At 73.9% G+C, this 49898-nt stretch carries 43 protein-coding genes; 15 read left to right on the top strand and 28 right to left on the bottom strand.

The annotated features are described in order from the left end of the window. Positions 1 to 365: 365 nt before the first annotated feature. Positions 366 to 1979, top strand: coding sequence for an ABC-F family ATP-binding cassette domain-containing protein (locus ACFU6K_RS00475; protein WP_380660036.1), 1614 nt, complete (start codon positions 366 to 368; stop codon positions 1977 to 1979). Positions 1980 to 1991: 12 nt separating this feature from the next. Here ACFU6K_RS00475 and ACFU6K_RS00470 read toward each other — a convergent pair whose 3' ends face one another. Next, complete coding sequence (locus ACFU6K_RS00470; RefSeq protein ID WP_380660035.1) at positions 1992 to 3443, bottom strand: S41 family peptidase; 1452 nt, start codon at positions 3441 to 3443, stop codon at positions 1992 to 1994. A gap of 408 nt (positions 3444 to 3851) precedes the next feature. Between ACFU6K_RS00470 and ACFU6K_RS00465 the strand changes: the two genes are divergently transcribed. Then, on the top strand, positions 3852 to 4064 hold the full coding sequence (locus tag ACFU6K_RS00465; RefSeq protein WP_380660034.1) for a hypothetical protein: 213 nt from the start codon (positions 3852 to 3854) through the stop codon (positions 4062 to 4064). 37 nt (positions 4065 to 4101) lie between these two features. On the opposite strand, the gene ACFU6K_RS00460 is transcribed toward ACFU6K_RS00465, so the two are convergent. The 9 genes from ACFU6K_RS00460 to ACFU6K_RS00420 all read right to left on the bottom strand — a co-directional run bounded on the left by ACFU6K_RS00460 (position 4102) and on the right by ACFU6K_RS00420 (position 13573). Continuing rightward, positions 4102 to 4752: a Pr6Pr family membrane protein gene (locus ACFU6K_RS00460; RefSeq protein WP_380660033.1), complete on the bottom strand. Its 651-nt coding sequence runs from the start codon at positions 4750 to 4752 to the stop codon at positions 4102 to 4104. A 204-nt stretch (positions 4753 to 4956) separates the two neighbouring features. Then, the gene (locus tag ACFU6K_RS00455; protein WP_380660038.1) at positions 4957 to 5673 is read right to left on the bottom strand and encodes a response regulator; all 717 of its coding nucleotides are present in this window, start codon (positions 5671 to 5673) and stop codon (positions 4957 to 4959) included. A gap of 8 nt (positions 5674 to 5681) precedes the next feature. Continuing rightward, on the bottom strand, positions 5682 to 7010 hold the full coding sequence (locus tag ACFU6K_RS00450) for a sensor histidine kinase (RefSeq protein WP_380660032.1): 1329 nt from the start codon (positions 7008 to 7010) through the stop codon (positions 5682 to 5684). Next, positions 7007 to 7984 carry a hypothetical protein gene (locus ACFU6K_RS00445; protein ID WP_380660031.1) on the bottom strand — a complete coding sequence of 326 codons (978 nt, stop codon included), beginning with the start codon at positions 7982 to 7984 and terminating at the stop codon, positions 7007 to 7009. The genes ACFU6K_RS00450 and ACFU6K_RS00445 overlap by 4 nt, the downstream gene beginning before the upstream one ends. A 119-nt stretch (positions 7985 to 8103) precedes the next feature. Beyond that, positions 8104 to 8655 carry a GNAT family N-acetyltransferase gene (locus tag ACFU6K_RS00440; RefSeq protein ID WP_380660030.1) on the bottom strand — a complete coding sequence of 184 codons (552 nt, stop codon included), beginning with the start codon at positions 8653 to 8655 and terminating at the stop codon, positions 8104 to 8106. Positions 8656 to 8744: 89 nt separating this feature from the next. Continuing rightward, positions 8745 to 9848 carry a hypothetical protein gene (locus tag ACFU6K_RS00435; protein ID WP_380660029.1) on the bottom strand — a complete coding sequence of 368 codons (1104 nt, stop codon included), beginning with the start codon at positions 9846 to 9848 and terminating at the stop codon, positions 8745 to 8747. A gap of 50 nt (positions 9849 to 9898) precedes the next feature. Then, a complete protein-coding gene (locus ACFU6K_RS00430; RefSeq protein WP_380660028.1) occupies positions 9899 to 10816 on the bottom strand; it encodes a hypothetical protein in 918 nt (305 codons plus the stop codon). Between the two features lie 101 nt (positions 10817 to 10917). Further along, positions 10918 to 13068, bottom strand: a complete 2151-nt coding sequence (locus ACFU6K_RS00425) for a hypothetical protein (RefSeq protein WP_380660027.1) — start codon at positions 13066 to 13068, stop codon at positions 10918 to 10920. Between the two features lie 22 nt (positions 13069 to 13090). Next, positions 13091 to 13573 (bottom strand): hypothetical protein, encoded by a 483-nt coding sequence (locus tag ACFU6K_RS00420; RefSeq protein ID WP_380660026.1) that lies wholly within the window; start codon positions 13571 to 13573, stop codon positions 13091 to 13093. Positions 13574 to 13830: 257 nt separating this feature from the next. Between ACFU6K_RS00420 and ACFU6K_RS00415 the strand changes: the two genes are divergently transcribed. The 4 genes from ACFU6K_RS00415 to ACFU6K_RS00400 all read left to right on the top strand — a co-directional run bounded on the left by ACFU6K_RS00415 (position 13831) and on the right by ACFU6K_RS00400 (position 19818). Beyond that, positions 13831 to 15033, top strand: coding sequence for a CaiB/BaiF CoA transferase family protein (locus ACFU6K_RS00415; RefSeq protein WP_380660025.1), 1203 nt, complete (start codon positions 13831 to 13833; stop codon positions 15031 to 15033). Between the two features lie 2 nt (positions 15034 to 15035). Further along, the gene (locus ACFU6K_RS00410) at positions 15036 to 16178 is read left to right on the top strand and encodes an acyl-CoA dehydrogenase family protein (protein WP_380660024.1); all 1143 of its coding nucleotides are present in this window, start codon (positions 15036 to 15038) and stop codon (positions 16176 to 16178) included. A 96-nt stretch (positions 16179 to 16274) separates the two neighbouring features. Further along, positions 16275 to 17489 carry an acetyl-CoA C-acetyltransferase gene (locus ACFU6K_RS00405; protein ID WP_380660023.1) on the top strand — a complete coding sequence of 405 codons (1215 nt, stop codon included), beginning with the start codon at positions 16275 to 16277 and terminating at the stop codon, positions 17487 to 17489. Positions 17490 to 17604: 115 nt separating this feature from the next. Further along, positions 17605 to 19818, top strand: coding sequence for a 3-hydroxyacyl-CoA dehydrogenase NAD-binding domain-containing protein (locus ACFU6K_RS00400; RefSeq protein WP_380660022.1), 2214 nt, complete (start codon positions 17605 to 17607; stop codon positions 19816 to 19818). Positions 19819 to 19880: 62 nt separating this feature from the next. Here ACFU6K_RS00400 and ACFU6K_RS00395 read toward each other — a convergent pair whose 3' ends face one another. From ACFU6K_RS00395 to ACFU6K_RS00380, 4 genes are all read right to left on the bottom strand, one after another. Further along, on the bottom strand, positions 19881 to 20660 hold the full coding sequence (locus ACFU6K_RS00395) for a MerR family transcriptional regulator (protein ID WP_380660021.1): 780 nt from the start codon (positions 20658 to 20660) through the stop codon (positions 19881 to 19883). 231 nt (positions 20661 to 20891) lie between these two features. Then, positions 20892 to 21941 (bottom strand): isopenicillin N synthase family dioxygenase, encoded by a 1050-nt coding sequence (locus ACFU6K_RS00390; protein WP_380660020.1) that lies wholly within the window; start codon positions 21939 to 21941, stop codon positions 20892 to 20894. A 359-nt stretch (positions 21942 to 22300) separates the two neighbouring features. Then, the gene (locus ACFU6K_RS00385) at positions 22301 to 22948 is read right to left on the bottom strand and encodes a response regulator (RefSeq protein ID WP_380660019.1); all 648 of its coding nucleotides are present in this window, start codon (positions 22946 to 22948) and stop codon (positions 22301 to 22303) included. After that, entirely contained in the window at positions 22900 to 24348 is a 1449-nt protein-coding gene (locus ACFU6K_RS00380) for a histidine kinase (protein ID WP_380660018.1), read from the bottom strand. The genes ACFU6K_RS00385 and ACFU6K_RS00380 overlap by 49 nt, the downstream gene beginning before the upstream one ends. A 302-nt stretch (positions 24349 to 24650) precedes the next feature. On the opposite strand from ACFU6K_RS00380, the gene ACFU6K_RS00375 reads away from it, so the two are divergent. Next, positions 24651 to 25364: an ABC transporter ATP-binding protein gene (locus ACFU6K_RS00375; RefSeq protein WP_234348522.1), complete on the top strand. Its 714-nt coding sequence runs from the start codon at positions 24651 to 24653 to the stop codon at positions 25362 to 25364. After that, positions 25361 to 27754: an FtsX-like permease family protein gene (locus tag ACFU6K_RS00370; RefSeq protein WP_380660017.1), complete on the top strand. Its 2394-nt coding sequence runs from the start codon at positions 25361 to 25363 to the stop codon at positions 27752 to 27754. Before ACFU6K_RS00375 ends, ACFU6K_RS00370 begins: the two co-directional genes overlap by 4 nt. 132 nt (positions 27755 to 27886) lie before the next feature. Here the strand turns inward: ACFU6K_RS00370 and ACFU6K_RS00365 are convergent, their stop codons facing one another. Both ACFU6K_RS00365 and ACFU6K_RS00360 read right to left on the bottom strand, forming a co-directional pair. After that, positions 27887 to 28645, bottom strand: a complete 759-nt coding sequence (locus tag ACFU6K_RS00365) for a MerR family transcriptional regulator (protein ID WP_380660016.1) — start codon at positions 28643 to 28645, stop codon at positions 27887 to 27889. A gap of 140 nt (positions 28646 to 28785) precedes the next feature. Continuing rightward, the gene (locus ACFU6K_RS00360; protein WP_380660015.1) at positions 28786 to 29859 is read right to left on the bottom strand and encodes a DUF2332 domain-containing protein; all 1074 of its coding nucleotides are present in this window, start codon (positions 29857 to 29859) and stop codon (positions 28786 to 28788) included. A gap of 865 nt (positions 29860 to 30724) precedes the next feature. On the opposite strand from ACFU6K_RS00360, the gene ACFU6K_RS00355 reads away from it, so the two are divergent. Then, complete coding sequence (locus ACFU6K_RS00355) at positions 30725 to 31324, top strand: hypothetical protein (protein WP_380660014.1); 600 nt, start codon at positions 30725 to 30727, stop codon at positions 31322 to 31324. Positions 31325 to 31528: 204 nt separating this feature from the next. Here the strand turns inward: ACFU6K_RS00355 and ACFU6K_RS00350 are convergent, their stop codons facing one another. Together ACFU6K_RS00350 and ACFU6K_RS00345 are read right to left on the bottom strand one after the other, a co-directional pair. Then, positions 31529 to 32665: an SUKH-4 family immunity protein gene (locus tag ACFU6K_RS00350; protein WP_380660013.1), complete on the bottom strand. Its 1137-nt coding sequence runs from the start codon at positions 32663 to 32665 to the stop codon at positions 31529 to 31531. 352 nt (positions 32666 to 33017) lie between these two features. Further along, positions 33018 to 33470 carry a hypothetical protein gene (locus ACFU6K_RS00345; protein ID WP_380660012.1) on the bottom strand — a complete coding sequence of 151 codons (453 nt, stop codon included), beginning with the start codon at positions 33468 to 33470 and terminating at the stop codon, positions 33018 to 33020. A 153-nt stretch (positions 33471 to 33623) separates the two neighbouring features. Between ACFU6K_RS00345 and ACFU6K_RS00340 the strand changes: the two genes are divergently transcribed. Continuing rightward, on the top strand, positions 33624 to 34181 hold the full coding sequence (locus ACFU6K_RS00340; protein ID WP_380660011.1) for an ATP-binding protein: 558 nt from the start codon (positions 33624 to 33626) through the stop codon (positions 34179 to 34181). Positions 34182 to 34211: 30 nt separating this feature from the next. Here ACFU6K_RS00340 and ACFU6K_RS00335 read toward each other — a convergent pair whose 3' ends face one another. Continuing rightward, positions 34212 to 34802 (bottom strand): DinB family protein, encoded by a 591-nt coding sequence (locus ACFU6K_RS00335; protein ID WP_380660010.1) that lies wholly within the window; start codon positions 34800 to 34802, stop codon positions 34212 to 34214. A 123-nt stretch (positions 34803 to 34925) separates the two neighbouring features. Here ACFU6K_RS00335 and ACFU6K_RS00330 point away from each other — a divergent pair, with 123 nt between their 5' ends. Then, positions 34926 to 35765: a class I SAM-dependent methyltransferase gene (locus tag ACFU6K_RS00330; protein ID WP_380660009.1), complete on the top strand. Its 840-nt coding sequence runs from the start codon at positions 34926 to 34928 to the stop codon at positions 35763 to 35765. A gap of 61 nt (positions 35766 to 35826) precedes the next feature. Here the strand turns inward: ACFU6K_RS00330 and ACFU6K_RS00325 are convergent, their stop codons facing one another. The 3 genes from ACFU6K_RS00325 to ACFU6K_RS00315 form a co-directional block, all read right to left on the bottom strand. Then, positions 35827 to 36399, bottom strand: a complete 573-nt coding sequence (locus ACFU6K_RS00325; protein ID WP_380660008.1) for a dihydrofolate reductase family protein — start codon at positions 36397 to 36399, stop codon at positions 35827 to 35829. A gap of 90 nt (positions 36400 to 36489) precedes the next feature. Next, on the bottom strand, positions 36490 to 37233 hold the full coding sequence (locus tag ACFU6K_RS00320; RefSeq protein ID WP_380660007.1) for an SRPBCC domain-containing protein: 744 nt from the start codon (positions 37231 to 37233) through the stop codon (positions 36490 to 36492). Next, on the bottom strand, positions 37230 to 37910 hold the full coding sequence (locus tag ACFU6K_RS00315; RefSeq protein ID WP_380660006.1) for an ArsR/SmtB family transcription factor: 681 nt from the start codon (positions 37908 to 37910) through the stop codon (positions 37230 to 37232). The genes ACFU6K_RS00320 and ACFU6K_RS00315 overlap by 4 nt, the downstream gene beginning before the upstream one ends. 300 nt (positions 37911 to 38210) lie before the next feature. On the opposite strand from ACFU6K_RS00315, the gene ACFU6K_RS00310 reads away from it, so the two are divergent. The 3 genes from ACFU6K_RS00310 (at position 38211) to ACFU6K_RS00300 (ending at position 44045) form a co-directional block, all read left to right on the top strand. Continuing rightward, positions 38211 to 38885, top strand: a complete 675-nt coding sequence (locus ACFU6K_RS00310) for a hypothetical protein (RefSeq protein ID WP_380660005.1) — start codon at positions 38211 to 38213, stop codon at positions 38883 to 38885. A 1-nt stretch (position 38886) separates the two neighbouring features. Next, positions 38887 to 40599, top strand: coding sequence for a DNA polymerase Y family protein (locus ACFU6K_RS00305; RefSeq protein ID WP_380660004.1), 1713 nt, complete (start codon positions 38887 to 38889; stop codon positions 40597 to 40599). 113 nt (positions 40600 to 40712) lie between these two features. Next, positions 40713 to 44045 carry an error-prone DNA polymerase gene (locus tag ACFU6K_RS00300; protein ID WP_380660002.1) on the top strand — a complete coding sequence of 1111 codons (3333 nt, stop codon included), beginning with the start codon at positions 40713 to 40715 and terminating at the stop codon, positions 44043 to 44045. A 39-nt stretch (positions 44046 to 44084) separates the two neighbouring features. Here the strand turns inward: ACFU6K_RS00300 and ACFU6K_RS00295 are convergent, their stop codons facing one another. The 3 genes from ACFU6K_RS00295 to ACFU6K_RS00285 form a co-directional block, all read right to left on the bottom strand. After that, a complete protein-coding gene (locus ACFU6K_RS00295; RefSeq protein ID WP_380660001.1) occupies positions 44085 to 44561 on the bottom strand; it encodes a hypothetical protein in 477 nt (158 codons plus the stop codon). A gap of 85 nt (positions 44562 to 44646) precedes the next feature. Then, the gene (locus tag ACFU6K_RS00290; RefSeq protein WP_380660000.1) at positions 44647 to 45261 is read right to left on the bottom strand and encodes a hypothetical protein; all 615 of its coding nucleotides are present in this window, start codon (positions 45259 to 45261) and stop codon (positions 44647 to 44649) included. Between the two features lie 70 nt (positions 45262 to 45331). Then, positions 45332 to 46150 carry a TIGR03084 family metal-binding protein gene (locus ACFU6K_RS00285; protein WP_380659999.1) on the bottom strand — a complete coding sequence of 273 codons (819 nt, stop codon included), beginning with the start codon at positions 46148 to 46150 and terminating at the stop codon, positions 45332 to 45334. 309 nt (positions 46151 to 46459) lie between these two features. Here ACFU6K_RS00285 and ACFU6K_RS00280 point away from each other — a divergent pair, with 309 nt between their 5' ends. Then, the gene (locus ACFU6K_RS00280; RefSeq protein WP_380659998.1) at positions 46460 to 47284 is read left to right on the top strand and encodes a LuxR C-terminal-related transcriptional regulator; all 825 of its coding nucleotides are present in this window, start codon (positions 46460 to 46462) and stop codon (positions 47282 to 47284) included. Positions 47285 to 47303: 19 nt separating this feature from the next. On the opposite strand, the gene ACFU6K_RS00275 is transcribed toward ACFU6K_RS00280, so the two are convergent. The 3 genes from ACFU6K_RS00275 to ACFU6K_RS00265 all read right to left on the bottom strand — a co-directional run. Beyond that, a complete protein-coding gene (locus tag ACFU6K_RS00275; RefSeq protein ID WP_380659997.1) occupies positions 47304 to 48839 on the bottom strand; it encodes an AMP-binding protein in 1536 nt (511 codons plus the stop codon). Between the two features lie 51 nt (positions 48840 to 48890). Beyond that, positions 48891 to 49328 (bottom strand): MerR family transcriptional regulator, encoded by a 438-nt coding sequence (locus ACFU6K_RS00270; protein ID WP_380660037.1) that lies wholly within the window; start codon positions 49326 to 49328, stop codon positions 48891 to 48893. 20 nt (positions 49329 to 49348) lie between these two features. Next, positions 49349 to 49898: SDR family NAD(P)-dependent oxidoreductase (locus ACFU6K_RS00265; protein ID WP_380659996.1), on the bottom strand; the 550-nt coding region annotated here is incomplete at its 5' end.

Below are 49898 nucleotides of genomic sequence, written 5' to 3'. Positions count from 1 at the left end.
GGGCGGTCCGGGGCCCCGCGGCGGGGCGGTCCGGGGGTGCGCCCGGCGGGTCGCGCGGTGGTCCCGGCGGGCCCGGCGGCCGGTAAATCGGTTGCATGCCCCGGGCGGGCTGCCTAGCGTGGTCCGGGTCATCAGCCAGACAAGGAGAAGGCCGTTGCTCTACTGAGGTCCCGGGACACCGCCCCCGCCGCGCAGGCCCTGCTGCCGTCGCGCGGTGCGCGAGTGTGCGACCTCAGTCACGGCCCGTGGCACTCCTCTGCGTGACGCCACCCCTTCGTTCCCTCCGGCCGTGCCCGGTTTTCCGCACCCGCGGTGTCTCCCCGTGTTGCTCACCACCCCTTCGGCAACCACCCCGGGAGGCCTGTATGGCACACCACCCCACCACCACCGCCGTCCTCTGCACCGAGCTCTCGTTCGAGTGGCCCGACGGCAAGCCCGTCCTGGACGGCTTCCAGCTCGCCGTCGGCCCCGGCCGCACCGGCCTGATCGGGCTCAACGGCGCGGGCAAGTCCACCCTGCTGCGACTGATCGCGGGCGAACTCACCCCGACCGGCGGCACCGTCCGGATCGACGGCGAACTCGGGTACCTGCCACAGGGCCTGACGCTCGACACCACCCTGCGGGTGGACGAGGCGCTCGGCATCCGCGCCGCCCGCGAGGCCCTGCACGCCATCGAGTCCGGCGACACCGACCAGCGCCACTTCGACGCGGTCGGCGACGATTGGGACGTCGAGGAGCGCGCCCGCGCTACCCTCGACCGGCTCGGCCTGCACCGCCTCGGCCTCGACCGGACCACCGGCGAACTCTCCGGCGGCGAGGCCGTGCTGCTGCGGCTGGCCGCCCTGCTGCTGGCCCGCCCCGACGTCCTGCTGCTCGACGAGCCCACCAACAACCTCGACCGGGCCGCCCGCGAGCGGCTCTACGAGACGGTCGCCGGCTGGAACGGCGTGATGCTGATCGTCAGCCACGACCGCGAGCTGCTCCGGCACGTCGACCAGATCGCCGACCTCCGGGACGGCGAAGTCACCTGGTACGGCGGCAACTTCGAGGACTACGAACGCACCCTCGCGGCCCAGCAGGAGACGGCCGAGCGGCTGCTGCGCAACGCCGAGGCCGACGTCCGGCGCCAGAAGCGGGACTTGGCCGAGGCCCGCATCCGGCTGGACCGCAGCGCCGCGTACGGCAAGAAGCGCTCGGTCACCCGCAACGACCCGCACATCTTCGCCGGGATGCTCAAGCGCAAGGGCCAGGAGACGGCCGGCCGTCTCCAGGGCATGCACGCCGAGCGCCTGGACGAGGCCAAGGCCCGGCTCGACGCGGCCGAGGAGGCCGTCCGGGACGACGCCGAGATCCGGATCGACCTGCCGCGCACCGCCGTCCCGGCCGGGCGCACCGTGCTCACTCTGGACAGGGTCCGGCTGCCCCACGGCACCACCGCCGACCTCGACCTGCGCGGGCCCGAGCGGATCGCCCTGGTCGGCCGCAACGGCGCGGGCAAGACGACGCTGCTGCGCACCATCGCGGGCGAACTCGCCCCGCTGGCCGGGGAGATCATCACCCCGGTGCCGCTGCGGCACCTCCCGCAGCGGCTCGACCTGCTGGACGAGGAGCGCTCCGTCGTGGAGAACGTCAAGCTGTTCGCCCCCGCCGCCGGGGACAACGCGGTCCGCGCCCGGCTCGCCCGCTTCCTGTTCCGCGGCGCCCGGGCCGACCAGCCCGCCGCCACCCTCTCCGGTGGCGAGCGCTTCCGGGCGACGCTGGCCGCCCTGCTGCTGGCCGACCCGCCGCCGCAGCTGCTGCTGCTCGACGAGCCGACCAACAACCTGGACCTCGCCAGCGTCCGGCAGCTCACCCAGGCGCTGTCCGCGTACCGGGGCGCGCTGATCGTGGCCAGCCACGACCTGCCGTTCCTGCGCGGCCTGGGCCTCACCCGGTGGCTGGAGCTGGACGGCGAACTGCGGACGGTGGGGCCGATGTAGCGGTTCTACCGGTCACTGCTCCTGGTCGCCCTGGGTGCCGCCCTGGTCGCTCTGGTCGCTCTGGGCGTTCCTCTGGTCGCCCTGGTCGCCCTGGTCGTCCCGGGCGTCCTCGGTGAGCATCCGGCGGGCCGTGCTCAGGGCCGAGTCCCTGAGCGCGGCCAGCTCGTCCTCGGTGAACACCGGCGTGCGGACGTCCGGCGGGATGCCCGGGCCGTCGAAGGTACCGCCGTTCCGGGTGAGGTACTTCTCGTTCGGCAGGACGGCCATGAACTCCGGCGAGAGCGTCTTGATCATGATGTCGGAGAAGACGCCCTGGGTGTTCTCGCCGACCCGGAGCACTCGCGGGGAGCGGCCCGTCATGGCCTGGGTGAAGGTCTCCGCGGCGCTGGTGGAGATCGAGGAGGTGAGCACCGCCACCGGCCCGGTGAAGTGCCCGCCCGCCGACGGCCGTACGGTGATCGGCTCGGGCCGGGTGAACCTCGTCGGGTCGGCCGGATCGTTGCGCGCCACCTTCCGGTAGGCGACGTACGGGCGATCGGTGAGCCGGGCGGCGATGTGCAGCCCGAGCGCGTCCGAGCCGCCACCGTTCAGCCGTACGTCGACGACCAGGCCGGTGGGCCGGTCCGGGCCGGCCAGCACGGCGTCCAGCGCCCGGTCCAGCTCGTCGACCTGGCTGCGGAAGTCGCCGTCGGTGTAGTCGTCGAAGCTGCTCACCCGGAGGTAGCCGAGGCCGTCCGGGAGGCGGCCCACGCCGAGCCGGCCGCCGGCGAACTGCTGCTCCGGGCCGGTGAGCTGGGCGGCCGAGGCCTGCAGGGCCCGCGCGGTCAGCTCCGCGGTCTGCACCGTCGACCCGGGCCGCTGCCCGCCGAAGACCTCCTTGGCGTGCCCGTCGACCACCCGGGCCAACCCGGTGTGCGCGTCGCCGAGCGGGCGGAGCATGTCCGTGAAGACGTCCTGCAACCGGTCGGCGGTCGTCGCCGGGGTGATCGTGGGCCGCTTCTCGTCCCGGACGGCGTGCCAGTCGATGCCCTTGGCGGCGAAGAAGGGGTAGTTCTCCTCGAAGTTCTCCCAGAACCGGTCGAAGACCGCGAGGGGGTCGTTCGGAGCCGGCCGCGCGCACAGCGGCGGCAGGGCGTTCAGACGGGTGAGCGACTTGGAGCCGACCCCGCTCTCCTCGCGTTCCACGGCCCGGTTCCGGCCCTTGGGGGTGAGCGTCAGGGCGAGGTTGCCCACGGTGTAGCGGGTGGTGCCGTCCGGGCCGGGCGCCGAGGCCTGCGTCCCGGTGACCCACCCGGGCAGGCAGCTGTGCGCGGTCACGTCGTAGGTGGTGACCCGGCCCCCGGAGACCGCGATCAGCAGGCCGTAGCCCTCCGTCCGCCAGACCCCCTCCAGCGGGTTCCCCCGTCCTTCCCGCGCCGCGGCCGCCCCCGGCGCCGCCAGCCCCACCGCCGTCGCGAGCGCCACCGCCGCGGCCGCGGTCCTGCCGATGCGGCTTCCGGTCCCGCCGACACTGCTTCCGGTCCTGCTGCGCGCCGTTCCCGTCCAGCGCGTCGCGCCCGCCGTGCGCGTCATTCCTGACCTGCGTGCCGTTCCTGACCTGCGTGTCATCTCCGGCCTCCGCCGAAACCCCGGTCTCCCCCGCGGAACCCCTCCGCCACCGCTGCCGTCGACGCTACGGCCGGCCCCACCGCCCGGGCGTCATCCGACGAGCCGCACCCGCTTCCTCCTCCGGGCCCACCGGCTTCCTTCTCCGGGCCGACCCGGAGCCGGGCGCAATGGTCCTCGTCGGTCTCGACAGCGACCGTTTTGACTGCGGGTGAAAAACCGCCGTCCGTGGCCCCAACTACCCGTCGCTCCAGTAGCATCGGCGGCATGCCTGCGCTCACCATCGAGTACACGGAGCACGAGCTCGCCGCGATCCGCGAGGCCGCCGCCGCGGACGGCAAGACCGTGAAGGCCTACGTCCACGACCTGAGCGTGCGCGAGCAGCAGCGCCGGGTCTTCGTGGACCACGCGGTGGCGTTCTGGAAGGCGCACCGGACCGAGTTCGATGCCGGGATCCCCGAGGACGCGCCCGCCGCGTGAGCGCCGGGGAGCGCCGGGGAGCGCCGGGGGCGGCGGGCTATGCCGACGGCGCCGGCCGCAGCCTTCCCGCGATCCGCGTCCCGAGCCGGTCCAGCCCGACGACGAGTGCGGCGAGCGCCACGAACTCGACGGTCAGCAGGGCTATCTGGCCCCAGACGTAGCCGTAGCCCTTGGTGGTCGGGTCGAAGAAGAAGTAGGGGTAGGGCATCGGGTAGTTGTCGAACAGCGCGTTGCGGGTGAGCACGATCGCCGCGTAGCCGAGCGGGAAGCCCAGCCAGAGCGGGATGTCCTTCCAGGCCGAGGCGTTGCGCGGCTTGAGCACCAGCCAGTCGGCGATCACCATCACCGGCGTCACGTAGTGCAGGAAGAACGACGACCAGTGCGCCAGCTTGTCCGGCCCGCTGACCAGCCCGGGCAGCGGGTTGGCGCCGTGTTCGAGCAGGATGTGCGAGACCAGCCCGGTGATCAGGATGTACAGCGTGGCGGCGCCGCGCAGCCGGGGCGCGGGTGCGTCCACGGTGCCGCGCTTGACCATCCAGTACACCGCGCCGATGAAGTAGCCGAACACGATCACGTTGCTCTGCACGGTGAAGTAGACCAGCGGCGCGGTCCCGAGGGTCAGGCCGAGGCCCGCCGAGAGCACGATGCCCATGCGCCACCAGAGCGCGGGTCGGGTCCGGACTGTCATGCGGCCACCAGTTCGTTCCAGGCGATACGGGAGGTATCGGACGTCGAGGGGGAAACCCGCACTCTACTCGCTGGTGCCGATCGGATGGAATCCGCGTTCGAGGCGCTCGGGCGCGCCGGGGGCCGGAGCCGGATGCCCCCGAGTGCCCGAGCCGGATGCCGCCGAGTGCCCGAGCCGGTGGCCGCAGTGGTGCCTGAGTGTGCGTCAGCCAGGCAGCACGAAGCCCGACTCGTACGCCGCGATGACCGCCTGGGTGCGGTCCCGCGCGCCCAGCTTGGCCAGCACGCTGCCGACGTGGGTCTTCACCGTCTCCTGGCTCACCACCAGCTGCCGGGCTATCTCGCCGTTGTTGAGCCCGGTGGCCATCAGCCGCAGCACCTGCCCCTCCCGCTCGGTCAGCCGCCCGATCGGCCCCCGGTCGCCCGGCCCGGCCTCCCGGCGCCGGTCCGCGCCGTGGCGCAGCGCGAGGTCGCGGACGGCCGCCGGGAACAGCAGCGAGTCGCCGCGCGCGACCAGCCGCACCGCCTGCACCATCTCCTCCGCCCGGGCCCGCTTCAGCAGGAAGCCGGCGGCGCCCGCGCGCAGCGCGTCGTACACGTGGTCGTCGTGCTCGAAGGTGGTGACCACCAGGATGCGCGGCGGCACGGCCATCCCGTTGACCAGCTGCTCGGTGGCCCGGATGCCGTCGATGCCGGGCATCCGGACGTCCATCAGCACCACGTCCGGGCGCAGTTCGCGCACCAGCGGGACGACCTCGGCCCCGTCGGCGGCCTCGCCGACCACGGTGAGGTCCGGTTCGCTGTCGATCACCACCCGCAGGCCCAGGCGGACCAGCCGCTCGTCGTCCGCGATCACCACCCGGATGTCGTCGGCGTCCTGCCGCGTTCCCTCGTGCACGGCCTCGTGCCGGTCGTCGCGCATGTCCTCGTTCACGTCGTTCCTCCCACCGGCAGCCAGACGGCCAGCCGCCACGTCGTTCCGTCCTCGTCCGGCCCCGCCGCGCTGCCGCCGTGCAGGGCCGCCGCCCGCTCGCCGATCCCGCGCAGCCCGCGCCCGCCACCGGGGCGGCTCGGCCGGGCGGGGCCGAGCGGGTTGGTCAGGTCGATCTCCAGCCGGCCGTCGGCGAGCCGGACCCGCAGCCGGGCCGGGGTGGTCCCGGCGTGGCGCAGCACATTGGTCAGGCCCTCCTGCACGATCCGGTACGCCTCGCGGGAGACCGGCTCGGGCAGGCCGGCCAGCCCGGGCGCCAGCTCGGCGTCCACCGCCACCCCGGCGCGGCCGAGCTGGCGCAGCAGGTCGTCCAGCCCGGCGAGGGTGGGCCCGGCGGGTCCGGCGGCCTCCGGGTCCTCCTCCCGCAACAGCCCGAGCACGGCGTCGAGTTCGGCGACGGCCGCCCGGGCGGTCTCCTCGATCGCCGCGAGCGCCTCGGCGGCGAAGTCCGGGTTGCTGCGCAGCACCCGGGCGGCGGCCGAGGCCTGGATGCCGACGGCGCTGAGCGCGTGGCCGACCGAGTCGTGCAGCTCGCGGGCCAGCCGGTTGCGCTGGGCGAGCACGGTGGCCCGGCGCTCGGCGGCGGCCACCCGCTCCTCCGGGGTCGGGCCGAGCAGGGCGGGCGCCCAGCGGGCGAGCAGCGCGCCGCAGACGGCGTTGGTGCCGACGATCAGCAGCAGAACGCCGAGGCCGAGGACCGGGCCGGTGACCAGCCAGCCGGGGAAGTGCCGCTCCCACATCCGGACGAACTCCCTGGTCCCCGCGAAGCCGCAGACCAGCACCACCGCGAAGGGGGTGCCCGCCAGCGTCATCCCGGCGACCACCCCGCCGAACAGGACGTGCAGCACGTACCAGAGCGCGGTGCGCCACCGGGCGCCCCAGGAGCGGGCCGGTCCGGTGGCCAGTTCCTCCGGCCGGGCCGCCGAGCACAGCGCCCGCGCCGCCGCGCCCTCCAGCCCCCGCACCATCGGCACCAGCGCGGTGACGGCGGCCATCGGCAGCGAGGTGAGCAGCGACAGGAGGTAGAGCAGCAGTTGGCGCCCGGGCGGCTGGTTCGGGTTGAGCGCCCCGTACAGCACCACCGACAGCATCCAGTACGGCATCAGCAGCGCGCCGCCCAGCACCAGGTGCACCCAGCGCAGCCGGGCCCGCCGGCCGACCGACGCCCCCGCCGCACGCCGCAGCCGGACGCCAAGCTCTCCCGTACGCCCCGACCGAACGCCCTCGCCCGCCGTACCCCGCGGCCGCATGCCCACCCCCGTGATCACCCGCGCGACTCTACGGCAGCGGCGCGCCGGAGGGCGCCCCGTTCGGTGAGCGCGACCGCCCCGACCGCCAGCACCAGCACCGCGGCCACCACCTGGGCGGCCTCGACCAGGGGCGTCAGCCCGGGTACGGCCGTCCGCAGCTCGGTCACCCGGGTCGACATCGCCCCGAAGGCCACCAACTGCCAGGCGCCCCAGCCGAACAGTGAGGCGGCCGCCGTCCAGACCACCAGCAGCGGCCCGAGCAGCCGGCGCCCCGGACGGACCCGGAAGACCAGGACCAGCAGCGCCGCCGCGGCTGCCACCGCCATCACCGCGGTCACCCCGTTCATCACCGCCACGCCCCGGGACCGGCCGTCCACCAGATCCTGCGGCAGTCCGGCGGTGCCGCCGAGCGCCCAGTAGACCCGGCCCGCCGCGACGCCCGCGGCGAGCAGCGCGGCGACGCAGGCGAGGACGCGCTGCACGGTCAGCGTGGGGGAGTCCGGCAGGTCGCCGATCCGCTCCCGCAGCAGCCCGGCCCAGCGCCGGCGGGCGTACAGGGTGAAGGCGGTGATCAGCGCGAGGCCCTGGACGGCGAAGCCGCCGTACACGACGGGGAAGACCCAGCCGCCGAGGTCCTTGTCGTCCTGGCCGGTGCTCTCCGGCCCGAGCACCAGGAGGCTCAGCAGGTACAGCGGCAGCGCGACCAGGATCGTGCCGAGCAGCCCGGTCGCCACCCACATCGGGAACGCCACCAGCCCGGCCGGCGCCCGCCGCCCCCACGGCCGGACGAACGCCAGCGCCAGGGCCACGGCGATCGCGTCCATGCCGAAGGTCAGCAGGTTCACCAGCCACAGCCGGTCCATCTCGCCGGGATCGCCCGCCCCCACCGGGTGCCCGGTCAGCCACAGCAGCTTCAGCGTCAGGTACGGCCCGGTCGCCGCCACCGCCGTCCACGCCGCCCCGGCCCGCACCACGTTCTCGTTGAATCTCATGCCCCCACGGTCCCGCCGGGCCGGGCGCCGGAGCCTCCGCCCGGGGCGCGATCCCGCTCCCCCTGGCGGGGGATCCGGCAGGCGGGGGCTCCTCCGGTGGACGGGGGTTCGCCGGCCCCTCAGGCCATCCGGTGGATCACCCGGTCCTCCTCGTCGGTGCGGCCGTCCGGGTCGGCCACCAGCCCGAGCCGCTCGGCGAGTCGGCGCGAGGGCAGGTTGTCCGCGTGGATCAGGGCGACCACCGGGACGCCGGGGTGGCGCGGCAGCGCCTCCGCCATCGCCGCCCGAGCCGCCTCCGCCGCGTACCCGAGGCCCCAGGCGGACGGCCGGAACCGGTAGTAGAGGTTGAACACCCGCTCCCCGTCCAGGGTGTGCAGGTAGAGCCCCGCGAACCCGATCACCGTCCCCGGGTCCTCCCGGGTGGCGACGGCGCAGTACCCCACCCCGTCCCGCACCCAGTCGGCGACGAACCCGTCCAGCATCTCCCGCGCCTGGACGATCTCCCGCTGCGGCCCGTGCGGGTTGTACCGGTTGGTCTCCGGATCCCCGTGGATCGCGAACACCGCCTCCACGTCCCCCACCTGGGGCCGCGTCAGCACCAGCCGCTCGGAGACGGCGACGACGGTGCGGGCGGTCGGGTCGGTACGGTCGGTGGTTGTGGTGGTGCTCATGGTGCTCCCCCGGTGTCTCGCGTAATAGGTCCATCGCAAGATAGACTATTACCCCGACACCCGTCCGCCCATTTCCGCCCGAGCACCCCCTACAGGATCGGCTCGCAGCCGATCGCCTTGCCGCCGGCCGTGAGGAACTGTTCCCAGGTCTCGCCGGTGCCGGGGAGCGGCCCCTGGACGGTGATGTCGGAGTCCATCCGGAAGTAAGTCGGCTTGCCCTGACAGGTCGCCACCACCTCCCTGTCCGTGATGGGGGAGCCGGCCCAGCGCGATCGGCCGAACGCGGGCGAGGCCTCCTTCTCGGACAGCGGGCCGCGAACCCGGGGCTCGGTCCCGATGGAGAAGGAGATCACGGAACGGCCCTGGTCAGTGCTGATCCGGCAGACCCACAGCGGATCGAACGCGGTGTTCACGCTCTCCCTGAACCCCTTGCCCCCGGCAGTACCGGAGGCGGTGAAGCCGGGCAGGCCGCAGACCGAGGCGGAGTTCAGTTCGTGTTCCTGTCCGGCCGCCGACAGTTCGTGAGGTGCGCGAAGCGACGACTTCCCGCACCCCTTGTCCGCCGCCAGGCCGTTCGCCGCAGCCACGGCGAGTCGGGCGAGTTTCCCGGCGCCGGGCCGGCCGTTGTCGCCCGACCTGACCTCGACCCGCAACCCGTTGCCGCACCCCTCGGGGAGGAGCGCCCAGGCCCGGTCCTCGCGGGCCGCCCCGGCCGCGCCGCCGTTCGCCGAGGCGGCGAACAGCCGGTCTCCCGAGTAGGCCAGGTACGGGCCGAGGTCGTCGGCCTGAAGGACCTGCACGAAGACGGACCGGCTCTCGCCGAACATCCCGTGGCTCACTGTTGCCGTACAGAACGCCCCGCCACTGGGTGACTGCCAGGCGCCGTTCGTCTCGCTGCCCACCGGTCCGGACCCGAGCGCGTCGTTCAGGGCGACCGCGCTCACCACACCGTCGCACACGCTGTCCGGTCCGAACGCGTTGCTCAGATTGTCCGTGAGGAATGCCCCCACCCCTGCCGTGACCGCCACCACCCCCGTCACGGCGACCGCTGCCCGCACCCGCAGCGGCCAGCTGGTGAATCCCCGCCGGTCGAGCGCCGCATCGACGCGCCCGGCCAGGCCTGTGGCGGAGCTGTCGTCCTTCGTTTCCACGATGTGCTGTCCCCTGTGTGTTGCTCGGTCGGCCGGAATCACGCGTGCCCCACACGGGCGGCCGGTCGCGAACCGGCCGCCCGTGGGAGCCGTCAGAGGATCGGCTCGCAGCCGATCGCCTTGGCGCCGGCCGTGAGGAACTGTTCCCAGGTCGTGTTGCCGATGAGGTCCCGGAAGCCGTCCGCTTCGAACCGGAAGCGGGTGGGCTTTCCCTGGCATGTCGTCATGACTTCGTGTTGCCCGACCCAGTGGGCGCGGCCGAACGCCGGCCTGGGGTCGAGGGTCCACGGTTGGACGAGGCGCGGATCGGTGCCGATGGTGAAGGTGATCGAGGACCTGAGGTCCGCGTCCGAGTGGATGCGGCAGGCCCACAGCGGATCGCTCGCGTTGGTCACGGTCTCCTGATAGACGGGGCCACCGGGAGTGTCGGGCATCGTCAGCCCCGGCAGGCCGCAGACGGCGTCGCGGTTGAGGGGGCGGTCCGCACCTGCCGCGGTGAGCTCGCGCGGTGCGGGGAGCGGCGTCCCGCCGCAACCCTGTTGCGCCGCGAAGCGGTTGGCGACCGCGGTGGCGAGCCCGGCGAGCTTCCGGGCGTCGGAGGACCGGGACTTGACGGTGGCTCGCTGCCCGTTGTCGCAACCCGTCGGGAGCAGCGCGAAGCCGTACGACGACTTGTGCACGGCCCCGGCCGTGCCACCGTTCGCCGAGGCGGCGAACAGCTGGGACTCCGCGTCGTACTTGAACCCGGTGAGATCTCCGGCCTTGGCGAGCTCGATGACGGCGAACCGCTCGTTGCCGAAGATCCCGTTGCTCACCATCGCCGCACAGGACGCGCCGGGGGTGTCCAGCTTCCCGTCGCCGTACATCGTGGCGCTGACTTTGCCCCAACCGAGCGCGTCGTTCACTTCGTCCGCGCTCACCGCGCCGTCGCACACGACGTCCGGCCCGAAGGCGTTCGTCAGGTTGTCCGTCAGCAGGAGCGACCCGCCGCCCACCGCGGCCAGCACCACCGTCACCACGATCCCGCGCCAGGGTCGTTGCGGCCGGTAGCGTGGCTCGTCGGGGTCGTTGGAGTTCTCTTCGTGGTTGGTCTTCTTGGTCCTCACAGCGCTCACCCCTTGCCGAACGCGCCTCGGTAGGCCTTGTCGATCCCGGTTTGGTAGGCCTTCCCCACGTCGAGTACCAGCTGCTCCGTCACGGTGCCCGTACGGTCAGCGGCCTCGGGGTCGATGCCGTACTGGCACGCCTTGTCCACGATCATGGCGTCCAACTGCTGTTGCCCCCCTGAGTACCGGGTGCTCACACTGGTCGTGGTGGCAGTGTCGATCTCGGCTTTGGCGTTCTCGGCGTACTTGGCAGTCCCGACATCAACGAGGCGCTGCGCCATGTCGCCCAGCGGCACCACTTGGGAGACTCCCGGTAGAAGAAGTCCCGGGACCACGTTCGCGGGCGTTCCGATCGCGTGGTACGCCATCCTCTGCTGCCAGTCGATGCCCGCCTTCTTCGCGTCCGCGTGGTCGATGGTCGCGTTGACGAATGCCGCGTCGAGCGAACCGAGGACCTTGGAGGACTCCTGCGTGAAGGCGGACAGGACGTGGTCCGGGCGGCCCGTCTTGTCGGGCTCGAAGGCCTCGGGCCCGTACGTGTCGAGGCGGCGGGCGATCTCCCTGGTCTCCGCCTGGTGGATGATCCGGAACGTGTCCGTGTCCTCCAAGGCGCCGCGGACCACTCGCAGCAGTTGCTCCGGCTTGGCGGTCAGGCCGTTCGGCTGGGACGGGTTCTGCAGGTCCTTGCCGAGGATCTCGTGCATGTCCGGGGCGTAGTCGGCGAGCATCCTGGCCATCGGCTTGCGGAGGACCTCGGGTACCGGGAGGCTGTCGCCGGGAGTGGCGCCGCCGACGGTCTTGAGCGTCTCGTCCATGATCCGCGCGCTGACCTTGTCGTGCGGGGCGGGGTACCGGGTGGCGTCGTGGCTGGTCGTGGCGTTCTCCAGCATCTCGGCGAACATCTCGTGCGAGGTGTCGCGCAGAACGTCTCCGGGGAGCTTGCGCTCCTGGCCCTCGTCGAGCCAGCCTCGGTCCTTGAGCAGGTGGAGGAGGTTCTTGTTCTGGCTCGGGTCGAGGAATTCCTGGGCCGTCTCCCGGTCGCCCCTCATCAACCTCAGCAGCGGGGCGAGCGGGTCGCCCTTCGTGGGGTCTTCGGTGAAGGCCGGGCCCCACAGATCCACGCCCTTGGCCTTGCTGGAGGCCTCGTAGTCGAGCAGGTCGGTGCCGACCCTGCGGACGAAGGCCTGGTCGAAGGTTCCCTTCGTCTCCATGAGCGCGGTGAGCGCCGGGTAGTTGTCGTTCAGCCCACCGGCCGGACCCCCCTGGCGGCGGGCGGCCTGGAAGAGGCCGTCCTCCCAGGCCTTGCCCATGCCGGTATCCCGGGTGCCGGTGGCGAGCACGACGGCGAGGTTGCCGTAAACGTCCTGGTAGCCCTTGGCGTTGTGGCTGCCGTGGGCCAGTCCGTCGAGCACCTTGGTGTAGTCCAGGAAAGCCTCCGGGCCGGTCTTCCCGCCGATCTGGAGGCCGTTGAGCAGGGTGGTGGCGAATTCCCTGTTCTCGGCGTTGGCGACCAGGAGGGCCTGCAGTTGCCGGAGTTCGTCGTCGGAGAGGTCGTACGCCCTGGCCATCAGGTCCCGTGCCCGGTTGGCGTCGGTGACCGGGCCGGTGCCGCCGGGGGCGGGGTTGAAGGCGGTGTCGCTGGTGCCGATGTCGCTCTGGAGGTGGAGGGCGGCCCGCTGGTCGGCGGCGGTGGCCTTCTCGACGGCCTTGCCCAGGCGGTCCGCGACGGCTTTGGCCTTGGCGGCCAGGTCCCGTGCCAGCACCTCGCCGTCCGTGTCGTTGCGCGCGTCCTTCGGCATGCTCCAGCTGACCGTGCCGTCCGCGGAGACGGTCAGATCCTGGGTCTGCGCGTCGTGGAGTGCTGTGTCGAGGTCACGGCGGGCGGCGGCGAAGTCCTCGGCGGCGGTCTTCATGACCGCGGCGAGGGCGGTGGCGACGGCCGAGGCCTGTTTGAAGTCGCCGTCCATGTCCCGGAGCTTCCTGGTCGCGCTGTCGGCGGCATCGCCCTTCCAACCGGCTCGCTGCGCGGTGGTGGTGAGGTCCTTGGCGACCCGGCCGTCCAGGGCGGTGAGGGCCTTGGCGACGCCGGCCCAGGCCTCGGCCGCGTCGCCGACCGCGGAGAAGTCGGCTTCGTGCAGTTCCTTGAAGGACACCATCTGTCGTTCCCCCTTCTGGTGTCTACTGGGTGGCGCGCAGGTCGGCGGCGGTCGTGATCTCGTTGGAGTGGTAGTTCTGCCGGGTCTGCTCAAGGCCGTCGGCGGCGTTGGTGAGCTTGTCGTGCAGGACCTTGCACTCCTTCAGCCACCGTTCGGTGGCGCCGGTGACTGCGCCGCCGAAGGCGAAGCCGCGGATCTTCGTCGATGCGGTGCTCGCGTACTCGGTGAGGCTGTGTGCGCCGGGGCCGGCCTTGCCGTTGGCGCTGTCGAGGTCGGTGGCGATCTGCCGGGCCATCCCGGCCGAGGCGCTGAGTTCGTACGGGGTGTCCAGCTGGGTGGTGACCTTGCCCGGGTGGATGAAGGGAAGGGGCGGCACGGTGCCGCCGTTGGACGAGGGCGGCGCGGGGTCGGCGTAGGGGGAGTCCTTGGCCGAGGCGAGTTCCAGGCCCGGTATCGGGTCCTTGGCCGGTGCGACCGGTCCGGTGGTGAAGTACGGGCTGCCCATGCGCGGAATCCTCCCCATTCGGCAAAGCGGCCGCTCCCCTGCGGCATGACGACCGTACAGGGAGCCTCCGTCAGTGCACCGACCCACCCTCCGTGATTCCGTGGGCGCGGGGAGTGGCCGGGTTCACCGGGCCTGGGTCGAGGGGGAATTGGCGGCTCGGCGCGGGGGTGGAGGTCTTGTTACCGGCGGGTCGCTTGCCTATCATCCCGAGTGTGACAGCTTTACTGTCAAACCCGTCGGGAAGGGTTCAGCAGCCAGTGGGTGACGCGAGCAGGGCGCCGGAGGCCGGGGGGCCGTTGGCGGGTGTGCGGGTGGTGGAGCTCGCCGGGATCGGGCCGGGGCCGTTCGCGGCGATGCTGCTGGGGGACCTCGGGGCGGACGTGGTGCGGGTGGACCGGCCGGAGCCGTCGCCGCTCGGTACGGACCCGGCGTACGACCTCAGCAACCGCAACAAGCGTTCGGTGCTGATCGACCTGAAGTCCCCGGAGGGCCCCGGGCGGGTGCTGGATCTGGTCGAGCGGGCGGACCTGCTGATCGAGGGCTACCGGCCGGGCGTCGCGGAGCGGCTCGGGGTCGGTCCCGAGGCATGCCTGGCGCGCAACCCGGCGCTGGTGTACGGGCGGATGACCGGCTGGGGGCAGCACGGCCCCCGGGCGGCGACCGCCGGGCACGACCTCGGGTACGCGGCGGTCGCCGGGGTGCTCGGGATGGTGGCGGCGCCGGGCGGGGCCGAGGAGGCCCCCGGCATCCCGGCCAACCTGCTGGGCGACTACGCGGGCGGCTCGCTCTACCTGGTCGTCGGCCTGCTCGCCGGGCTGCACCACGCCCGGGCCACCGGCGCCGGGCAGGTGGTCGACGCCGCGATCGTGGACGGCGCGGCGCACCTCGGCAGCATGCTGTGGGGCCTGCTCGCGGCCGGCCACTGGCAGGACCGCCGGGGCGTCAACCTGCTGGACGGCGGCGCGCCGTTCTATGCGGTGTACCGGGCGGCCGACGGCGGCCACCTGGCCGTCGGCGCGCTGGAGCCGCGCTTCTACGCGGAGTTCGCCCGGCTGCTGGAGCTGGACCCGGACGCGCCCGGCCAGTACGACCCGGCCCGCTGGCCCGAACTGCGCGCGTTGATCGCCGCCCGCTTCGCCACCCGGACCAGGGCCGAGTGGGAGGCCGTCTTCGCGGGCTCCGACGCCTGCGTGGAACCGGTGTTGACGATGCGTCAGGCCGCCGGTGATGCCCATCTGTCGGCGCGCGGGACCTACGTCGAGGCGGACGGCGTCACCCAGCCGGCCCCCGCCCCGCGCTTCTCCGCCACCCCGGGCGCCCTGCGCCGCCCGCCGGCCCGGCCGGGCGCGGACACCGCCGAGGTGGCCCGGGACTGGGGCGTCCCCGCCCTCGACCCTGACGTACCGGTCCCAGGGATCGGCGTCACCTTCCCCAACTCCACGGCAGAGCAAGGAGAGTAGCGTTGCAGCGCGAGATCTTCACCGAGCAGCACGACGACTTCCGGGCCACCGTGCGGGCCTTCCTGGCCAAGGAGGTGCTGCCGCACTACGACCGCTGGGAGAAGGCCGGCATCGTCGACCGCTCCGCCTGGCTCGCGGCTGGCCGCCAGGGCCTGCTCGGCCTCGCCGTCCCCGAGGAGTATGGCGGTGGCGGCACCCCGGACTTCCGCTACGCGGCCGTGCTGGCCGAGGAGTTCGCCCGGGCCGGCGCGTCCGGACTGGCGATCGGCCTGCACAACGACATCATCGGCCCGTACCTCACCTCGCTCGCCACCGAGGAGCAGAAGCGCCGCTGGCTGCCCGGCTTCTGCTCGGGCGAGCTGATCACCGCGATCGCGATGACCGAGCCCGGCACCGGCTCCGACCTCCAGGGCATCCGCACCCAGGCGGTCGACCAGGGCGACCACTACCTGCTCAACGGCGCCAAGACCTTCATCTCCAACGGCATCCTCGCCGACCTGGTCATCGTGGTCGCCCGCACCACCCCCGAGGGCGGCGCGCACGGGCTGAGCCTGCTGGCCGTCGAGCGCGGCACGCCCGGCTTCGAGCGCGGCCGCAACCTCGACAAGATCGGCCAGAAGGCCCAGGACACCGCCGAGTTGTTCTTCGAGGACGTCCGGGTGCCGAAGGAGAACCTGATCGGCGAGCTCAACGGCGGCTTCGTCCACCTGATGCAGAACCTCGCCCAGGAGCGGCTCACCATCGCCGCCGCGGCGATCGCCGGCGCCGAGTACCTGGTCGAGATCACCACCGACTACGTCAAGCAGCGCGAGGCCTTCGGCCGCCCGCTCGCCAAGCTCCAGCACGTCCGCTTCGAGATCGCCGAACTGGCCACCGAGTGCGCCGTCACCCGTGCCTTCGTGGACCGCTGCATCACCGAGCACAACCGCTGGGCGCTCACCCCGGCGGACGCCTCGATGGCCAAGTGGTGGGCCACCGAACTGCAGAAGCGCACCGCCGACCGCTGCCTCCAACTGCACGGCGGCTACGGCTACATGAGTGAGTTCCCGGTCGCCCGGGCGTTCACCGACGGCCGCATCCAGACCATCTACGGCGGTACCACCGAGATCATGAAGGAGATCGTCGGCCGTTCCGTCCTCGGCTGAGCCACTCCATCCTTCCGCGCCCCCGAGCCCCCGCTCCGAACACCCCCGCTCAGAACAGCCCCCCGCCCCGAAAACCCGCTGAAAGGCGTTCCCACCGTGACCACCGAAGCGTACGTCTACGACGCGATCCGCACCCCGCGCGGCCGGGGCAAGGCCACCGGCTCGCTGCACGGCACCAAGCCGATCGACCTGGTCGTCGGACTGATCCACGAACTGCGCGGCCGCTACCCCGGGTTGGACCCGGCCGCGATCGACGACATCGTGCTCGGCGTGGTCAGCCCGGTCGGCGACCAGGGCTCCGACATCGCCCGGATCGCGGCCATCGCGGCCGGCCTGCCCGACACCGTCGCCGGCGTCCAGGAGAACCGCTTCTGCGCCTCCGGCCTGGAAGCCGTCAACCTGGCCGCCGCCAAGGTCCGTTCCGGCTGGGAGGACCTGGTCCTGGCCGGCGGTGTGGAGTCGATGTCCCGGGTGAAGATGGCCTCCGACGGCGGCGCCTGGTTCGCCGACCCGATGACCGCGTACGAGACCAACTTCGCCCCGCAGGGCATCGGCGCCGACCTCATCGCCACCATCGAGGGCTTCTCCCGCACCGACGTGGACGCCTTCGCCGCCGAGTCCCAGGCCCGCGCCGCCAAGGCCCAGGCGGACGGCCTGTTCGACCGCTCGGTCGTCCCGGTGCGCGACCGCAACGGCCTGGTCGTGCTGGAGCGCGACGAGTTCATCCGCCCCGGCACCACCGTCGAGACCCTGGCCGGCCTCAAGCCCTCCTTCGCCGCCATCGGCGAGGCCGGCGGCTTCGACGCCGTCGCCCTCCAGAAGTACCACTGGGTCGAGGCCATCGACCACGTCCACCACGCGGGCAACTCCTCCGGCATCGTGGACGGCGCCGCGCTGGTGGCCATCGGCAACCGCGAGGTCGGCGAGCGGTACGGGCTGCGCCCGCGCGCCCGGATCGTCTCCGCCGCCGTCTCCGGCTCCGAGCCGACCATCATGCTCACCGGCCCCGCCCCGGCCACCCGCAAGGCGCTCGCCAAGGCCGGGCTCACCGCCGCCGACATCGACCTGGTCGAGATCAACGAGGCCTTCGCCGCGGTCGCGCTCCGCTTCATCCGCGAACTCGGCTTCCGCCACGACCAGGTGAACGTCAACGGTGGCGCGATCGCGCTCGGCCACCCGCTCGGCGCCACCGGCGCGATGCTGCTCGGCACCGTGGTCGACGAACTGGAGCGGCGCGACCTGCGCTACGGCCTGATCACCCTCTGCGTGGGCGGCGGCATGGGCATCGCCACCATCGTCGAGCGCATCTGAGCCCACCCGTCGCCCGCCGCCACCCTTCGTGGGACACGCTGCGCGCCTTCCTGGGACACGGTGCGCGCGGTACCTCCCTCTGCAGACCGGTAGACCGGTAGACCTGGAGAACTTGATGAGCGACACCACCACCATCCGCTGGGAGCAGGACCAGGACGGCGTGGTCACCCTCGTCCTCGACGACCCCACCCAGTCCGTCAACACCATGAACGAGGCCTTCACCGCCGACTTCGAGACCGTCGTCGAGCGGCTCGCCGCCCTGGCCGCCGCGGACGCGCTGCGCGGCGTGGTGATCGCCTCCGGCAAGAAGACCTTCTTCGCCGGGGGAGACCTGCGGATGCTCTCCGCCGCCCGACCCGAGGACGCCGAGGCCGTCTTCGAGAAGTCGATGCGGATCAAGCGCGCGCTGCGCACCCTGGAGACCCTCGGCAAGCCGGTCGTCGCCGCCGTCAACGGCAGCGCGCTCGGCGGCGGCCTGGAGCTCGCCCTCGCCTGCCACCACCGGATCGCGCTCGACACCCCGGCCAGCCGGATCGGCCTGCCCGAGGTCACCCTCGGCCTGCTGCCGGGCGGCGGCGGAGTGGTCCGTACGGTCCGGCTGTTCGGCATCACCGACGCCCTGCTGAAGTTCCTCCTCCAGGGCCGCCAGTACCGCCCGGCGCAGGCGCTGGAGCACGGGCTGGTGCACGAACTGGTCGACACCCCGGAGGAGTTGACCGCCCGCGCGAAGGCCTGGATCGAGGCCAACCCGACCGCCGTCCAGCCCTGGGACGTCAAGGGCTACAAGATCCCCGGCGGCACCCCGGCCACCCCGGCCTTCGCCGCCAACCTGCCCGCCTTCCCGGCCAACCTGCGCAAGCAGCTCAACGGTGCGCCCTACCCGGCCCCGCGCAACGTCCTGGCCGCCGCTGTGGAGAGCGCCCAGGTGGACATCGACACCGCGATGACGATCGAGGCCCGCTACTTCACCGAGCTGGCCTGCGGGCAGACCAGCAAGAACATGATCCAGGCGCTCTTCTTCGACATGCAGGCGGTCAACTCCGGCGCCGGGCGCCCGAAGGACGTCGAGAAGCGGCCGGTCCGCAAGGTCGCGGTGCTCGGCGCCGGGATGATGGGCGCGGGCATCGCCTACACCTGCGCCAAGGCCGGCATCGAGGTCGTGCTCAAGGACGTCGCCATCGAGGCCGCCGAGCGCGGAAAGGCCTACTCCGAGGGGCTGTTGAACAAGGCCGTCGCGCGCGGGCGCTCCACCGAGGCCGACCGCGACGCGCTGCTGGCCCGGATCACCCCCACCGCCGAGGTCGCCGACCTGGCCGGCTGCGACGTGGTGATCGAGGCGGTCTTCGAGAACACCGAGCTCAAGCACAAGGTGTTCCAGGAGGTCGAGGGCGTGGTCGGCCCCGACACGCTGCTCTGCTCCAACACGTCCACCCTGCCGATCGGCCTGCTCGCCGAAGGCGTTGAGCGCCAGGGCGACTTCATCGGGCTGCACTTCTTCTCGCCGGTCGACAAGATGCGCCTGGTCGAGATCATCCGCGGCCCGCGCACCGGCGACGAGGCGCTGGCCCGCGCCTTCGACCTGGTCCGGCAGATCGACCGCACCCCGATCGTGGTCAACGACTCCCGCGGCTTCTTCACCTCGCGGGTGATCGGCCAGTTCCTCAACGAGGGCGTCGCCATGGTCGGCGAGGGCATCCACCCGTCCAGCGTCGAGCAGGCCGCCGCCCAGGCCGGCTACCCCGCCAAGGTGCTCTCCCTGATGGACGAGCTGACCCTCACCCTGCCGCGCAAGATCCGCGACGAGTACCGGCGCTCGGTGGAGGCCGTCGGCGGCACCTGGACGCCGCACCCGGCCGACGCGGTGGTCGACCGGATGGTCGACGAGTTCGGCCGCCCGGGGCGCAGCGGCGGCGCGGGCTTCTACGAGTACGGCGAGGACGGCAGGCGCGGGCGGCTCTGGCCGGGGCTGCTGGAGCACTTCTCCGGCGCTCCGGCCGGTGTTCCGGCTGGTGCTCCGAGTGCTGCTCCGGGTGACGTCCCGTTCGAGGACCTCAAGGAGCGGATGCTGTTCAGCGAGGCGCTGGACTCGGTGCGCTGCCTGGAGGAGGGCGTGCTGACCTCGGTCGCCGACGCCAACGTGGGTTCGATCCTCGGCATCGGCTTCCCGGCCTGGACGGGCGGCGTATTCCAGTACATCAACGGGTACGAGGGCGGCCCGGCCGGCTTCGCGGCCCGCGCCCGCGAACTCGCCGCCGCGTACGGCGAGCGGTTCGCGCCGCCGGCGCTGCTGGAGCGGGTCGCGGCCGAGGGGCGGACCTTCACGGACTGACCCGCCGGCCTACTGATCCACTGACCTGCTCGGACCCGGGTGAGGCCGCCGCCCGCACGGCCTCACCCGGGTTCCAGGCCCGACTCCTGGCCCGACTCCTGGCCCGAGTCCCGGCTCAGCTCCTCGCCCAGTTCCTCCCGGAGCGAGCGCTGGAAGGCCGTGACCAGCGCCTGCGCCACCATCGGCTGGATGTGGTCCGTCAACGCCCGCATCCGGGCCAGCTCGGCGGGCGCGGGCTCGCTCTCCCGGTACGGCTTCCACACCGTCTCGCGGAACAGCCGCTGCAACTCCCGTGCCGTCGCCCGACTGTGCTCCAGCACCACCGCCCGGGCGGCGAGCAGCGTCTCCAGCGGGATCGGCACGTCCAGGATCCGCACACCCAGCGGCAGCAACCCGGGATCCACCCGGAACACCTCCGGATCCCGCGTCCGCTCCAGCGCCCCCATCGCGGCGAGCCGTTCGACCTGCCCCTCCGTCAGCCCCCGCCCGGCCCGCCGCTCCAGCTGCGCCCGGGTGACCTCCTCCGGGGTCTCCGGCGTCCAGGACGCGACCAGCGCACGGTGGATCGCCAGATCCAGCGGCGTACTGTCCTCCGGGAGCCGCGCCAGGTACCGCTCGATCGCGGCCAGCGTCAGGCCCTGCCGCTGCAACTCCTCGATCAGCTCCAGCCGGTCCAGGTGCGCCGCCCCGTACAGCCCCACCCGCCGCGGCCCCAGCACCGGCGGCGGCAGCAGCCCCTTCGTCCCGTAGAACCGCACCGTCCGCACCGTCACCCCGGCCCGCGCCGCCAGCTCGTCCACCGTCAGCCGCACCCCGCCCCCCGCCCCGCCGTGCTCCCCCATCCGCCGCCTCCCACGCTGGCACACTCCTGCTGTGACAGCAGCAGTGTGACAGTGGTGGGCGGGCCGGTCCACCGATGGGGGCGGCAGACGGGCGGCGGGGGTGTGCGGGAGCGCGGGCAGGTGCGGACACGTGCGGACGCGTGGGGGCGCTGACGCCGACGCCCCTGCCGTCCGCCGGGGGACCGGCTTCGGGCAGGGGCGTCGGGGTGGTGGGGTGGCGGCGGTTTCGGGTCAGGCGAGGGCGGCGTGGTGGCGGCGGGTGACCTCGGGGTGGGCCCTGGTGTAGCCCTTCCACTCGTTGAGGCCGAAGTCGGCGAAGAGCGGGTTGGCCGGGTCCGCGGTGGCGCCGGGGGCGTGGTGGGCGAGCGGGAAGTCCAGCGGCTCGATGTGGGCGTCGAGGCGGGGGTTGTAGAAGAACGGCACCGAGAAGCGCTCGTGGGCGCCGGGCGGGCTCACCACGCGGTGGTTGGTGGCCTTGAGGTAACCGTCCGTGGCCACCTCCAGCAGCTCGCCGAGGTTGACGACGAAGGCGCCGTCGAGCGGCGGGACCTCGAGGAAGGTGCCGTCCGCGCGCTCGACCTGGAGGCCGCCGACGGTGTCCTGCAGCAGCAGGGTGATGAAGCCGTAGTCCTTGTGGGCGCCGACGCCCTGGCCGGCGCCGTCCGGGGCGGTGCCGGGGTAGCGGACCAGCTTGAGGCGAAGGTGGGGGTGGCCCGCGAAGGCCTCGTCGTAGAAGTCGGGGCGGGCGCCGATCGCGGCGAGGAGTTCGTGCAGCAGGCGGCGGGCGACCGAGCCGAGGTGGTCGATCCAGCCGAGCGCGGCGGTGCGCAGCTCGGGGAGGGCCTCGGGCCACTGGTTGGGCCCCTCCAGCCACCAGTACGGGGGCTCGCCGCTGCCGGGGACGTGCGGGGGCAGCTCGGCGCCGATGTCCAGCTGGTCGCGCCAGTCCTGGCTGCCGCCGGTGCGCTCGTCGCCGGTGCGGGTGTAGCCCCGGTAGTGGGGGGAGTTGAGGTTGCTCACGGCGAGCCGGTCGGCCTCGGGAAGTGCGAAGAAGGCCCGCATGGCCCGGGCGAGCGCGGCCGTCTCCTCCGGGGTGACGCCGTGGCCGACCAGCTGGAAGAACCCGACGCCGGTGGCCGCGGCGCGGAGCTCGTCGTGCAGGCGGCGGCGGTCGTCCGGGTTGCCGTCGGCGAGCGAGAGGTCGATCACCGGGAGGGCATCCGCCGCGGGGGAGCCGGTGCCGGTGCCGGTCTCGGATATGGGCGTGTACTGCTGCGTCATGTGTGACATCCGCTGGGTCTCGTCCCGGCTGGTCCCGGTGGTCGACCGGGGGCGGCCGGAGCTGTGCCTGGTGCGGCGGGTGCTCCGGGGCCGGGAGGTGGTGGCGGCCGGGCAGGGGCCGCCGTTGAGGGTGGGTGGCGCGAGGTTCAGCCGGAGCGTCGACAGGACATGGTCGTCACGCGGAGCAGGTCCACGTGGCGGCGGCGAACAAGGATGAGCACCCCACCAGCCTAATTGACCCGTTCTGCGGCAGGCGAGCCCCCTGCAGCGGAGGGCCACTCGCCATTTGTCGGTGATCTATCAAGTTGTGGGGCGGTGGTGCCGGAGTGCCGGCGGTGGCGGCTCCTCTCGGGGGTCGTTCAGGCGTTGTTGAGGTAGGCCAGGACGGCCAGGACCCGGCGGTTGTCGTCGTCGGAAGGCTGGAGGTCGAGCCGGACGAAAATCGACGCGGTGTGCTTGGCGACGGCCCGCTCGGTGATCACCAGCTGCTGGGCGATCGCCGCATTGGACCGGCCCTCCGCCATCAGTCCGAGCACCTGGCGCTCGCGCGGAGAGAGCGTGGAGACCGGACCGGCCGAGGAGTTGTGGGTGAGCAGCCGGGTGATCACCTCCGGATCCATCGCGGTGCCGCCCTGGGCGACCCGCCGCACGGCGTCGATGAACTGGGTGCCGTCCATCACCCGGTCCTTGAGCAGGTAGCCGATCCCGCCGGTGCTGCCGGCCAGCAGCTCGCGGGCGTACAGCTGCTCCACGAACTGCGACAGCACCAGGACGGGCAGGCCCGGGTGGGCCTGACGGGCCGCCAGCGCAGCCCGCAGGCCCTCGTCGGTGAAGCTCGGCGGCAGCCGGACGTCCACCACGGCGATGTCGGGCCGGTCCGCGGCCACCGCGGCGAGCAGCTGCTCGCCGTCCTCCACCGCCGCGGTGACCTTCATGCCGTTGGCCTCCAGCAGCCGGGTCAATCCGTCCCGGAGGAGGAAGAGGTCTTCGGCGATGACAACGCGCAAGGGATCTCCAGGTTCACGATGGTCGGTCCGCCGGGCGGGCTGCTGATCGCGAGCACCCCGTCGAAGGCGGCCAGTCGACGTTCGGTTCCGCTGAGGCCGGTTCCCCGGGACGGCTCGGCGCCGCCGCGCCCGTCGTCGGTGACCGATATCCGCAGCAGCCCGTCACTGTGCCCTATCTCGATCCACACCCGCGAGGCCCCGGCGTGCTTCACCACGTTGGCCAGCAGCTCCGTCACCGCGAAGTAGGCGGCCGACTCCACCGGGGCGGGCGCCCGGCCGGGCAGGCCGCCGGTGAAGCCGACCGGCAGCGGCAGGTCCAGCGCCGTCGCCCGTACCGCGTCGGCCAGGCCGCGGTCGGCGAGCACCGGGGGATGGATCCCGCGGACCAGGTCCCGCAGCTCGCCCAGCGCCTTCACCGAGGACAGCCGGGCCTCGGCCAGCAGCGGCCCGAGGGCGTCCGGGTCGTCCTTCAGCTGCTCGGCCACGGTCAGCAGCATGCCCAGTGCGACCAGCCGGGCCTGCGCCCCGTCGTGCAGATCCCGCTCGATCCGGCGCAGCTCGGCCGCGCCGGCGTCGATGGTGTCTGCCCTGGTCTGCGCGAGATGGCTGACCTGGCGGGCCAGCTCGGCCCGCCGGGAGGGCCCGAGCAGGGCCCGGGCGGCCTTCTCGTGGATCCGCAGGGCCGGCGGGGCGGCCCACAGGGCGGCCAACGGGGCGACGGTCAGGCCCATCGAGTAGACGACGCCCAGGGCGAAGAACCGTCCGTCCCGGCCGAAGACCTCCAGGGCGACCGGGGTCAGCAGGACGATCACGGCGGTGAGCAGCACGGTGGCGCCGGTGAGCAGCGTCCAGGCGAAGTCCCGCCAGGTCGCCGGGTCGGTGAGCCAGCCGCCCGCCCGCAGCCGCGGCCAGGCCCCGGCGCGGACCGGCCGGCGGTACGGCACCGGTATCGGCCGCCCGCTCCACTTCCCGACGGTGCGCCTGCTCTCCGTCGCGATCCAACGGGCGCCGAACAGCCCGAGCACCAGCAGTGCGGGCGCCAGCCAGACCGAGCCGGACCGGCCGCCCGGCGCCGCACCGCCGTAGAGGTGGGCGGCCATCAGCGCTATCGTCCCCGGAGCGAACAGCGCGGCGCCGACCGCCCGGCCGCCGCCCCCGGTGGCCCAGCAGAGCGCCCAGAGGGCGACCGGCGCCATCGGCACCGCCAGGATCAGCGGCCCGCCCGGCTGGAAGTCCCGGGGTTCGTCCGGACCGAACAGCGCGGTGGCCAGCAGGACCGGCCCCGCCAGCAGTGCGAGGAACCCCGTCACGGCCAGCGTCACCGCGTACCAGGCGCGCACCCCGTCCGTGCACGCCCGGCCGACCCGTAGGGCCAGTCCGTTCAGCACTCCCGCGTCCATGACGCGCCCCCTCTCCCTTGCGCGGCCCCCGCCCGGAGGCCGCGATGCCGCGGCCCGAAGCCGCGGTTCCGAAGCTGTGGTTCCGGGGCCCCGCGGACCCCGGTTCCGACCTTTCGATGGGTCAGTCTGCCCGGCCGGGGCCGCTGGTGCTCTAGGCCTGAACACCCAGTTCGGGGTGTATCTGGATACACCCCGCAGAGGCCGTCCAGACGGCTGTCGGCACCCCGCCGCCGGTTCGTAGCGTGATGTTCCGTCAGCCGGACCGGGGTTCCCGGGGCCGGACGCCGAACAGTGGAGGGCCCGTGAACGCGCCGATCATCCGGATCCGCGGCGTCAGCAAGACGTACGACCGATCCGACGCCGCCCGTCCCGCCCTGGCCGGGCTCGACCTGGAGGTCCGGGCCGGCGAGGCACTGGCCGTGCTCGGCCGCTCGGGCAGCGGCAAGTCCACCCTGCTGAACCTGATCGCCGGCCTCGACCGCCCGAGCGAGGGCGAGGTGGAGGTGGACGGCGTCGCCGTGCACCGGCTCGGCGAGGCCGCGCTGGCCGAGTACCGGCGGGCGCGGATCGGCATGGTGTTCCAGTTCTTCAACCTGCTGGACGACCTGACCGCGGAGGACAACGTGCTGCTCCCGGCCCAGTTGGCCGGGATGCGGCGGGAGCAGGCGCGGGCCAGGGCCGGGGAGCTGCTGGAGCGGCTGGGGGTGGCCCGGCACGCCAAGGCCTTCCCCGGTCGGCTCTCCGGCGGGGAGCGCCAGCGCGTCGCGGTGGCCCGGGCGCTGATGAACCGTCCGCCGCTGCTGCTGGCCGACGAACCCACCGGGGCGCTGGACACCGCCTCGGCCGCCGACGTCCGCGACCTGCTGCGTGGGCTCAACGCGGAGGGCCAGACGATCCTGCTGGTCACCCATGACACCGCGCTCGCCGAGGCCTGCGCCGACCGGACGATCGAACTGCTCGACGGCCGGCTGGTCCGGGACACGGCGGCCGTGCCGGCACCGGGCGGTGGCCGATGAGCGCGCTCGGCAAGGTGGTGCGCGCCGGGGTCGGCCGCCGGCGGGTGCAGACCCTGGTGATGGTGCTCACCACGATGGTGTCCGTGACGGCGTGCATCCTCGCGCTCGGGCTGCTGGTCGCCGCCCAGGGTCCGTACCAGCGATCCTTCGCCGACCAGCACGGCGCCCACCTCAACGTGCTGTACGACCGGGCCAGGGCGAGCCCCGCCCAGCTCGCCGCGACGGCCCACGCGCCAGGCGTGACGGCCTCGGCCGGCCCCTACCAGGCGGTCGCCGTCCAGCCGCGCTCCGGTCCCGGCACCCGGATCCCGCCGGCCGGGAGCCCGCTGCCGCCGATGACGCTGGTCGGCCGCGCCCAGGACGGTCCGCTGGACGGCCTGCGGATCACCGACGGCCGCTGGGTCGCCGGGCCCGGCGAGGTGGTCTTCCCGGACGGGCACTCCCCGCTGGCGGTCGGCGACAGCATGGAGTTCCCGGACCTGCCGGGGCACCCGACGCTCAAGGTCGTCGGCCTGGCGGCCTCGGTCTCCTGGAGTGCGGACGGCTGGGTCGCCCCGGAGCAGGTGGCCGGGCTGACGGCGCCCGGCACGGAGCCCTCCGCCCAGTACCTCTACCGCTTCGCCCACGCCGGTAGCGACGCCGAGGTGGAGGCCGACCGCGCCGCACTGGCCGCCGCGGTCCCGGGCGGTGCGCTCGCCAAGGCCACCTCCTACCGGCCCGCCCGGGAGGAGGCGAACCGGACGGCCTCGACCTTCGTCCCGTTCGTCACGGCCTTCGGGGTGCTCGGCCTGGCCATGTCGGTGCTGATCATCGGCGTCGTGGTCAGCGGCGCCGTCAGCGCCGCCACCCGGCGGATCGGCATCCTCAAGTCCCTGGGCTTCACCCCGGCCCACGTGGCGCGCGCCTACGTCGGCCAGGCGCTGATACCCGCCGGGGTCGGCACGGCGCTCGGCGTGCTCCTCGGCAACCTGCTGTCCGTACCGGTCCTCGGGCTGGCTCACAAGGCCCTGCGCGGCGGGCTGCTCGGCATCCCGGTCTGGGTGGACGTCGTGGTCGCGGTGGCGGCCCTGGGGGCGGTGGCGGGCACCGCGCTGGTACCGGCGCTGCGGGCCGGGCAGCTGCGGACGGTGGAGGCGCTCGCGGTCGGCCGGACGGCGCCGGGCGCCAAGCGGGCAGCCGCCCGCGGCACGGTCGGCGGGGCGGGGGCGGTGGGCCCGCTGTCCCGGGCGCAGGAGCTGATCGGCCGGCTGCCGGTGCCACGGGCGCTCAGCCTCGGGCTGGCCTCCCCGCTCAACCGGCCGGGCCGCTCGGCGACCACCGGAGCCGCCGTGGTGCTCGGCACGGTCGGGGTCACCCTCTGCGTCGGCCTGACGCTCTCGCTGGGCTCGATCCAGGACGGTCTGGCGGCCGACCGCGCGGGCAAGGTGGTGGTCCAGACCCCGATCGAGGGCTCCACGCCGTCCGCCGACCACGTCGACGAGGCGGCCGTGGCCAGGGCCATCGACTCGCGCCCGGGCACCCGGGCCTGGTACAGCACCGTCCCGACCCCGGTCGCCCTGGCCGGCAGCACCGGGCGCTCCGAAGTGGTCGCGTTCAGCGGCGACACCTCCTGGAGCGGCTTCCAACTGGTCTCCGGCCGCTGGTTCCACGGCCCCGGCGAGGTCGTGGTGGCCGCCGCCACCCTGCGGGCCGCCCAGGTGAAGGTGGGTGACACCGTCACCCTCACCGACCACGGGCGCAGCACCCCGGCGAAGATCACCGGTGAGGTCCTGACCACCAACGACCTGGTGTTCACGGACCGGTCCACGCTGGCGCCGCTCGGCGGCGCGATCCACGCCGAGGCGCTCACCTTCCACATCGACCTCGCCCCGGGCACCGGTGCGCAGGCCTACGCCGACGGGCTGGACCAGGCCGTGAAGCCCCTGGGCCTGAGTGCCGACCCCGGAGAGGAGCACCTCAGCATCGTGGTGCTGGCGATGAACACCCTGGCGGGCACGCTCACGCTGCTGCTCTCCGTGGTGGCGGGACTCGGGGTGCTCAACACCGTGCTGCTGGACACCCGGGAGCGGGTGCACGACCTCGGGGTGCTCAAGGCGCTCGGGATGTCACCCCGGCAGACCGTCGGCATGGTGCTCACCTCGGTCTGCGGCAGCGGGCTGGCGGCCGGGTTGATCGGGGTCCCGATCGGCATCCTGGTGCACCACCGGGTGATGCCCGCGATGGCACGGGCCGCCGGAATCGGGGTGCCGGACGCGGACCTCGCCGTGTTCGCCCCGTCGGTGGTGGGGCCGCTGATACTCGGCGGCCTGGTGCTGGCCCTGCTCGGAGCCGTCCTCCCGGCCACCTGGGCGGCCCGCACCAGGACGGTCACGGCGCTGCGGACGGAGTAACGACGCGGAGGAGGGCCAGGAGAGGAAACACACCCGCTACCCGGCCCCGTCTGGGAACCCCCCGTAAGGTTCCCAGGCAGGGCAGGGCAGGGCCGACCCAGGCCGTCCGATCAGGCCCGGGTCAGGCCCGGGTCAGGACAGCCGTGCCGCCGCGTACGCCTCCATGGCAGCACGCTGGTACGCGGCCAGGCCCGGGGCGATGGCCTCGTATGCGGCGCTCCACTGCTCGTTCTCGGTGCAGGAGCGGGCGATCGCCAGGTATTCCTCGGTCGAGACGGACCGGAAGCTGTGGAGCAGCCGGTACTCCTCCTCGACCGTGCTCTGCACGGCCTCGGCGTCGGCCGGGTGGCCGGCCGCCATCAGCTCCGCCAGGCGGATCATGCGGGCGGTCCGCTGGCGCTGTCCGGCCTCGATCTCGGCCGGGGTCATCGCGGCGGTCGCGCGCCGGGCCGCCTCGGCGTGCTCGGGGAAGTCGCGCAGGCTCGCGTCGACGTCGTCGGGCTGGATGCCCTCGAACAGGTTCTCGGGGCGGTTGATGGTCATGGGCGTGCCGTCCTTCCGGGAGCGTTCCAGGTCGGCGATCGTGCGGGAAACGGTGGTGGCCAGGGCGTCGAGCCGGTCGCGCTCGGCGACCAGCCGCCGGCGGTGGCCCCGCAGGGCCTCCAGCTCGTCCACCTGATCGCCCAGGATCCGGGCGATCTCGGTCAGCCCCACGCCCAGCGCCCGCAGTACCAGGATCTGTTGCAGCTGGAGCAGCTGCCGCTCCTCGTAGTAGCGGTGGCCGTTGGAGCCGATCCAGGCCGGGGGCAGTAGCCCGATCTCGTCGTAGTGCCGCAGGGTCCTGGCCGTCACACCGGACATTCGGGCCACCTCGGCGATGGGCCAGGCCATGGTTGCCTCCCTCGTTTCCACGTCCCACGTTCGCGTGGACCAGGGCCGATTCTCCGGCCCTGGTCACGACGGTAGAAGCTGCCGCTGCGGCAGCTTCAAGCCCGGGACGTCCGCGCTGCCAGCAAGGTGTCGTACGCCGCTCAGCCCTCGCCGAACCAGTCCAGGGACTGCCCGTGCGGTCCGGTGAAGGCCACCGGCCGCTCGTCCAGGGCGAGCGCGAACAGCCCGGCGACGGCCGCCGGGCGGGGGAGGCGTCGGGCGACGGCCGGCAGCACCGAGACCGCCTCGTTGGAGATCCAGTGCCCGGGCAGCTCGCGCATCGTCGCCGCGAACTCCTCCCGCTCCTCCGGCCGCAGGTACGCGAGCACCGCGCTGTGGAACACCACCGGCGTCGCCCCCGCCGGGGCCTGCGCGACCAACTCCCGTACCGTCGCGTTGAGATCGCCGCGCACCAGCAGCGGCGGCTCGGCCCGGGCGACCCGGACGGCGCCGCGCAGCCGGTCCAGCCGGTGGGTCTGCTCGGGCCAGACCAGCGACTCCAGCCAGCGCATGTCCTCCTCGGCCCGCACGTCCAACGGATTGAGGTCGATCCCGGCCCGCCACACCACCTCGGGCAGCCGTTCCCGCAGGGAGTCGGGGAGCGGAACCGGCCCGCTCACCACGCAGTCCAGCGTCACCGGGCTCGCGGCGGCGCCGAACTCGGCGACCGGGGCACCGGACCCACGCTCATGTCCGTCCCCTTGCTCGTCCCGGGCCCCGGCCCCGGCTCCGTCCCCCTGCCCGCCCCCGTCCCCGGCCAGGTACCGGTACCGGTACCGATACCGGTCCGGGTACAGGCAGAGCCCGGCCGAGGCGCCCACCTCGATCAGGGCGAGCGGCTGCGGCAGCGCGGCCAGCAGCGGCAGCAGGGTGGCGCAGCGGCCCGCCTCGTTGGTCTGCGTCCGCCGCTCCAGCATCGTCGCCGAGACCTCGGCCCACCGCTCCGCCGCCCAGCCGCGGAAGGCCGGCCAACCCTCCGTCACCGGTCCACCCAGGTGCCGGACCGCGCCGAACAGCAGGTTCGGCTGCCGCTTCGCGGTCGGAAGCCCGTCCAGCAGTGCGCGCAACTTCCCGTCCCCGGCGACGCCTTCGGCCAGCTCCTGGTAGACCGGCGAGTTCCCGCGCGCCTCCCGCTCCGCGAACGCCCGGTAGAGCTCCTCCGTGTCGCTGCGCATCCCCCACAGGTCCTTTCGATGCCTTCACGAGTGATCGAATCGGCCCAGCCTACGCCCAGGCCGATGTGCCACCCGCTGACCCCAAGCGCTCTTCCGGACGGTGAAGCGGGAGTGGTACGGTCCGCCGCGACCGCCGGGTGGTGGGGAGCTCATAGCCTTGGGAGTGATTGAGTTCAGGGCGTGCCGGCCTCGCGGATCGGCCACCGGGTGATCAGCAGGTGGCCCGTCGGGCGAGCACGAGTTCGGTGGTGGGCTTGCGGTGTCTCCCAGCGGTACAACTGGGCGAGCGCCGCGTGCGGTACCCCGGCCTCGGGTACACCAGCGTGGCCAGGAGCCGGTCCACGAAGACAGCTCGCGCCAAGAGCCGCTCCCCGCCGGGTCGCTCGATCACCTGGCAGGTGGGCTCCGAGGAAAGCCCCGAGCACGACTGCCCGCCCGCACACTAGCCTCACCCCGCATGGAAGAAGACCTTCTGCCACATCTGGACAGGACGGAGCGCGGCCTCGTCGTGATGCGGAGCGCGGCCTCGTCGTGATGATGTGCGGTCTGCCCGGCTCGGGCAAGAGCACCCATGCGCAGGTCCTTGAGCGCCGTGGTTACACCCGGTCGGCCTCGAACGCCGCCAGGGCTGCGTCCCGGGCAGCGTGACGGTTTCGCGTCCTGCCACGCGTCCTCGCCCCGGTCTCCGCGATCCGGCACAGTCACCACTGACCCGTCTCAACGAACTTTGACGAGTCTCAACGAAGTCTGACGGGTGGGGGCCTGTCTCATCGGAGTTGGACCGCGCAGCTTTCGGTGAGACCGCGTACTCACGGTTGCTGTCCCGGGTGGTGGGTGGCGCCGGGGGCCTGGGTACGGTTGCGGGATGAACAGATCAACTGCGACAGCAGGCGGCATCAGCGATCCAACTCGCCCCGACACGTTGCTGCCCCGCCTGGTCGGCCATGAGGAGGTCGTCGCGTTCTTTGCCTGGGCCGCGGACCTCGACGCGACGAGCCCGGCCGACCACGAGCTGGAGGACGGAGTCCGTCTCGCCTCCGGGGCCCGGCTGGAGCAGTTCGCGCAGGCGGGTACCGGAGACGCTTTCTGCTTCGTCGGCGAGGGCGGTGAGGAACGCCCGGTGGTGTACGTGAGCCTCGACGGCGAGGCCGGGCTGATCGCCCTCGGACTGCCCGAGTTGGTGCAGCTGTGCCTTGTGGCACCGTGGTGGAGGGACGCTTCCGGCCGGACGGCCGAGCAACTCCGCGCCATCGCCGACGAGTACCGGGAGGACCTGCCCGACCTCGACGAGCGGCGCGATCGTGCTGCCCGGGCCCTCGGCCTCGATCCGGCCGCGCTTCCGTCCGAAGCGGCGGTCCTCGCCCGGCTCGCAGAGCTCTCCCTGGGGCCGGTCGCGACAGCCTGCCTCGTCGTTGGATACGAGGGCGAGCCGCTCGACCCCCTGTTCGGCGCCGACCGGACCTGACCGCTCGTCCAGGCCTGGCCGGCAGCCGGTGGCGAGCGGTCCAACCTCCTTGAGCCGCCGTCAAAGTTCGGTGAGGCAGGTCAACCACGCCGCCCGGGTCCGTCATGCGCTCACCGACCGCCCACGGCCGCCAACCGCACCAACCGCACCAACCGGCCGCCAACCCTCCGCACCAGGCGTCGAGACGTCGAGGCGCCCGGGCGTTCAGCCGAGCAGGCCGCCCATGTGGCCGTCCTCGGCGAGCAGTCGCCAGGAGCAGCCGGGCGAGGCGAACGCCTCCGGGTCGACGGCCTCCACCAGCCGGTCCACCACCGCGCTCAGCAGCGCCTGCGGATCGAACACCGACCACGTCTCCCGGGCCCGGCCGTAGTCCCAGCGGTCCCATTCGGCGCGCAGCCGTTCGTACGTCCAGAGGGCGTAGAGCAGGGCGGACAGGTCGCGGTTGAGGTAGGCCTCGGGGTGGCCGTCGTCGTACCAGTCCGGCAGCTCCAGCCGTCCGGTGGCGCCGTCCAAGGCGATCGTGAGGTCGGTCGGCCAGTCGCCGAGGGCGAGGAAGTCCCGCTGGTACGGGCGTTCCTCCTCGCCGTCGAAGTACTCGGGGTACGCCTCGCCCATGGTGGCCAGCGGCTCCTCGCACACCCCGAACATCGCCCCGCCCAGCGGCAGGCCGACCTCGGTCAGCAGCCGCCGGGTCGGCTCGTGCACCAGGGCGGCGGGCAGCTCGTCGGGCCGGAAGCGGTGCACCCGGCCGGGGCCGCCGTCCTCGTCCGTCAGTGCGGCCAGCTCCGCCACCAGCTCCGGGGCTATCGCGTACGCGGGCCCGCCCGGACCGCCCGGCAGGGCGCCCCAGCCCAGCGCCCGCACCAGCAGCGCGGTGCCCCAGTGCGGGGGCGGCGCGGAGCCGTCGCCGAACAGGCCGGGATCGATCTCCCGCATCCGCCGTTCGGCTCCCGCCAGCACCTCGGCCAGGACGGCCGGCCCGCGCCGCCCGTCCAGCGCCTCCGGGCGCAGCGCCGCCTCGGCCACCGCGTCGACCTCGCGCACCAGGCCCGCCAGCGCGGTCAGGCCGGAGGCCAGCAGGTCGCGGCGCGGGCCACCGTTGTCCAGGAACACCTCACCGGTCACCCCGTCCAGCAGCACCAGGCTGCCGCCGGCGGCGAACGGCGTGCAGTACTCCGTCTCCCCGAGGACGAACAGCTGCTCGGCCTCCGCCGGGATCGCCGTCAGTTCCCCGCCCCCGAGCGCCTCGAAGTCCAGGAAGGCCCCGGCCGCCGGCAGCCCCTCCCGCACCAGGAACTCCCGGCTCCCCGCGTGCACCACCCCACCCGGCAGCTCCGCCACCCGCTCACTCCTCACGTGCCCCCACCCTTTCCCGGCCTGCCCCGTGACCCACCGACCCTAGCGGTCCGGCCTGACAGTGCTGACGGGCTCTGTGAGTGGGGGAGACGTGCGGAGGTCGGTCGGGTGGCGGAGGGGGCGGTCCGGCGGGCCCGGCCCGGCAGTGCCGAGGTGTTTTGCGGGCGGGGTGTGGGCGTGCGGCGGGTTCGGTGGGGCGGGCGGCCCTGCGCCGCTCGGCAGCGCCGAGGCGTTCCTCACGGCGGTGGGGGAGACGTGCGGAGGTCGGTCGGGTGGCGGAGGGGGCGGTCCGGCGGGCCCGGCCCGGCAGCGCTCGGTGGCGGTGGGCCCGCCCGGGTCACGGCAGCGCGACCTCGTCGACGTTCCAGTGCTCGGGCAGGTCCGCGTCGCAGAAGGCGCAGGCGTAGTGCTCCTCGCGGACGAGGTTGCAGCGGCCGCACCGCGGGCAGCGGCGGAACACCACCGCGTGCGTGAAGGCGTCGGGGTGCGGGAGTCCGATGAGGGCGAGCGCGGCGGCGACGGCGGGCCAGGAGGCGGTGTCGGGGCAGTAGCCGGTGGAGTGGTTGCTGACCGTCTCGACCTCCCATCCGTCCCGCGAACGCCGGAACCCGACCTCCCCGGCGCTCAGTACCAACTCCCCACCCGCGCAGGCCACATGCTCGCTGCGGCGCGGAGCGAGCCGCAGCGAGTCGCCGAGGCCGACCGTGAAGGTGAACGGTGCCGCGAGCTCCGCCACCGGCTGCTCCGCCCGCTCCTCCACCCAGGCGGCGAACTCGCCTGCTGTCCGCACCGGTTGGCCGCATCCGGCGCGGACAGCAGAAGGCGACGTACTGGGGGCGGAATCGCTCGGTGTCCGACCACAACTCCCGCCCGTTCAGCAGGAACTGGCCGCCACCCTACGGCGCCCCCGCACCCGCCACCCCCGGGCCCGTAGAGTGCGGGGATGAAGCGCTATCTGCTGACCGGTACGCCGGGCGCCGGGAAGACGGCGGTCCTGCGGTGGTTGGAGTGCGCGGGCTACCCGGTGGTCGAGGAGGCCGCCACGGACGTCATCGCGCTGCGGCGGGCCCAGGGCGTGCCGGAGCCGTGGGCGGACCCGTCGTTCGTGGACGCGGTGGTCGCCCTGCAGCGGCGGCGGCAGGAGGGGGTCGTCGGCGGGCCGGGGGAGGTGCGGTTCTTCGACCGCTCGCCGGTGTGCACGTACGCCCTGGCGGTGTACCTCGGCCATCCCGTGACCCCGGCCCTCGCCCGGGAGCTCGACCGGATCCGGGCGGAGGAGGTGTACGAGCGCCGGGTGTTCTTCGTGGAGAGCCCGGGCTTCGTCACCCCGACCGAGGCGCGGCGCATCTCGTACGAGGAGTCGCTGCGGTTCGAGCGGATCCACCGGGAGGCCTATGCCGAGTTCGGGTACGGGTGCGTCCCGATCGCCCCGGGGCCGCTCGCCGACCGGGCGGCGGCCGTCGTACGGCACGTCGGCGCACCCGCCCGGCACGGAGTCTGAGGTCCCCGGCTTTCTCCGGTGGGCCCCGGTTCAGGCGAGGCCGCCGGCCTCCCGGGCCGCCCGCTCCACGCGGTCGTGGTGGGCCCGCCACCAGTCGGCGTCGCCGGGGGCGGTGTTGGCGCCGTCGGAGCGCTGGCCGGTGGCGCCGTCCACGAGTTCGCGGACCAGGTCGGCGTGGCCGACGTGGCGGTGGGTCTCGGCGATCATGTGGACGAGCACCCGGTGCAGGGTCTGCTCGTGGCGGGCGCCGAACGGCACCTTGCCGACGGCGTCCAGGGGCAGGGCCTCGATGGTGGCGTCGGAGTGCGCCCAGACCCGCCGGTAGCGCCCGACGACCTCCTCGGTGCTCTCGTCCGCCCGCGCCCACAGGTCGCCGTTCGGCTCGGTCTGGCCGGTGATCCACACCGGGGCCGGTTCGGGGAAGGGGCGGCCGAAGGTGTCGCCGAAGTACAGCGCCTCGGCGCCGGTGACGTGCTTGACCAGGCCCAGCAGGTTGGTTCCGGTGGGGGTGAGCGGGCGGCGCAGGTCGTACTCGGAGAGGCCTTCGAGCTTCCAGAGCAGGGCGTCGCGGGCATCCTGGATGTAGATCCGGAGGTCGTTCTTGTCATCTGTAGCGGTCATGGGAACAGTCTGTTGATCGCAGGATGCCTGTCCATCGATTTCCGGTTCCACCCGCCCTGGTCAGGCGTCAACTCGTGCCATGATCGGTCCTGTTCGCCCGAAACAGACCTGGGAGGAGCAGCCGTGACCGGCGACGCCTGGTCCTGGGACGAGACGCTGTTCGCCGGAACGGCCGCCCACTACACCCGCGGTAGGCTCCCGTACGCCCCCGGACTGGCGGAGGCGCTGGCCGGGGCGCTGGGGCTCGACGGGCGGGGGCGGCTGCTCGACGTGGGGTGCGGGCCGGGCACGCTGGCGCTGGGGCTGGCCCACCTGTTCGGCGAGGTCGTCGGGGTGGACCCGGACGCCGGGATGATCGCCGAGGCGCGCCGGGTGGGCGCCGCGGAGCCCAAGGCCATCTGGGTGCGGGCCAGGGCCGAGGAACTGCCGCCCGGCCTCGGCACCTTCACCCTGGCGGTCTTCGGCCAGTCCTTCCACTGGATGGACCGCGACCTGGTGGCGGCGACCGTACGGTGCGTGCTGCGGCCCGGCGGCGCCCTGGCGCACGTCTCGGACCTGAAGGGCGAACCGCGTCCCACCGAGGGGCTGCCGCACCCGCCGGTCCCGTACGCCGCGATCGACGGGCTGGTCCGGCACTACCTCGGCCCGGTCCGCCGCGCCGGGCAGGGGCTGCTGCCGCACGGCACGCCGGGCGACGAGGCCGCCGTCCTCGCCCGGGCGGGCTTCGTCGGCCCGCAGCGGATCGTCGTCCCGGGCGGGCGGCCGCTGGAGCGCACGGCCGACGACACGGTCGCGGGCGTCTTCGCGCTCTCCTCCTCGGCCCCGCACCTCTTCGCCGGGCGCCGTCCGGCCTTCGAGGCGGACCTCCGCCGCCTCCTCGCCCGGGCCTCGCCGTCGGGGCTCTTCTCGGAGCGGCAGCCGAGCAGCGAGGTGTTCATCTGGCGCACCACGGAGGGGCGTTGACGGTCCCGGGCGGTTTCTAGCGGTCGTCAACGCCCCCACGGGAGGGAGGAGCGGCGAGCGGTCAGCGGACGACGTCGAGGACCTGCTTCTGGATGCCGTTCCCGTAGGCCTCGTACTCGACCAGCTTCAGCTTCTGGGCGTCCTTGTCCGTCGTGCTGAACAGGCGCTTGCCGGCGCCGAGCAGCAGCGGGAAGACGAGCAGGTGGTAGCGGTCGATCAGGCCGGCGTCCGAGAGGGCGTGGTTCAGGGTGGCGCTGCCGTGGACGATGATCGGGCCGCCCTCGGTCTCCTTCAGCGCGGCGACCTCGTCGAGCGAGCGCAGGATGGTGGTCTCGCCCCAGTTCGACACCAGGTCGTCCTCGGTGAGGGTGGTGGAGACGACGTACTTCGGCAGCGTCTTGTAGTGGGCGAACTCCGCCATGTCCGGCCACACCGGGCTGAACGCCTGGTAGCTGGCCCGGCCGAGCAGCATCGCGGTGGCCTCCTCCTGCTCCCGCCCCTTGATCTCGAACGCCTCGGGGAGGAACTCGATGTCCTTGAAGGTCCAGCCGGAGTTGCGGTAGCCGGGTTCGCCGCCGGGGCCCTCGACGACGCCGTCGAGAGAGATGAAGGCGGTGCTGATCAGGGTGCGCATGGGTGGTACCTCGGTTCTCGTGCGGTTCTGCTTCTGTCGGGTCTGAAGGAGATCTGAAGAAGGATCTGAAGGTCTGAAAGGTCCGGAAGGTCAGGTGAGGGCGCCGGCCAGCCACTGCTGCCAAGCGGCCTCGGCCCCGGTCCCGGCCGGAGTCGGGCCGAAGAGGTGGTGGAACATCAGCACCAGTCCGGAGCCGTGGTGGAAGGTGTAGAGCCCGTCGGCGGTGCGGACCTCGAAGCGCTCGTCGTCCGCCCAGACCACCTCGCCGTCCAGCGGCGGCAGGCCCGCCGGTTCGCCGTGGACCCGCGTGCCCGCGGCGACCGGGAGCGGCAGCGACAGGGCGCGGGCGAGGAGGGCCCGGACCTCCGGTTCCGTCCGTCCGGCCGACGGTGCGGCGGCGAAGACGGGGACGGCGGTGCGGCCGGGGAAGTGGGTGAGGTACTCGCGGAGCGTGTGGAGGTGGAAGGGCCAGCCGCGGCGCAGTGCGTCGTACTCGTCCTGCCAGTCGTCGCCGAGCAGGCCGCTGTGGACGACGCGGAGCACGGTGGCGCCGCCGTCCCGGCCCTCGATCAGGTACTCGAAGGCCATGAACCGGCCGTCCTCGCCGGTGGCCGTACGGGTGGCCAGGCGCTTGCCGGGTTCGTAGGCGGTGACGACCGCCTCCGCGCGGTGGCCCCCGGTCTCCATGACGGCGGTGCCGCCCTCGCGCGGGTCCAGCTCGTTGCGGCCCATGAACCAGGAGTCGATCCCCGGTCCGGTGGCGATCGCCTCCCAGACCTGTTCCGGGCTCGCCGGCAGGGAGGTCTCCAGCTCGATCTCGAACGGGTGGGTCATCGTGGGTCCTCCTGGTCCGCTCGGGTGACGGCCTGTTCCGTGCCGGGGTCGTCCTGTTCCGTGCCGGGGCCGTCGTTCTCCGCCCCGGGGCCGGGCTGGGCGGCGGGGATCTGGTGGAGTCCGACGATCACCCGGTGGCTGCGGCCCCCGGGGGCGGACTCGTCGTGGTAGCGGCTGACGAGGGTGGCCACGGACTGGGCCAGCTCCTCGGCGAAGGCGGCCCGGTCGGCGGCGGAGGCGAACCGCACCTGCGCGTCGATGCCGAAGCTGGCGACCCGTCGGCGGGCCCGGGAGGCGCCGGTCAGCAGGGCCCCGACCTCCTGCACCAGCCGGGAGCCGAGCGCCAGCAGCCAGCGGGCGGAGAGCTGGTCGGGGGAGCGGGCGGGGTCCGGGCTCACGGCGGCCAGGACGCTGGGGGAGATCACGTAGGAGGCCGCGGTGGCGCGGTACACCCGTTCGGTGACGTTGCCCTTGCGGCGTTCCTCGTCGAGTTCGACGAGGCCGTGCCGCTCCAGTTCCTTGAGGTGGTAGTTGACCTTCTGTCGGGGCAGGCCCAGTCGGGCGGCCAGCATGGCGGCCGAGGCGGGCTCGGTCAGGGCGGCGAGGAGGCGTGACCGCAGGGGGTCCAGCGAGGCCTCGGCCGCGGCGGGTTCTTCGATCACGGCGACTTCCAGCACCGTTCCAGCATCCATCCGACAAAAAAATTTGTCAAGGAAAAAAGGCTTGTCGGTAGTCCGGTCGGACGAACGGGTGTCGCCCGTCCGGTGCCGGACCCTCCGGAGGCCGCGCGGAACCGCGGCGCGGCCTTCGCCAAGGCAGGGCGACGGAGAGTGGCGGGTGGGGTGGCCGGATCGGACTTGAATCTTTGCGAACGAATGTTCGATCCTGGGGGTGTGCCCGTTTTCGAACCCATTTTCGAATCAACCGCCGAGCAGACCGCACGCCCCGTGCTCCGCCCGGTGGCGTCCCCGGCTGCCGTGCCGGGGAAACGGGGGCAGCAGGGGGAGCGGGCAGAGGGACGGGGGCTGCTGCCGGTGCCGTCCGCGCTGCGGGAGGTGCTGCCCGAGGCCGGGCTGCGCCGGGGGACGGCGGTGTCGGTGGCGGGCGGGGACACCGGGCTGCTGCTGGCGCTCGCCGCCGGGGTGAAGGAGACCGAGGGCGGCTGGGCCGCGGCGGTCGGACTGCCGGATCTGGGGCTGGCCGCCGCCGAGGGGTACGGGCTGGACCTGCGCCGGCTGCTGGTCGCGGACGACCCGGGGTCGCACTGGGCCGAGGTGGTCTCGGTGCTGGCCGGCGCGGTCGAGCTGATCATGCTGCGCCCGGACGGGCCGGTGCCGCCGAAGCTGGCCGCCCGGCTGGCGGCGGTGCTGCGGCGCAGCGGCTGTGTGCTGCTGGTCGCCGGACCGTGGCCGGGCGCGACACTGCGGTTGGCGGTGCGCTCCGGGCGCTGGTTCGGGCTGGGCGACGGCCACGGGCAGCTCGCCGGTCGGCAGGTGGAGGTGGTGGCCGAGGGCCGCGGCTCGGCGGTGCGCGGCCGGACGGCCCGGCTCTGGCTGCCGGACGAGTACGGCGCGGTGCGCCCGCTCCAGGAGCAGTCGCAGTCGCAGCCGGTGACGGAGCCGATGGCACCCCGCGTGGCGGCGGTGGTCTGAGATGACGGCCGAGATGGCGTCCGGTACGGCGTCCGAGACGGCATCCGGGGCGGCGGACGGCAGGACCCCCCGGGTGCTGGTGGTCTGGTGCCCGGACTGGCCGGTGGTGGCCGTCACCGGCGACGACCCGGTCGCGGTGACCGAGGGCGGGCGGATCCTCGCCTGCTCGGAGGGTGCCCGGGCGGCCGGGGTGCGGCAGGGGCAGCGGCTCAAGCTGGCCCAGCGGCTCTGCCCGGAACTGGAGCTGCGCGACCGCGACCCGGAGGCGGAGACCCGCCGTTTCGAGCCGGTGGTCGCGGCGGTGGAGGCGTTCACGCCCCGGGTGGAGGTGATCCGCCCGGGCCTGTGCGCGATCCCGGTGAAGGGCCCGGGACGCTACTTCGGCGGTGAGGAGGCGCTGGCCGCCAAGGTCGCCAGGGCGGTGGCGGACGCCCTCGGGCAGCGGCTCGTCCCGGACGCCGTCCCGGGCGCGCCGGCCGTCGAACAGCAGCAGAGCGCCACCCCTCCACCGGCCACCACCGCCCCCCAAGCCCGGGTCGGTGTCGCCGACGGCCTGTTCGCCGCCGTGCTCGCCGCCCGGGCCGGGGTGCTGGTCCCGGCCGGCCGGACGGCGGAGTTCCTCGCCCCGTACCCGGTGAGCGCGCTGGGCGACGAGGCGCTGGCCGAACTGCTCGGTCGGCTCGGCCTGCCCACCGTCGGGGCCTTCGCCGCGCTGCCGGCCAAGTCGGTCGCGGACCGTTTCGGCCCGTCCGGGACGGTCGCGCACCGGCTGGCCCGCGGCTTGCAGCCGCGTCCGCTGGTGCCCCGCGACGAGGAGCCGGACCTCGCCGTCGAGCAGCGCTTCGACCCGCCGGAGCCGTCGGCCGAACCGCTGGTGTTCGTCGCCCGCGCGCTGGCCGAGCAGCTGCACCAGCGGCTGGCCGGGGCCGGGCTGACCTGCCGCCGGGTGGCCGTCGAGGTGGCCTGCGCGGACGGCCGGACGGCCTCCCGGCTGTGGCGGCACGAGGGTCGGCTGTCCGCGACGGCGCTGGCCGAGCGGGTCCGCTGGCAGCTCCAGGCCTGGCAGGGCGCGGGCACCTTCACCGGCGACGGCAACGGCAACGGCAACGGCGATGGCAACGGCACCCGCGACGGGGAAGGCGGGGAGGGCACCGGCTTCACCCTGCTCCGGCTGGCCCCCGACGGCCTCTCCCCGGACCAGGGCCGCCAGCTCGCGCTGTGGGGCCAGGCCGTGGCGGACGACCGGGTGGAGCGCGCGGTCGCCCGGGTACAGGCGGTGCTCGGTCACGCCGGGCTGCGCCGGATCGAGCCGGCCGGCGGGCGCGGCCCGGGCGAGCAGGCGGTGAAGGTGCCGTGGGGCGAGCCGTACGAGGCGGCGGTGCCGGCCGACGCGCCGTGGCCGGGGCGGCTGCCGGAGGTGTGGCCCGCCGTGGTGCTGCGGGAGCCGGCGCCGGTGCGGGTGCTGGACGGGGCCGGGCGGCCGGTCACGGTGGACGGCCGGGCGGGGGTGTCGGCCCGGCCGGCCCTGGTCGTGGTCCGGGGCCGGGAGGAGCAGGTGGACGGCTGGACCGGGCCCTGGCCGGCGGTCGAGTACTGGTGGGACCAGTCGCTGGCCCGGCGCCGGGCGCGGTTCCAGGTCGTGGTGGACGGCGGCCGGGCGCTGCTGCTCACCGTGGAGGGGGGTGCCTGGTACCTGGAGGCCGGCTACGACTAGCGGCCCCGGCACCCGGACGGAGCAGGCCGGAAAGGGCAAGGCCGAACGGAGCAGGCCGAGTAGGCGAGAAAGGGGGAGCAGGACGAGCACGAGAACGACGAAGGCAACCCCCGATGGGCTTCACCAGCCACCCCACGCTCCCCTGGAGCGAACTGCACCGCCGACTGACCGGCGCGGCGCCGGACCGTACGGTCGTCCCGCTGCGCCGCCCCGCCCCGGCTCCGAAAGCCGAGCCCGAGCCCCGGTCCGAACCCGAACCCACCGCACCGGAGAAGTCCACCGCACCGGAGAAGCCCGCCACCCCCTGGGCCGAACTGCACGTCCACTCCGCCTTCAGCTTCCTGGACGGCGCCAGCGACCCGGAGGATCTGGTCGCCGAGGCGGTCCGGCTGGGCGTGGAGACCCTCGCGATCACCGACCACGACGGCCTGTACGGCGCCGTCCGGCTCGCCGAGGCGGCCCGGGGCACGGGCCTGGCCACCGTGTTCGGCGCCGAGCTGACGATCCGAGACGGCGGGACGGGCCGAGCCGGCGGAACGGGCCGAGCCGGCGGGACGGACCGCGAAGGCGGGACGGAGGAGCACCTGCTGGTCCTCGCCCGCGACCCGGCCGGCTACCGCCGCCTCTCCGCCGCGATCGCCGCCGCCCAGCTGGCCGGCGGCGCCAAGGGCAACCCGGTGTACGACCTCGGGGCGCTCGCCGGGGCGCACGGCGGCCACTGGGCGGTGCTCACCGGCTGCCGCCTCGGCCGGGTCCCCGCCGCGCTCGCCGGGAGGCACGGCCCGGACCAGGACGAGGCCGAGCGCCGGCTCCACACCCTCGCCGAGGCGTTCGGCCGGGAGAACGTCCACGTCGAGCTGATCGACCAGTGGCTGCCCGGCGACGACCGGCGCAACGACGCCCTCGCCGCCCTCGCGGCGAAGGCGCGGCTCCCCGTCGTCGCCTCCACCAACGCCCACCACGCCGGCCCCGCCCAGGGCCGCCTCGCGCAGAGCCTCGCCGCCCTGCACGAGCGCCGCACCCTCCAGGACGCGGTCGGCTGGACCAGCGCGGCCGGCACCGCGCACCTGCGTTCGGGCCGCGAGATGGCCGGCCGGCTGGCCCGCTTCCCCGGGGTGCGGCGGGCCACCGCCGAACTCGGCCGGGCCTGCGCCTTCGACTTCGCCCGGCTGGACCCGGAGCTGCCCGGCTTCCCCGTCCCCGCGGGCGGGACCGAGATCGGCCACCTGCGGGCCCTGGTCGCGGCCGGCGGCCCGGCCCGCTTCGGCCCCGGCAACGCGGCCGCCCGCCGCCAGCTGGCCAAGGAGCTGGACGTGATCGAGGACCTCGACCTGGCCGGCTACTTCCTGATCGTGCACGACATCGTGGACTTCTGCCGGAGCCGGGACATCTGGTGCCAGGGCCGCGGCTCGGCCGCCAACTCGGCGGTCTGCTACGCCCTCGGGATCACCGCCGTCGACCCGATCCACTACAGGCTGCTGTTCGAACGCTTCCTCTCCACCGCCCGGGACGGGCCGCCCGACATCGACCTGGACATCGAGAACCGCCGCCGCGAGGAGGTCATCCAGTACGTCTACGGCCGCTACGGGCGCGAGCACGCCGCCCAGGTCGCCAACGTGATCACCTACCGGCCCCGGCTGGCGATCCGCGACGCCGCCCGGGTGCTCGGCTACCCGCAGGGGCAGGTGGACGCGTTCAGCCGGCAGACCGACTTCCGCTCCGCCCCCGGCGCGGACGCCGTCATCCCCGCCGACGTGCTCCAACTCGCCACCCAGCTCCACGGTCTGCCCCGCCACCTGGGCATCCACTCGGGCGGCATGGTGCTCACCAAGGAGCCGATCGGCGAGATCTGCCCCACCGAGTGGGCCCGGATGCCCGGGCGCTCCGTACTCCAGTGGGACAAGGAGTCCACGGCCGGCGCCGGGCTGGTGAAGATCGACCTGCTCGGCCTGGGCATGCTCGCCGCCCTGCACGACGCCTGCGACCTGGTCGCGGAGCACCACGGCCTGCGCTACGACCTGGCCACCATCCCGGACGACGACCAGGGCGTGTACGCGATGCTGCGCCGGGCCGACACCGTCGGCGTGTTCCAGGTCGAGTCCCGGGCGCAGATGGCGACCCTGCCCCGGCTCAAGCCGGACCACTTCTACGACCTGGTGGTCGAGGTGGCGCTGATCCGCCCCGGCCCGATCCAGGGCGGTTCCGTCCACCCGTACCTGCGCCGCCGCGCCGGGGTGGAGCCGCCCGGTTGCCCGCACCCGCTGATGGAGAACGCCCTCGGCAAGACCCTCGGGGTGCCGCTGTTCCAGGAGCAGATGATGCAACTCGCCATCGACTGCGCCGGGTTCACGCCCGCAGAGGCCGACCGGCTGCGCCAGGCGATGGGCGCCAAGCGCTCGCACGAGCGGGTCGCCCGGCTGCGCGAGCGGCTGCTCACCGGAATGGCCGAGCGCGGCATCCCGGCCGAGGTGGCGGAGGACGTCTACGGCAAGATCGAGGCCTTCTCCAACTACGGCTTCCCGGAGAGCCACGCGATCAGCTTCGCCTACCTGGTGTACGCCAGCGCCTGGTTGAAGCACCACTTCCCGGCGGCCTTCACCTGCGCCCTGCTGGCCAACCAGCCGATGGGCTTCTACTCGCCGCTCAGCCTGGTCGCGGACGTCCGGCGGCACGGCGTGCGGGTGCGCGGGGTGGACGTCAACGCCAGCGGGGCGCGGCCCACCCTGGAGCCGTACCGGGGGCCGACCCCGAAACCGCCGCTGACCGCCGGACGCCCGCAGCCGGCGATCCGGCTCGGCCTGGAGACGGTGCGCGGCATCGGCACCCCGCAGGCCGAGGCGATCGTGGCCGGGCAGCCGTACGCCGACCTGGAGGACTTCGCCCGCCGCACCGGCCTGCCCGGGCCCGCCCTGGAGGCGCTGGCGACGGCGGGAGCCTTCGACTGCTTCGACCTGACGCGACGTCAGGCACTGTGGGCGGCCGGGGCGTTCGCCGGGATCTCGGACGGACTGATCCCCGGCACCACCCCCGGAACCGAGGCGCCGGAGCTGCCCGGCATGAGCCCGGTCGAGGAGACCATCGCCGACCTGTGGGCCACCGGCACCTCCGCCACCAGCCACCCGCTCCAGCACCTGCGCGCCCGGCTGGAGCACGGCGGCGCCCTGTGCGCCGCCCAACTCCCGGACGTGCCACCGGGAACGGAGGTGGTGGTCGGCGGCCTGGTCACCCACCGGCAGCGGCCGCCGACGGCCGGCGGGGTGCTCTTCCTCAGCCTGGAGGACGAGACCGGGCTGATCAACGTGATCTGCAACCGCCCGGTCTGGGAGTCCCAGCGCCGCACCGCCCTGGATCGGGCCGGGCTGCTGGTGCACGGCCGCGTCGAGCGCGACCGGGGCGCGACCAACCTGGTCGCCACCCGGCTCACCCCGCTCCGGATCGGCCTCTGAGCGGGGCGGGCCGGTGTGCTTCCGCGCGTCGGGGTACGGCTAGAAGGCGGGCTGGTCGCCGAGGTCGAAGATCCGCAGGTCGGTAAGGCGGACGGTGTACCAGACGTCCTGGCTGCCGCCGCCGCTCCAGAGCTCGGTCAGCCGAACGGAGGCGTAGCCCTCCTCCTCCTTGACCTGCTGGGCCGACCAGTCCGCCGGGACGTTCTGCGCGCGGAACACCGGGTCGGCGTCGTGCTGCGTCGCCCACTGGTCCAGCCGGTAGTTCAGGTACGGCGAGAGGTACTGCTCGCGGACCTGCCGCGGGGTCTCGGCGCCGCCCTCCACGGCGTCGCGGTACGCCGCCAGGAAGGTGAGCACCTGCTGGGCGGCCGGGGTGGCCGCCCGGACCCGGGCCCCGGCGACCACGGGGGCGGGCGCCGCGACGGCGGCCTGGGCGGGGGCGGCGGCCAGGCCGCCGACGGCGAGCAGGGCGGCGGTGAAGGACAGTGCGGTGCGCATGGCACGTGTACGGATCATGCGGGCATTCCACCACCCCGGAAGGTTCCGTCCTACCGCCGGAAGGAGTGGTGTACCCGTACTGCCCAACAGATGTGACGATACGTCAGACGGAGGGGTAGCCGATCTCCGCGAGGTCGACGGCGAGCTCCTCCTCGTCGATGTCCGGGTTGAGCGCCGCCAGCACGGCCGGGGTGAGCGGGCGCAGCGCCAGGACGTGCTCGATCGCGGCGAGGTCCGGCTCGTGCTCCGGCTCGAAGTACTCCGTGGCCCAGGCCCGGTAGGCGGCGGCCGAGCCGTCCAGCAGCAGGTCGAAGAGGCCCTCCGCGCCCCGCTCGGCGGCCGCGCCCCGCCAGGCGTCGTCCTCGTGGGCGCGCCAGAAGCAGCGGGTGACCGTCGGCCCGTCCTCGTCCCCGAAGGCGGGCTCCTCGGCGAAGCGGCGGAACTCCTCGGGCACGGCCGTGAGCAGCTCCGGGGCGTTGGGCGCCTCGTGGTCGAAGCCGCGCCCGTAGGCGCCGACGGGGGAGAAGACCAGGCACCAGTCGTCGCCCTGGCCGTCGCGCATCGAGGCCATCTCCTCGCCCTCGTCCCAGGAGGCGTCGAAGGAGTGGTACCGCGCCTCCCAGTCGTCCGGGCTGAGGATCGCGTCGAGCGTGGCCAGGGCGCGGCAGCGGTCGCGCAGGTCGGGGATGGCGGGCAGTCGGTTGAGCAGGTCGTCCATGGGTGCCATTCAACCAACCCCGGCGGTCCGCCGACGCCCCGCCCTGCGCCCCGGGCAGCCGCTCCTGGCCCTACGCCCCGGGCTGCCGTCCCTTGCCCGGCGCCCCGGCGAAGACCTGGGCGATCGGGAGCCAGGCGGTGGCGACGGGCCCGGTGGCGGTGAGGGCGAGGTCGTCCCGGTGCCGGCGCTGGGTCACCAGTAGGCAGAAGTCCAGGGCGGGGCCGGCCACCACGTCCTGCGCCCCGGCCGGGCCGATGGACCAGGACCCGCCGTCGGGCGCGGTCAGGTCGAGCCGGACCGGGCGCTCGGGCACGGGCAGTCCGTGCAGGGTGAAGGCGAAGCCCAGGGTGCGCAGCCCCAGGTGGGCGATGTGCCGCAGCCGGTCGGTGGGCTCGCGGGTGGCGCCGAGCGCGTCCGCGACGTCCTGGCCGTGCGCCCAGGTCTCCATCAGCCGGGCGGTCGCCATCGAGGCGGGCTTCATCGGCGGGCCGAACCAGGGCAGACGGACGTCGGCCGGGGCGGTGCCGAGCGCGGCCAGCACCTCCGTCCGCCCGGCCCGCCAGCGGGCGAGCAGCGCCGCAGGCCCGGCGGACACCCCGGCGCGGGCGCCGTCCTCGACCGGGTCGGCGCCGGCCGCCAGCAGCTCGGTGAAGTGCCCGCCGAGCGACGCGCCGAAGCCCTCCGGGTCGCGCGCGGCCAGGGCCGTCCAGTCGTCGGTCCAGGCCAGGTGGGCGATCTGGTGCGCCACCGTCCAGCCCTCGGCGGGCGTCGGGCGGGCCCACTCCTCGGCCGGCAGCCCGGCGACCAGGTCGTCCAGCACCGCGCTCTCGGCCCGCAGGTCCGCCAGCAGCCCGCCCAGCACGTCGCCCGGCACGTTCGGCTCGGTCATCGGCTCCCTTTCCGGTCACGGCAGTTGCTACCCGCCGGTAGCGTACGGCCGGACCGCAGGGCGTGTCTAACAATTCCCGCCGGGTGCGCGACGCCGGTGCACGCACCTCGCCGCGTTGTCGTCGGTCGCCAATGCTCCGCAGTGGCTCCCTCCTCCGCCTTGCGATGCACGCACCCCAACGCCGCGCCCTGATCCGACGCCAATTGTCAGACACGCCCTACGCCCGGCCCGGCGGCGGCGTCCGCCACTCCACGAAACACGCACGTCAGGACTCTCGCCACCGGCCCCACCGCGTGTGACAATTCCGCGATGACCAGGGCTGCGGACCCCCATCCTGCGCACCCCGTCGCCGACGCCGCGCGACCCGAGGACCCCGAACTCGCCGCGCGCGCCGCCGAGCTGGTGCGGGACGCCGTGCTCGGCGACCTCGCCCGCCGGGTGGTGGCCGAGTGCGGCGCCGACGTCGGCCTGGTCGGCGTGCCCGAGCCGCTGCCCGGCAGCCGCCCCGGCAGCGAGGGCATGGTGCTGCGGCACTGGGCCGGCACCAGGGCCGACCTGCTGCACGACGTGCCCGTCCCCGCCGGACTCGGCCTCGGCGGCCGGGCGCTCGCCGAACGCGCTCCCACCTGGGTGCCCGACTACCGTGCGGCGACCACCATTTCGCACCACTACGACGCGGCCGTGGCCGCCGAGGACCTGTACGCGATGCTGACCGTCCCACTGATCGACGGCGACACCGTGCACGGCGTGGTGTACGCCTCGCTGCGCGCCGTCGTCCCGTTCGGGGACGTGCGGATCTCCGCGGTGGGCACGCTGGCGAAGGCGGCGACCCGGGCGCTGGCCGGGGCCGCCGCCTGGAGTCGCGAACGGCCCCGCGGAAAGCCCTGCGAAAAATCGTGTGGAGAGCCCTTCGAGAAGCCCCGGACGGCCGCCCCCGTACCGCCGTTGACCCCGCGCGAGCACGAGGTGCTGCGCTGGGCGGCGACCGGCCGGACCAACCCGGAGATCGCCGCCCGACTGGGCCTGACCTGCAACACGGTGACGGGCTACCTCAAGTCCGCGATGCACAAGCTCGGGGTCCGCAACCGGACCGAACTCGCCCTCGCGGCACGGGAGTCGGGGCTCGTCGGTTGAAGGGTGCCGCAGGACGGCCTCAGTTGACCCGGCGCTCCCGCCCGGTCCAGTACGGCTCACGCAGCCGGAACTTCTGCAGCTTCCCGGTGGCGGTGCGCGGCAGGGCGTCCCGGAACTCCACCGTGGTGGGCGACTTGTAGCCGGCCAGCCGCTGCTTGCAGTGCGCGATCAACTCGGCCTCGGTGACCGCCTCGTGGCCCTCCCGGAGCACCACCAGCGCCTTCACCGTCTCGCCCCACTTCTCGTGCGGCACCCCGATCACCGCGGTCTCGGCGACCGCCGGGTGGTCGTACAGGCAGTCCTCCACCTCGATCGAGGAGACGTTCTCCCCACCGCTGATGATGACGTCCTTCTTGCGGTCGGAGATGGTCAGCAGGCCGTCGGTGAGGGTGCCGCCGTCGCCGGTGTGGAACCAGCCGTCCCGCAGCGCCTCGGCCGAGGCCTCCGGTTGCTGCCAGTAGCCGTCCAGCACGGTGTTGGAGCGCACCAGCACCTCGCCGGACGGGTCGACCCGCAGCCGGGTGCCGAGCGCGGGGGAGCCGGCCTGCACCAGCTTCTCGGCCCGCTCGGCGGCCGGCAGCGCGTCCCACTCGGCCCGCGAGCGGTTGACCGTGACCACCGGGGAGGTCTCGGTCAGGCCGTAGAGCTGCATGAACTCCCAGCCCAGCTGCTCCTCGACCTGCTGGATCACCGAGGTCGGCGGCGGGGCGCCGGCCACCACCAGCCGCACCCGGTCCCGGCCGGGCACCGGGCCGTCCCACTCGGCGGCCGCGTCCAGCACCATCTGGACCACGGCGGGCGCGCCGGACAGGAAGGTCACCCCGTGCCGTTCCACCCGGCGCAGGATCTCCGCGCCGTCCACCTTGCGCAGCACGATGTGCCGGGCGCCCAGGCCGGTGAGCGAGAACGGCAGGCCCCAGCCGTTGGCGTGGAACATCGGCAGGGTGTGCAGGTAGACGTCCCGGTCGCCGGCGCCGTAGTGCAGGGCCATCAGCGTCGCGTTCAGCCAGATGTTGCGGTGGGTGAGCTGAACGCCCTTGGGGCGGGCGGTGGTTCCGCTGGTGTAGTTGATGGTGGCGGTGTCGTTCTCGTCCACCGCGTACCGCCGCGGGGTGCCGTCGGTGTCGTACAGCACGGCGTCGCTGTCCGCGCCCAGCACGAACTTGTGCTCGGCCACCACCCCGCTCAGGGCGTCGGCGACCTCGGGGTCGACCAGCAGTACGGAGGCACCGCTCTGCTCGACGATGTACGACACCTCCTCGGCCTTCAGCCGGAAGTTCACCGGCACCAGCACCCGGCCGTACCCGCTCACCCCGAAGAAGGAGGTCAGCAGCCGGGCCGAGTTGTGCGAGACGACCGCGACCCGCTCGCCCGGCCCGACACCGAGTCGGTCCAGCCCGGCGGCCTGGGCCCGGGCCAGTTCGGCGACCCTGCGGTAGCTCAGCTCGCCCCAGGATTCGGCCGGCTGCACCGGCTCGTCGACGATGCCGACCCGGTCGCCGTAGACCAGCTCGGCCCGGTCGAGGAAGTCCATCACGGAGAGTGGAATCTGCATGGGGCCACTGTCCTCCCCCACCCGCCCCCTGCACACCCCCGATCGGGGGTGTCACCCGTCCGCGCCCACCCCGGCCGCCGTCGCCCCGTCCACCGCTGCCCCGTCCACCGCCGCCCCGTCCGTCTCGGCTCCGTCCGCGCCCACCCCGGCCGCCGTCAGCGCCGCCGCCAGCCGGTCCCGGGCCTCCGTCTGGGTGGCGATCCGGCGCTCCAGCACCGCCAGCCGCCGCCGGGCGATCCCCAGCACCTGCTCGGACGGCCGGACCGCCAGCACGTCCCCGTCCAGGCAGCCCAGCAGCGGTCGGAGGTCCTCCAGGGTGAGCCCGGCGGCCACCAGCGCACGGATGTTGCGCACCCGGACGACCGCCGGCTCGCCGTACTCGCGGTAGCCGTTCGGCGCGCGCTCGGAGTCGATCAACCCGGCCTGCTCGTAGTGCCGCAGAGCGCGCGCGGTACTGCCGGTCCGGGCCGCCAGCTCGCCGATCCGCACCGCCACCCGCCCCCTCCCGGTCAGCCAACCAGCGCGCCGCCGTCCACCGGCAACACTACGCCGGTCACGAACGAGGCCTGCGGCGAGGCGAGTCGGGTGATCGCCCAGGCCACCTCCTCGGGGCGGCCGATCCGGCCCAGCGGGGTGTGCTCGATCTGCCACGTCCGGATCGCCGCCCGCTGCTCGGGGCCGTACCCGGAGTGGTCGCCGATCGGGGTGTCGATCGCACCGGGCGCCACCGCCACCACCCGGATCCCGCGCGGCGCCAGCTCCACCGCCCAGCTGCGGGTGACCGTCTCCAGCGCCGCCTTGGTCGCCGCGTACACCGAGTTGCTCGGCCAGCCGCGCTGCCCGACGGCGGTGCTGACGTTGACGACCACGCCCCGGTTCCGGCTCAGCGCCGGCACCGCGGCCTGGCCGAGCAGCACCGGGGCGACCAGGTTGGTCGCCAGCAGCGCCTCGACGCCCGCCCGGTCGAAGTCGCCGATCCCCTGCCCGCTCCGCACGATCGCCGCGTTGTTGACCAGCACGTCCAGCCGCCCGAACCGCTCCAGCGCCGCCCGGACGATC

Origin of the sequence: Kitasatospora sp. NPDC057512, assembly GCF_042802135.1 — a bacterium.
Classification (GTDB): domain Bacteria; phylum Actinomycetota; class Actinomycetes; order Streptomycetales; family Streptomycetaceae; genus Kitasatospora.
The sequence above is the reverse complement of the archived record's forward strand: the minus strand, read 5'-3'. Positions and strand labels throughout refer to the sequence as shown.

Bases quoted from the DNA above. Each gene is read 5' to 3' on its own strand.
- ACFU6K_RS00355 (WP_380660014.1), top strand. From the start codon at position 30,725: ATGAACAGATCAACTGCGACAGCAGGCGGCATCAGCGATCCAACTCGC.
- ACFU6K_RS00335 (WP_380660010.1), bottom strand. From the start codon at position 34,802: ATGACCGCTACAGATGACAAGAACGACCTCCGGATCTACATCCAGGAT.
- ACFU6K_RS00425 (WP_380660027.1), bottom strand. From the start codon at position 13,068: ATGGTGTCCTTCAAGGAACTGCACGAAGCCGACTTCTCCGCGGTCGGC.
- ACFU6K_RS00400 (WP_380660022.1), top strand. From the start codon at position 17,605: ATGAGCGACACCACCACCATCCGCTGGGAGCAGGACCAGGACGGCGTG.
- ACFU6K_RS00440 (WP_380660030.1), bottom strand. From the start codon at position 8,655: ATGAGCACCACCACAACCACCGACCGTACCGACCCGACCGCCCGCACC.
- ACFU6K_RS00280 (WP_380659998.1), top strand. From the start codon at position 46,460: ATGACCAGGGCTGCGGACCCCCATCCTGCGCACCCCGTCGCCGACGCC.
- ACFU6K_RS00390 (WP_380660020.1), bottom strand. From the start codon at position 21,941: ATGACGCAGCAGTACACGCCCATATCCGAGACCGGCACCGGCACCGGC.
- ACFU6K_RS00340 (WP_380660011.1), top strand. From the start codon at position 33,624: ATGAAGCGCTATCTGCTGACCGGTACGCCGGGCGCCGGGAAGACGGCG.
- ACFU6K_RS00370 (WP_380660017.1), top strand. From the start codon at position 25,361: ATGAGCGCGCTCGGCAAGGTGGTGCGCGCCGGGGTCGGCCGCCGGCGG.
- ACFU6K_RS00380 (WP_380660018.1), bottom strand. From the start codon at position 24,348: ATGGACGCGGGAGTGCTGAACGGACTGGCCCTACGGGTCGGCCGGGCG.
- ACFU6K_RS00360 (WP_380660015.1), bottom strand. From the start codon at position 29,859: ATGCGCAGCGACACGGAGGAGCTCTACCGGGCGTTCGCGGAGCGGGAG.
- ACFU6K_RS00295 (WP_380660001.1), bottom strand. From the start codon at position 44,561: ATGATCCGTACACGTGCCATGCGCACCGCACTGTCCTTCACCGCCGCC.
- ACFU6K_RS00465 (WP_380660034.1), top strand. From the start codon at position 3,852: ATGCCTGCGCTCACCATCGAGTACACGGAGCACGAGCTCGCCGCGATC.
- ACFU6K_RS00290 (WP_380660000.1), bottom strand. From the start codon at position 45,261: ATGGACGACCTGCTCAACCGACTGCCCGCCATCCCCGACCTGCGCGAC.
- ACFU6K_RS00475 (WP_380660036.1), top strand. From the start codon at position 366: ATGGCACACCACCCCACCACCACCGCCGTCCTCTGCACCGAGCTCTCG.
- ACFU6K_RS00325 (WP_380660008.1), bottom strand. From the start codon at position 36,399: ATGCGCACCCTGATCAGCACCGCCTTCATCTCTCTCGACGGCGTCGTC.
- ACFU6K_RS00445 (WP_380660031.1), bottom strand. From the start codon at position 7,984: ATGAGATTCAACGAGAACGTGGTGCGGGCCGGGGCGGCGTGGACGGCG.
- ACFU6K_RS00420 (WP_380660026.1), bottom strand. From the start codon at position 13,573: ATGGGCAGCCCGTACTTCACCACCGGACCGGTCGCACCGGCCAAGGAC.
- ACFU6K_RS00365 (WP_380660016.1), bottom strand. From the start codon at position 28,645: ATGGCCTGGCCCATCGCCGAGGTGGCCCGAATGTCCGGTGTGACGGCC.
- ACFU6K_RS00455 (WP_380660038.1), bottom strand. From the start codon at position 5,673: ATGCGCGACGACCGGCACGAGGCCGTGCACGAGGGAACGCGGCAGGAC.
- ACFU6K_RS00275 (WP_380659997.1), bottom strand. From the start codon at position 48,839: ATGCAGATTCCACTCTCCGTGATGGACTTCCTCGACCGGGCCGAGCTG.
- ACFU6K_RS00320 (WP_380660007.1), bottom strand. From the start codon at position 37,233: ATGACCCACCCGTTCGAGATCGAGCTGGAGACCTCCCTGCCGGCGAGC.
- ACFU6K_RS00395 (WP_380660021.1), bottom strand. From the start codon at position 20,660: ATGGGGGAGCACGGCGGGGCGGGGGGCGGGGTGCGGCTGACGGTGGAC.
- ACFU6K_RS00285 (WP_380659999.1), bottom strand. From the start codon at position 46,150: ATGACCGAGCCGAACGTGCCGGGCGACGTGCTGGGCGGGCTGCTGGCG.
- ACFU6K_RS00300 (WP_380660002.1), top strand. From the start codon at position 40,713: ATGGGCTTCACCAGCCACCCCACGCTCCCCTGGAGCGAACTGCACCGC.
- ACFU6K_RS00460 (WP_380660033.1), bottom strand. From the start codon at position 4,752: ATGACAGTCCGGACCCGACCCGCGCTCTGGTGGCGCATGGGCATCGTG.
- ACFU6K_RS00305 (WP_380660004.1), top strand. From the start codon at position 38,887: ATGACGGCCGAGATGGCGTCCGGTACGGCGTCCGAGACGGCATCCGGG.